We start from the raw sequence: 50,938 nt of genomic DNA, 5'->3' as shown, positions 1-50,938 counted from the left end.
AAAGAAGACATAAAAATATATGCGCTTGCGTAACGTATTTTACTAATACAAAGCCTGATTAAAGACGAACGAATTCAAGAACAATAACAGCTTTTCTAATTAACTTTTTAGCTTGGCGACAATAGCGCTGTGGTCCCACCTGATCCCTTTCCGAACTCAGTAGTGAAACGCAGTTGCGCCGATGGTAGTGTGGGGTCTCCCCATGTGAGAGTAGGTCATCGCCAAGCGCCTAATTACGATAAACCCCAGTCCTTCATAGAAGGGCTGGGGTTTTTTCGTTATTACGGCTTATGACTTGACCTGCTCTCGCATGGGAAGGTGGACAGTCTGCCGTAGGCAGTATCAAATCATGGGATAGTAGGGCGAATTGTGCGACAGCACAGGTTTATGAGCAATGTTCACCCATCGCCAAGCTTGCAATCAAATCCAGATAAACCCCATCCTGCATAGCAGGGTGGGGTTTTTTCGTTATTACGGTTTATGACTTGACCTATTCTCGCATGGGGAAGGTGGACAGTCTGCCGTAGGCAGTATCAAATCATGGGATAGTAGGGCGAATTGTGCGACAGCACAGGTTCATAAGCAATGTCCACCCATCGCCAAGCGCCTCTGCGTATCAATATATATCCTACAAAGAAAATACATATCGGGCTTCGCCCAATTGACGGCCTAAAGACCGACCTACAGTTGAATCTCATTTTTGTCTTATACCAATTCCATTAATTAATTGGTCATATTAATCCACGATCTTGAACATAATGAAATAACTCTATTGATGTCACTTCTGAAACGATTCCAAGCATTAGCGCATTTTTCTACAATATCGTCATAATCTCTGAAAACGCGATTAGCAACTTCATTTTGTCGCATCCATGACCAGACTTGTTTATTGGATTTAATTCTGGAGAGTATGCCGGGATGTGGATAATACTTAAATTGGGGAATACGTCGTCTAGGTATTCTTGATGCCAGCTCGCACCATCCATTATCACTACTGCATGCCGATCAGCCTCTGTAGCGTTTGCAATGAGTGCTAGATGTTCTTTCATTATTTCCATATTACTAAACGATGCAATAATGGCTTCTGTTTTACCATTAGACGGGCAAACTGCACCAAACAGGTAGGCATAAGTGTATTGTTGTTGCTTGTTGCCCGAACTGAGCCTCATCTTGAAAGCAGATATCCACACGATCTAAAGCCACATGACCAGGGATCTTAAGGATCGTTTTTATTTTAAATTTTTTTAAAACTTTCCTGTGCGTCAATTGATTGTTTAGGGTGCTTTGAGCGCGTCGTGATCCAACTAATATTTAGTTCGTGTAGTAGGTTGTAAATATTGAATTTTCAAACTGTACGCCAAACTCTGCTAAAACATAACGCTGGACATCATTCCCTTGTAGCCTGCCACCATCGGCCTTTACAGCTGAAGAAACAACAAAATTTTTTAGTTGAGAGAGCTGTTCGTTGGTTAACCTTGATGGTTGGCCTGTTGCTAACTTTAAAGCTAATGAAGCCCAGACTTGAGTTGTTTGAGCGGTTTTAACTCGGTGTAAATTAGTTTCTATCATAAGTCTATTTAATTGTTAATTAGTTATTATTTTGTCTTACAAATGTTGTAATTTTTACTATCTTTAGATCAAAATCATGTGCTTATATTTGTAACAATTCGTAATTTACTTCAATATTTAGAGTTGGATCCCCCTTTTCTGTAAGAAACAATGTATTTCCTTACCATTCTGTAGGTCATATAGTATTGTATGACAATTAACTAATGTGAATAAATTAAACGGTATCTTATGAAACTTATCAAATCCTCTGTAATCCTTTTTGCAACTAGCGTGATTTCTCTAAATGCGTACTCGGCATCAGTCGATTTTCGCCATGAATACAAAGGCAAAACTGATCAACATTCTAGTCGTGTAAAAATGGGTAATACATTTGATAATAACTTCTCGATTGGTTTAGAGCTTAAGTTTAAAGGCAAAGATGGCAAGTTCATGAAGGACCTAGAGAATAATGGTTCCGAGCTAGACCTAGGTTACAAATGGGCTATTAATAATGAATGGGCTTTACAGCCAGGTATGCCAATTGAATTTGGTGCTGAAAGTGCAACGTATAAACCACAATTACGAGTAACTTATACTCCAGAAGCTGTTAAAGGTTTTTCTGTTAGTGGTCGTTACCGTCTTGATATCAAACCTGGTCAAGATGATAAAAAATTCCGTAATCGTTATACTGCCAATTTAGGCTATAGCATTGAAAATTGGAGCTTTGGTCTAGAGATGAACTATTACAAATCTCACGAAGAGTCTTATATCCTATTTAATAATAAAGATACAAACTATGAAAATAATCTATCTGCTAGTTACAAAGTTGGCGATTGGACTCCTTTTGTTGAGTTTGGTGACGTGAGTGTTGCTGCAGATAAAGATACACGTGAATTAAGAAGTCGTATTGGTATTCGTTACAGTTTCTAGTTCCAAATCGACTATTATTCAAGTGGTAAATTATATTTTTGAGATATAGAACCGTATCTAATATCTCTTATTTACCATACAATTTATAATATTTTATTAATAGTAAGAGATCTTATGAGTAATTCCTTCCTACAAATTGCAGGCTCTAAACGCAGTTTGCATGTGCAAGTAGCACGTGAAGTAGCACGCAAAATATTGTCCGGTGAATTAGCTCAGAATGAAATCATTCCTAGTGAAATGACCTTATGCCAACAATTTAGTATTAGTAGAACGGCATTACGAGAAGCGATAAAGTTGTTAACCTCTAAAGGGTTATTAGAATCAAAACCAAAAGTTGGAACACGTGTAAAAACACGCGATAACTGGAATTTCTTAGATTCCCAACTGCTAGAGTGGGTAACTGATCTTGCTGATAATGAAGCTATCTATAAAGAATTTTTAGCTTTACGTATTGCTATTGAACCAGAAGCAGCAGCATTAGCAGCTGAATTTGCTACAGCAGAGCAACGTATTTTATTATCTGCTACTTTTCAAAAGATGGATCAAATTTCAGCAAATTTCGACAGTCAAGCGTGGACAGATGCAGATATGGAGTTCCACCGTTTAGTATTCTTATCAACGGGTAATAGTTTTTATCTTCCTTTTGCTAATGTGCTTTGCACGATGTTCAAAAGTTTTATTGGCTACTCTTCATCAGAGGGTGGTACTTGTATTGAAGATCATCGTGAAATTTATACTGCAATCATGGCAGGTAATGTTGATAAAGCACGACAAGCTAATATTAACTTATTGAATAATAGTAATCACCGTCTTCCTACTAGTAAGTAATCGATTATTGATATGAGTTGCGAGCTTTTAGCTTGCAATTCTTTCAATACCCTCTTTATTTTTTATACCGCGATTAAACTTCCTCAATAACCTCATCTTTGAATGATTTTTTAATAGTTATATTGTAATACAAATATAGTGGATATATTATGAGCAGATACTTAATAAAAGCATCTTGTTTTAGTTTTAAATACCTCTATTCAAGATTTTCAGTAATAGGCGCTATCGAATTATTTTTAATAAATTATTACGCTACAGTCCGATTTACTACAGCATCAAAAATTTTAAATTTTAATAAACAGATTAATCAACTATTGAACCGTTTCATACTTTCTAATTTTTATTAATAAGTTGTGTATGCGAAAACTACTGAAAGAAAATATAAGCACTTAGCCTTATATCACCTTGAATGTCATATTCAATAGACTACATTTTATGTTTATACCATTTTAGAATTCAATAATGGATTATTTATGCCTCAAACACTTATTCCTAATATTCATGACTTCCTCTCTAAAATCGATCCTTTCGATAAGTTACCTAGAGAGTTGCAGCGACAAATTGCAGGCTCGATTAAAATTACGTATTTAGCCAAAGGTGAACAAGTTCATTTTGGTGGGGAGCATGAATTACGTTATTTATATGTTATTCGTACTGGCTCTATGGAGCAGCGAAAGCGAAGTGGAATGTTACGTGCAAAATTGAGCGAAGAAGATCTATTTGGTTTTACATTTTTAGAAGAACATAAAGAGGATGCTGAAGATTACAGTGCAACGGCTATAGAGAGTACGTTACTGTATTTAATCCCGCATGCTGAGCTTTTAAAAATATTAGAAGAGCACCCCTTCTTTGCGGAGCATTTTGCCAGTAATGCACAGGTTCGCTTACATTCTGCACTTGATGTGGTGTGGTCTGATAGTGAGAAAGGGATATTTGTAAAAAAAGTCTCTGATGTTGCTAGTGATAAAATTGCAGTAGTACAGTCATATACACCTATTCAGGAAGTTGCGCGTCTCATCATTGAGGTCTGTTCACCAACGGCGGTAGTGATGGAAGAGGGCGTTATCGTTGGGGTAATAACCGATCGAGATATGACCAAGCGAGTTATTTTGGCTGGTGTTGATATTCAATCGCCTGTTTCTGAAGTGATGACGCTGAATCCTTTAACGATTGGACCAAATGATCTGGTGTTAAAAGCTTCCTCGTTGATGATGCAACACAATATACGTAGTTTACCCGTTGTTGAAAATAACAATGTATTGGGTGTACTTACAACGACGCATTTAGTGCGAAATAACCGTATGCAAGCGGTCTTTTTAATTCAAAAAATAAATTATGCTGAAACAGCACAGGATTTAGCATTACTGACTTCAGAACGCCAAGCTATCTTTGAAGCATTAGTTGAAGGGCAAGTTAACGGCGATGTTATTGGTCATGTAATGACGATGATCATGGATGCTTATAACCGTCGTTTAATTCAGATGGCAGAAGATCACTTTGGAAAAGTACCTTGTGAATATGCTTGGATTGTTGCGGGTTCTCATGCACGTAATGAAATTCATATGCTTTCAGACCAAGATAGTGCAATCATTTTGTCTGATAATGCCACTGCTAGTGATCGTTTATATTTTCAGCACTTTGCCATGTGGATTTGTAATGCTTTAGATGCTTGTGGTTTCCCACTTTGTACTGGTAAATTTATGGCTGCTAATCCTAAATGGTGTCAACCGTTACGCGTTTGGAAAGCCTATTATGATAAATGGGTTGCCAACCCTGAATACGATTGTTTACTGAACGTCAGCGTATTCTTAGAAACCCGATGGTTATGTGGTAATCAACAATTTGTCTCAGAATTACAATCACATCTTTTCGCAGATATTGAAAAATCAAATGGATTTTTACCCTCATTAGTACGGGACTCTATCTCGGTAAATCCACCACTTGGTATCTTTAATTCATTAGTATTAGAAAAAACCGGTGAGCACTCAAACACATTAAATATCAAAAGATTTGCATTAACACTGTTAGTCGACTTAGCGCGTATTTATGGCCTATCGTCAGGATCGCAGCAAACGGAAACAACGGCACGTTTTATTCATGCCCATGAGCAAAATATATTAAGCGAAGATATGCTCAAGAATGTGTTAGGTGCTTTTCGATTCATTACTCAAATACGATTATCTCATCAACTTGAAGATCTTAAAGAGGGAAGAGAACCTGATAATCAGATTGATCCTAATATATTCGGTAGTTTTGAACGTAAACACTTAAAAGATGCATTTAGAATTATTTCTGATTTGCAAGATAGTGCTAAATTACGTTTTATCAGAGAATAATCTATTTATCAGGAAGATATTTTATGGTTCCACTATTCAATTATTATCACGCTCTTAATAAACTTAAGCGAAAGCGAGAGCGTTATATCAGCAAGTATGATCTACCTGATAATATAAAATCCTTATTAAAGGCACCGTTACCTGGTTTAGATGATGATCTATTTGAGGTTGATTATGTTGCTTTAGACTTTGAAACCACAGGGTTTTACCCAGAACAAGATCAAATTTTGAGCGTTGGTTATTTACCACTCTCTAATCAAAAGATTTTGGTTTCTGAGGCTGCTGAAACATTTATCAAGTCATCAGAAAAAATTAAAGCTGAAACAGCAGTGATCAACCATATTGTCCCGGAGATGCTAGAAAAAGGCTTACCATTGGATGAGGTGATGGATATGCTATTTTCCGCAATAACAGGAAAAGTATTAATTGCACATGGCTGTATTATAGAAAAACGCTTTTTAGATTATTATATCGCGAAGCATTTTCAACTCCCCCCTTTACCTTTATTGTGGGTTGATACTCTCTCGATTGAAAAATCATTAACGATGCATAAAGGTACTCATAAATCAGCAGACTTCCGTTTGGCATCAACGCGTGCTCGACACGGTTTGCCTGAGTACTCTGCTCATGGGGCATTAATAGATGCGTTAGCGACAGCTGAATTGTATTTAGCGTTATTAAAGAAACGTTTTGCAGGAACCAAAGCCTCTTTCCGACATTTAAAAATTGAATAATAATTATTTTAACTGTTATTTTTACCAATAAAAAAGGCGAGTAAAATATTTTACTCGCCTTTTTCTTATTTAATATTTATTGCTATTAGTCACAGATAAATATCTGTCGGTGATTACTCAAATATTGCGACAGCACCTGTCCAACTAATCACTTTACCATCTACGGTTATGTTATTTTCTGTCGTTTCAGCGACATCAACAACGTTTGAAACGCATACTTGTACCTGTTTACCAGATACTAGGTTAAGCGAGACGATAGAAGCACTGTCGTCAGAGTGTAATACAGTAACTGAATCAACTTGACCACGTGCATCTAAACTTGCTTCAACAGCTTCGTTAAAGTAACCGTGTGTTTCGTAAACATTTGCAAATAGGTGGTTAGCACCTTGCTGACGTAGAATAAACATTGGCTCACTACGTAGGTTGAAGTCAGGATCGTTTGCACCAGTTCGTGCGAAGATAAATTCACTGTTTTCGTTCGCGCTACTGATTAATGTGTAGTAGCTATCACCCATCAACCAAGTTGTTAGTGAAGAGTTTTCAACTTTACCTTGGCCAACATTCCATAAATGCTGGTAACCATGATCATCGCCCACTGTTGATAAGCTGTTATGACCTTGGTATTCAAAGTTAGTACGTACGATTTGACCGGTGTAATGTACAGGGTAATCGTAGCTGTGCTGTTCTTCACTGATCATGCGGAATAGATCCACGATAACTGGTTTTTCAATACCCGCTAATTCAACCATTAACACAGTACGTTGCTGATCGATACCTGGGTAGTAATCACGTGCGAATGCGCTCATACCTTGTAGTTTGCTATCATCTAGTAGAGTGAAATGTTTTTCCCCATTGTGCACTTGAGCAATCGCTGTCACACCTTGGTTTTGGCTGATTTGATCAACGACCACTGTGTTATGTGCAATGGTTTGTTTACAGTAAGTTTTATTTTCTGGAATGTATCGACCACCAAATTTAGGCTCGATATTTACCCAACGACCATAACCGTAATCGTGTGTGAACTCTTGATTATTGTTAAATAGGCTTAAGTGCAAACCATCAAAGTGACCGTGATCTAACGCTGAGTGAAGTTTCGCGTCACTGCCGTGTTGACCATACCAAAGTAGTGCCATGCTATCATCTGATTTAGCGTCACGGTGACGTAGTATAGTAACACCACCACATTCGCCTGCAGAACCATCGGTTAGGCTTAGGCTGCCCCAGCTAAAGTTTGCTACATCAGCATTGTTTTCTAATGTATTAGATAATGTCGCGCCAGTGTTATGAACCCAAACTTTGCCTTGGTGTTTAGCCATTGCTAATAATGTTTCATTTTGCTCGTAGCGATCGAAACAGATATTAGTGGCTAATAGAATACCAAGATCTTTAATGTCCATGGTACGTGATGAGTCATTCAATGCAGGCAATGTACCGTTCGGGAATGCCGTAGACATTACCGCGTATGCCGTTGTTTTAATCACTTCATCTTTTAACTGGTAGATACCGATTTCAGGTTGACGACGTTCAATCGTTTCTGCAAATAGGAAGATTGGACGTAACGAGAAACGGTGATAGTACGGACCTTCCATGTAGTAGCCGTCAGGTGAGAAAAGCTGTGTTAGTTGTGCAATAAATCCGCCAGAAACACTGTCACCTTTTAGGCCGTAGATTGCTTTGTCTACCGTTGCTTGATCATTGATTGCGTAAGCACAGATACCCGCACTCGCGACTGACCATAAGCCGTGGTTATGGATAATATCGAAGTTCTCAGCATAGGTTTCAACGAACATTTCGAGCATTACTTTGAAAAGATCGTTTTCAATTAACTGCTGTTGATCTTCAGTTAGCTCATGGCGAATACAAGAGTAAGCGCACGATGAGTATAACATCCACATATTTTCATTCAGTGTTTGATGAAATAGGCGACCTGGTTTATTTGAATCGCGGCTAATGTTTAGCTCACGGTGCTTATAAACTTTTGCGTATTCAACTAACATCGTTGTTGCATAGTCTAGGTAGCGTTTATCTTCTGTAATAAGGTATAAACGACCCGCTAAATCCAAATGGATGTAATTTTGTTTATGGCGATTATGTTCGTAACCGCCAGCTTCACCGTGTCCAGGAATTTCAATACCGATTGGCATATAAGCTTCAAGTGCTTCAATCTCTTCAGCAATAGAAAGACCGATTAGAGAATCAGTACCTACGTATTGACCTAATTCAGCAGCTTGTTCATAGCTAATTAATAATGGTTGATAACTCATGTTTTAAGACCTTTTAGTTGTAACGGCCAGAAATCCCTGCCAGCTGTATGATTGATTATTAAGTTCTACTGTTGTCTGGCTTTCTTCTGTCGCGTTAGGGTCATTATTTACCATTACGGTTAATACAAATCCTTCGCCAACAATTTCAATAACAGATGCATTGTCATTAAAACCAACGATGTTTATTTGTTGCACTTTACCGCGTGCATCAAGGCTAGCTTCAACAGATTCGTTAAAGTAACCGTGTGTTTCGATGATATTGGCAAATAAGCTATTTTTAGCTTCTCTGCGCAATACTAAGCTAGTTTCGCTACGTAGGTTGAATGATGGGTCATTTGCGCCTGTACGTGTACAGAATAATGTATCATCCGCTGAAGATGCACTTAACCATGTGTAATAGCTTTCACCCTGTAACCAACTAACTAATGTTGTTTCCTGTGCAGGACCTTGGGCAACATTCCATAAATGTTGATAACCAAAGTCATCACCTAAGGTATTAAGTGTCTTATGCTGCTCTAATTGAACGTTAGTACGTACAATTTGACCTTGGTATTGTAATGCGTAATCGTATTGATGAGTTTCTTCGCTACTTAAACGGAATAGATCCACTAAAAGTGGTTGTGCAAATAGCTCATTTTCAATTAATACTAATGAACGTTGCTGAGTCACACCCGGGAAAAAGTCATAAGTGTAAGCACTCATTGCTTGTGTTTTACCGCTACCAATAAAGAAGTGCGGTACACCGTGCTTACTATCAGCAGTTTCAACATCAAAGTTGTTTTGACAACCGCCATCAACAGTCACTAGGTTATGAGCAATGGTTTGACGTGCGTAAGATTTGTTTTCATCAAGGTAACGTCCACCAAATTTAGGCTCAACATTAACCCAACGACCAAAACCGTAATCACGTAAGACTTCTTGGTTATTATTAAAGTAAGTCATACCCAATGTATCAAAGTGCCCATGGCCCATGCCGTGCTGACCATAAGCCATCACTAATTGGCTAATTTTGCCATCTTGATTTTGCATGCGGATAAAGCCTTGTGCGCCTTTATCGCCATTAGGACCTTCATTTAATTCAACGCTTGGTAAACAAGGTAATTCAACAGATGTTTGTGCTTCATAAGCTTGAGAAAGTGCAACGCCACAACCGCTTACCCAAATTTGGTTTTGTATTTTTGCAATGCCAAAAAGGTTGCTGTCTTCAGGGTAGTGTTTTGCATATAAGCTGACCGCAATAACAACGCCTTCATCTTTAATATCCATGCTTTTTGAAGCATCATTTAAAGAAGGGAAAACGCCATTTGGATAAGCTGTTGATAATAATGATTGAATTGTGTTGCCTATGACTTGATCTTTAAAGTTAAAGATATCAACTTCAGGGCGGAAGCGTTGTGTCAGCTCTGCTAATAAACAAAGAGGGCGTATTGCGTAACGGTGGTAATAAGGACCTTCGATGTAATAACCAGAAGGTGCAAATAGGTTACTTAGTTGCGCTAAGAAGCCACCTTGAATATCATCACCTGCTAAACCATGTAGTGCTAGATCGATATATTTCTCTTGTCCAATCGCTGCGCCACATGCCGCTGTTGCTGCTACTGCCCAAACACCGTGGTTATGAATGCGATCAAAATCGAAATGGTATTTTACGGTTGCCACTTCAAGCATCGGTTCAAATAAGCGCTCAATGATGTGTTGACGTTTTTCATCAGATAACCAGTGACTAATACAACTGTAACCAAGACTCGCATAAAGTAACCACACATGTTCATTTAACATCTGGTGGAAAAGACGACCAGGAGGATTAGTATTGCGCTGTACTTGGAAACCAAGCGCTAAATATTTATCTGCATATTGCGTTAATAGGTCTGCTGCATATTGTGCATATTTTTCATCGCCAGTAATAAGAAACAAGCGACCCGCTTGGTCAATATATTTATAATTTGATTGATGTTTATTGTGTGCATAACCGCCTGCTGGGCTATGTCCTGGTACATCAATAGGTAATGCAATGTAGTTGTCGGTATCAGTAATTAATGCATCGAGACTTAACCCCATTAAGCTTTTTTCGCCCAGCTCCTTTTGAATGTCTTCTATCTCTTGTTGGTTCATAAGAACTGAGTTTAACTTGGAAAGCATAATGACCTCTATAAAGTTTACAATGTGGCTATAAAGTAATACAAATAAGCCAAAAAATCATCTTAATTTTTGAAATCTGGCTATAAGTGTCATTATTTATTGACCTATATTAGTTATTTTATCAGCAATTATTGCAGGTCTTTTGTTCGTTTACAGTTATTTTAGCCCTTAAGCTTGGAGTGTTTTCTTCTTTAGTTACTGATTTTAAAGAAAAATCAGTATTTATAAATTATAAGTATGAAGCAGGTTAGCGATTAAGATGTTGATTTTTAAAGGGTAAATTCTATTTTTATGTAAAGTATGATCTATATCACACATCATGTTGTTTTGTATTACAAATGATCTCAGGTATTATACACTTTTCTAATTATTTTAATTCGCAAGCACGGAAGCAAAGCTATAAAGGTCCAGTATGAATATAGATATAGTTGTTGTACTCGCCTATTTCGGTTTTTTAATCGCAATAGGTTGGTTGTTCCGCTCGTTTAGCACCTCTACGAGTGATTACTTCCGTGGAGGCGGTAAGATGTTATGGTGGATGGTAGGTGCTACTGCCTTCATGACTCAATTTTCAGCGTGGACATTTACCGGTGCGGCAGGTAAAGCTTTCACTGATGGTTTCACCGTTGTTATCTTATTCTTAGCCAATGCATTTGGTTATTTCATGAACTGGGCATATTTTGCGCCTAAGTTTAGACAGTTACGTGTAGTAACTGCAATTGAAGCGATCCAAAAACGATTTGGTCGTACTTCTGAGCAGTTCTTTACGTGGGGTAGTATGCCTGACAGCATCATCTCGGCGGGTATCTGGCTAAATGGTCTTGCAATTTTTGTTGCTGCTGTATTTAACATTCCAATGGAAACAACGATTATTGCGACTGGTTTAGTATTGCTAGTGATGTCAGTAACCGGTGGGTCTTGGGCTGTTGTTGCGTCTGATTTCGTTCAAATGCTCGTTATTATGGCTGTTACAATTACTTGTGCTATCGCTGCTTACTTCCACGGTGGTGGTCTGATCAATATCGTAGATAATTTCCAAGGTAACTTCATGATGGGAAGTGACCTTAACTACGTGAGTATCTTTATTCTTTGGATTGTTTTCATTATGGTGAAGCAGTTCGGTGTAATGAACAACAGCATTAATGCTTACCGTTACCTATGTGCTAAAGACAGTGAAAATGCACGTAAAGCAGCAGGTCTTGCTACGATTCTAATGATTGTTGGTCCTGTTATCTGGTTCTTACCACCTTGGTACGTGAATGGGTTTATTACTGATCCCGCTCTTGTAGAGCAATTAAACACAAATGCCGACACTGCCTATTTAATCTTTGTACAGCAAGTAATGCCTTCAGGTATGGTTGGCCTATTGATGGCTGCAATGTTTGCAGCAACCATGTCTTCAATGGATTCAGGCTTAAACCGTAACGCAGGTATCTTTATCCGTAACTTCTATTCACCTGTTATTCGTAAAGAACAAGCAAGTGAAAAAGAATTAATGTTGGCAAGCCGTCTCGCAACTGTTGCGATGGGGATTATCATCATTGCGATTGGTTTATTCATTAACTCGCTAAAACACTTAAGCTTATTTGATATCGTTTTAAACGTAGGCGCACTAATCGGCTTCCCTATGTTAATTCCTGTATTACTAGGTATGTGGGTGCGCAATACACCAGATTGGTCTGGTTGGGCAACATTACTTGTTGGTGGTGTGGTTTCTTATGCATTTGGTATTGCGTTAACTGCAGACGATGTTCAAAACTTCTTTAGCCTAGACACTGCATTAAGTGCACGTGAATGGGGCGACTTGAAAGTAGGTATTAGTTTAGCTGCACATGTTGTTATTACTGGTGGTTTCTTCCTGGGTACTTACTTCTTCTTTAAACCTCGAAGTGAAGAGCGTGAAGCTGAAGTTGAAGAGTTATTCCGTGATTGGGATACTCCGGTTCTTTCTGAAGGTGAAGAGCAGCAAGACCTAGATACAAAACAACGTTCTATTTTAGGTAAACTAATTTGTACGGCAGGTTTCGGTATTATCGTTATGGCGTTGATTCCAAATGAAGCATGGGGTCGAGGAATGTTTGTTCTATGTGGAAGCATGGTATTAGTAACGGGTATTCTGTTACTGCAAGCTGCACGCAAACCAGCAGTGATAAAGTCTGAAACAGAAGCTTAATTTGGCTTAGTCTTTAGATGATTTGTTAGTGGGGAGCTTGCTCCTCACTACTCAATTATGGCGCTATATAATAATTGAATTACTGTTGAGTCAACCACAATTGAGTTGCTCAAATAGCAGATAAGCACTCTAAAATTGATACGTTGATTGATGTGTAAAAGACGCAACAAAAGATAACCATATTATTAAGCACAATTTTTTCTATGGCCAAAAAACCGAATAAATAGAATGAATTTGCACTTAAAAAAGCAATTAGTGTTGCTGACTTTTTATAAAATAGGGGTAAATAATGACTGACCTAAATATCGCTTTAATTGGCGAGTGCATGATTGAATTATTGCATGAAGGAGATAACTTCCGCCAAGGTTTTGGTGGTGATACGTTAAACACTGCCGTATATTTATCACGCTTAACTGCGGGGAAAGGTGTTAATGTTAGTTATGTGACTGCATTAGGCCAAGATAAAATCAGTCAAGAAATGATTGATAATTGGAATGCTGAAGGCATAAACACGCAATTTGTACAACGCTCTGCGACGAAACAACCTGGTCTATACATGGTTGAAACTGATGAAACGGGTGAGCGTAGCTTTATTTACTGGCGCAACGATGCTGCAGCTAAATTCTGGCTTGAAACTGCGAGCGAAGAGTTAATTGATCAACTAGTAGCACAAGATGCTATCTACTTATCAGGTATTAGCGTAGCGATTTTATCCCCAGCGAGCCGTGAAAAACTTTATGATCTATTAGGTCGCTGTAAAGCAGCGGGTGGCAAGGTTTATTTCGACAATAACTACCGTCCTAAGCTATGGAACTCTGCTGAAGAAGCTGCTGAAAGCTTCAAACGCATCTTATCTGTAACCAATACTGGTCTATTAACATTTGATGATGAACAAGCTTTATTTGGCGATGTTGAGTTAGAAGAATGTCTTACTCGTACACGTGATCTAGGTGTTGAAGAAATCGTAATTAAACGTGGTGGCGGTGAGTGTATGATCGTTACTGCTGATGAAACTATCAGTGTGCCAGCAACTAAAGTTGCTAATGTCGTTGATACAACGGCTGCTGGCGATTCATTTGCTGCGGGTTACATGGCAAAACGTGTATTAGGCGAAACCAGTGAAGTTTCTGCTAAAAAAGGGCATCAGCTAGCTGGTACTGTTATTCAGCATAAAGGCGCGTTAATTGACGCACAATTTACTGCACCATTTGTAGATTAATTTTTAAAATTATTAGGATGTAAAATGACAACATTAAATGAAAAATTACAGTCACTTAAAGTGATCCCTGTTATTGCTATTAAAAACGCTGAAGATGCTGTGCCACTAGGTAAAGTATTAGTAGAAAATGGCATGCCATGTGCTGAAATCACTTTCCGTACACCAGCTGCTGCTCAAGCAATCAAAAACATGCGTGCTGCTTTCCCTGAGATGTTAATTGGTGCTGGTACTGTACTAACTAGCGCAACAGTTGACGAAGCAATTGACGCTGGTGTTGATTTCGTCGTTAGCCCTGGTTTTAACCCAACAACGGTTAGATACTGTCTACAACGCAACATGCCTATCATCCCTGGCGTAAACAACCCGTCTTTAGTTGAGCAAGCGATGGAAATGGGTTTAACTACCCTTAAATTCTTCCCTGCTGGCCCTTCTGGTGGTGTTTCAATGCTGAAATCACTAACAGCTGTTTACCCAGTAAGCTTCATGCCTACTGGTGGTGTTTCTCCAGCTAACATCAACGAGTACTTAGACATCGATGCTGTACTTGCATGTGGTGGTACTTGGATGGTCCCTGCTGATTTAATTGATAATCAAGAATGGGAAAAAATCGGCGTTCTAGTTAAAGAAGCCGTTGCTGCACTTGCATAATAATCTTTTGTAAGAGAAGCGTTTTTCTTCATAACTAAACCACCTAGCTTGTTTTCAAGTAGGTGGTTTTTTTTGTTCTTTTTTACAAGTGTACGTGATGTTTTCTTGCCCAGTAGGTGAGGAATAATACAAATATATTTTATAAAAAATAACCATTATGTAAGTGGGGCTGATTCAAGATCTATTTTAACTTGTGTAATAAAAAAACATCGCATCAAAACGACAAGAGTTTACAGTGTGATATATGTCACTGGAAATATTGAAATTGGATATTGACTCAATATTAAGTGTGACGGGCCTCTCTTTTTCGTTGTGTTGGTGTGATTTATTTTTGTGATGAATGTCTCTTTTTTGTTGGTTTGAAGCTGAGGATTATACAATTGTTGTAAAATTACAGTTCATTTAAGTGATGTAGATCACTGCTAGGCTTGCTTTCTGGTTGTTTTTTATACTGCAGATCACAGAAAACCCCACTCTATTTCATATTTCAGATTGTGTGCTAAATTAATTGTGTCTAAAGCAATTAGCGGTTTTGGCGAACCGTTTAACTAACATTATTGAATATTACACGGAGTGGGGAAAGGATATGATATCATCAGAATCGAAGATTAAGGTACAAAATTTTGGTAGATTTTTGTCAAATATGGTTATGCCAAACATTGGGGCATTTATTGCGTGGGGTTTTATAACCGCACTATTTATCCCAACAGGTTGGATTCCTAACGAAGGGTTATCGCAATTAGTTGGCCCCATGATTAAATACCTGCTGCCATTATTAATTGGTTTTACAGGTGGTAAATTAATCGGCGGTGATCGAGGTGGTGTTGTTGGTGCTATCACGACGATGGGTGTTATCGTTGGTACCGAGATTCCGATGTTCATGGGCGCAATGATGGTTGGTCCATTAGGCGGCTGGGCAATCAAAAAATTTGATGCTGCTGTTCACGGTAAAGTGAAAAGTGGTTTTGAGATGTTAGTAAATAACTTCTCTGCCGGTATTATCGGTATGATTTTAGCTATCCTTTCATACTACTTCATTGGTCCTTTTGTAAATGCACTATCTGAAGGCCTTGCATTTGGTGTTAATAGTTTAGTTGAAGCTGGATTATTGCCTCTCACATCTATCTTTGTTGAACCTGCTAAAATTCTTTTCTTAAATAACGCAATCAACCACGGTATTTTCTCTCCTTTAGGTATTCAGCAATCGTCTGAAGTTGGTCAGTCAATTTTCTTCTTAATTGAAGCAAATCCTGGTCCTGGTTTAGGTTTATTACTTGCATACATGGTATTTGGTAAAGGTACTGCTAAGCAAACAGCTGGCGGCGCGACAATCATCCACTTCTTTGGTGGTATCCATGAGATTTACTTCCCATACGTATTAATGAATCCTCGTTTAATCCTTGCTGTCATTGCAGGTGGTGCGACAGGTGTATTCACACTAACTATGTTTAATGCTGGTCTTATCTCTCCTGCATCTCCTGGTTCTATTTTTGCTGTATTAATTATGACGCCAAAAGCTTCTTTAATTGGTGTATTACTATCAGTTGCGGCATCGGCATCAGTATCATTTATTGTTGCTTCTTTATTAATGAAAACGCAAAAAGATACAGGTGAAGATGAAGGCGACAAATTAGCTGAAGCTGCTAACCAAATGAAAGATCTTAAAAACACTAGCGCAGCTAAAGGTGGTGAGATCAATATGGCTGACGTCACTAATATTATCGTTGCTTGTGATGCTGGTATGGGGTCAAGTGCAATGGGTGCAAGCTTACTGGCTAAAAAAGTAAAATCAGCAGGTCTTAATATTAGCGTGACTAATTTAGCAATTAACAATTTACCTGGTGATGTTGATATTGTTATTACGCATAAAGATCTAACGCCACGTGCCATTAAACAGGTTGCACAAGCTAAGCATCTATCACTAACTAACTTCTTAGATAGTGCGCTTTATGATGGTCTTGTAGCGGAACTTGTTGCTGCACAAGGTGCATCAGCAGCAACGTCTTCACCTGTTGAAGAGACAAAAAAAAACCGGTCTTTGAATTAGCAGCCAAAAATATTCACTTAGGCTTAAAAGCAAATAACAAGCAGGAAGCGATTCAATTTGCGGGTGAGCAACTAGTAAAACTGGGTTATGCAGAGCCTGCTTATATACAAGGTATGTTTGACCGAGAAAAATTAGTAACAACTTATCTTGGTGAATCGATTGCAGTACCACACGGCACTATTGAAGCAAAAGAGAGTGTTATTAAGACAGGTATTGTTGTTTGCCAATACTCAGAAGGCGTATTGTTTGGTGATGATGAAGATGATATCGCTAAATTGGTTATCGGTATTGCTGCTAAAAATGATGAGCATATTAGCGTTATTACGACTATCACAAACGCATTGGATGATCCTGATGCTATTGAAGCGTTAATCAATAGTAAAGACGTTCAAAAAGTATTGAGCATATTAAGTTAAAAAAATAGAGCAATAAAAACGCTGGTTTTTACCAGCGTTTTTCGTTTAACGATAATTATTTAGAAGGAAAAAATCATGAAATCAGTTCATTTTGGCGCAGGTAATATAGGGCGCGGCTTTATTGGTAAATTATTAGCGGATGCTGGTATCGCTGTTACTTTTGCTGATGTTGATGAACAAGTCGTAAGTTTATTAAAAAGCTTGAATACTTATAATGTAAAAGTTGTTGGCTCTGAATGTAAAACAGAAGTTGTTTCTGGTGTAAGTGCAATTAACTCTACGAGCGATGAACTTGTAACTGTATTGAGTGAAACAGATTTAATTACCACAGCAGTTGGACCAAATGTATTAGTCATTATTGCAAAAACCATTGCACAAAGCTTAGCATTACGTTTTGATACAAAAAATGAAGCTGCATTGAATATCATTGCATGTGAAAATATGATCCGCGGAACCACTTTTCTTAAAAAAGAGGTTTATAAGCATTTAGATGAAAAATACCATGAGCAAACAGAACGCTTGGTTGGTTTTGTTGACTCAGCTGTTGATCGTATTGTACCTCCCTCTGAATCTAACGATCCGCTTGAAGTGACAGTGGAAAGCTTTAGTGAATGGATTGTTGATGAGCAGCAATTCAAAGGTGAAATTCCAGTTATTGATGGCATGCAAAAAACCGATAACTTAATGGCTTTTATTGAACGTAAATTGTTTACCCTTAACACCGGTCATATCATGACCGCTTATCTCGGTGCGCTAGTGGGTCATAAGACCGTGAAAGAGGCGATTGATGATGAAGCTATTTGTGCGCAGGTAAAACAAGCGATGCAAGAGAGTGGTGAGGTATTGATTAAGCGCTATGACTTTGATCGTGATTCACACAGTGCTTATATCGAAAAAATTATTGGTCGTTTTGCTAACCCTTACCTGCATGACGAGATCGATCGCGTTGGACGCCAACCAATTCGAAAACTTGGAGAAAATGATCGCTTAATCAAGCCATTATTGGGTACTATTGAGTATGGTATTGCTAATGATATGTTATTAAAAGGAATTGCCGCAGCATTTAAATATCAAAACAGCGATGATCCACAAGCAATTGAGTTGCAAACATCATTAGTGAGCATTGGCTTTATCGCAACACTTGCAAAATATACAGGTTTAGCGCCAGAAAGTGATGAGGCGATAAAAATTGAAAAATTATATTTAGCGATGGACTAAAAATATAGCGGGGCTTAGTTCCCCGCATCACTTAACTCTGCAGAGCTTATGTCAAACAAACTACAAGAAAATGAAATACTAGAATATTTGAATGCGAGTTTAACCGTTCGTGGCTTTTTTATCTCCGCTGTTGATGTTTTTGAGCAAGTGATTCAAATCTTAATTGAGCGTGTTTTTCTAAAAAATGATTTTGCAGTTCAATCAGTGGTTGGACCTTTATTACAAAATTCTGGCCCCTTGGGTGAATTGTCTGTTCGGTTGAAGCTATTATTTGGTCTAGGAGTTGTTCCTCAGACTATTTATCACGATATAGAGGGGATGATAAAACTAAAGAGTTTGTTAAACAACGATAGTGCAGATTATACTTTTACTGACCCTGTTATTGTTAGTGCGATTCAGGACCTTCATATATCTAAAAAAATGAATATGCAGTCCTTTGAGTCAATTTCTGCAGCACAGGATGATATTGATTTAATTTTTTATCAAATGCAGGTAGATAGGCAGCAACAGGTCATTAAATCTTCATTAGCGCTGGCAATAATCTCGCTTTGTGAAGCGTTAGATAAAGAGAGTCCATTTTGGTAATTTGATGTTTATTGGTTAGGTCTGCATTTTATCAATAATAATATTTATTAAAAGTGTGCTTATATGCCGTTAGTGATTTACCTCGCTAGCGGCTTTTCTATTTATTAAGCTTATAAAAAAACGCTAACAAATTTCTTTGTTAGCGTTTTAAGCTAAAAGTCGTCGTTATTAAATTATAAAATGTAACGACTTAAATCTTCATTTTCTACCAATTCATCTAATGCGTTTGCCACATAAGCTTCATCAATAACGATAGAGTCACCGTGGCGATCTGACGCTTCATAGGATAGTTCATCCATAATGCGTTCCATTAATGTATGCAAACGACGAGCACCAATGTTTTCAGTCGTTTCATTAACATGCCATGCTGATTTAGCAATTTTATCGATACCACCTTGAGTGAATTCAATGCTTACACCTTCGGTTGCTAATAGCGCTTGGTACTGCTCGCTAAGCGATGCTTTCGGTTCCGTTAGGATACGTGCTAAGTCTTCCTCTTTAAGCGCTTCTAGCTCTACACGAATCGGCATACGACCTTGTAACTCTGGAATCATGTCAGAAGGTTTTGCGATTTGGAATGCACCTGAACCGATAAATAACATGTGATCAGTTTTAACCATACCGTGTTTAGTGCTTACCGTAGAACCTTCAATTAAAGGTAGTAAGTCACGTTGTACGCCTTCACGAGAAACATCAGGGCCACTACTATCACCACGTTTACATATTTTATCTATCTCATCAATAAATACGATGCCGTTGTTTTCTGCGGCAAAAATAGCACGCTCTTTTAGGTCTTCTTGATTAACAAGACTCGCAGCTTCTGATTCGATAATTGCTTTTAACGCATCTTTGATTTTCATTTTGCGTTTGCTGCTTTCATTTTTACCAGATAGGTTTTGGAACATACCCTGTAGCTGGTTGGTCATCTCTTCCATACCAGGAGGTGCCATGATCTCTACACCCATTTGTGGTGCAGGCACATCTACTTCAATCTCTTTATCGTCCAGTTTGCCTTCACGTAGTTTTTTACGGAATGATTGACGTGCAGCGCCTTCTTCAACCGTATCGCCGCTTGTATCCCACTCACTTGTTGTTTTAGCCGGTGGAATTAAGATATCTAAAATTTTGTCTTCCGCTAAATCTTCAGCTTTAGCGGTTACTTTTTTCATCTCTTGTTCGCGAGTGATCTTAATAGATACATCAACGAGGTCACGAATGATTGTTTCAACTTCTTTACCGACATATCCTACTTCAGTAAATTTAGTTGCTTCAACTTTAATAAATGGTGCGTTCGCAAGTTTAGCAAGACGGCGTGCAATTTCTGTTTTACCAACACCCGTTGGACCGATCATGAGAATGTTTTTAGGGGTTACTTCTTGACGAATATCTTCGTTAAGTTGCATGCGGCGCCAGCGGTTACGCAATGCGATAGCAACGGCACGTTTAGCTTTGCTTTGACCAATGATATGACGGTCTAATTCGTGTTTTATCTGTTTTGGAGTCAAATCTGACATATTATTATCCTATTTATCGCTACTATCGTTAGTGAGATCAAAATCAATCACTTCAATAGTTTGGTTAGTATTGGTGAATACACAGATATTACCTGCGATAGTTAATGCTTTCTCTACGATTGTTTTCGCATCTAAATCAGTATTTTCTAATAATGCAGTTGCTGCTGATTGTGCAAAGTTACCACCTGAGCCGATGGCGATAAGGTCATTCTCTGGACGAACCACATCACCGTTACCAGTGATAATGTAAGAGTGATTTTTATCCGCAACAGCTAATAGTGCTTCTAATTTGCGTAACATTTTGTCGGTACGCCAGTCTTTAGCAAGCTCAACGGCTGCGCGCTCTAAGTTACCTTGATGTGCTTGTAATTTAGCTTCAAAACGTTCTAATAACGTGAATGCATCTGCTGTACCGCCTGCAAAACCTGCGATAACCTGATTGTTATATAAACGATGCACCTTACGTGCATTACCTTTCATGACTGTATTTCCGAGAGAAACTTGACCGTCACCACCCACAACCACTTGGTTGCCACGGCGAACTGAAACAATAGTTGTCATTTTAATTACCTGTTCATTGAAGTGTATTTAATAGATATAGGGGAGATCGTAGGAATTTCAAGGGGGGATAAAATAGAAAAGGATAAATATTTATTTATCCTTTTCTATAGTTGTTATTAATCAATGGTTAATGTTGTTTAATAATCATCGCCAATACCAAACTTGGCAGCCATTAATTTTTGCGCGTTGCAGTTTATGTCGATCTTTCTCTGCTAATCGCTTTCTTTCATAGGGACCTAAAATAACGCGATACCAGGATCCCGTTTTTTTCACCGTACTATTTAACCCTTGAAAAGCGATACGTGCTTTTAGTGATTCAGCATCATTCTGTTGCCTAAAAGAGCCACATTGCATCTGGTAAGGACGTGTATTCTTTTCGACCTCTGGAATCTCAACAATCACCTCTTTACTTGGCAGTGATTTTTCATACTGCCATTTAGGCTGAGGTTTCTCTGGTAGTGATTCCTCTTTTTTAATGGTCTGTTTTTTCACGGTCTCTACAATAGGCGCAGGCTTATCTACTGCAAAGATGAAATAGCCAATGAAAGTTGAAAGCATGATCGCAATGCCAACAGCTAAAAAAGGGAAACCCTGCTTGCCTTTTTTGTTTGGGCGTTTAGGCGCACTGCGCCTAGTTTTTTTAGCTGGAGCGCTCTTTTTACGTCTGTTAGGTGGCGCCATGTTTACATACGCTCTAGGGTGTTAATACCTAATAGTGATAAGCCCTGTTTTAATGTTTTAGCTGTTAATGCCGCTAGTTTTAAACGACTCTGTTTTTGTGCTTCACTTTCAGCTGCTAAAATAGGACATGCTTCGTAAAAACTTGAAAATAGGCCCGCTAATTCAAATAGGTAAGCACATAGGAAGTGTGGCATACCTTGTTTTGCTACTTGGTTAATAATCTCTTCAAGTTGCAACAATTTGTTAGCAAGGTCTTTCTCTTTTTCTTCTGTAAAAGTAACATCAGCAGTGATGCTATCCATCTCAATACCTGCTTTGTTAAAGATGCTTGCTACACGTGTGTAAGCATATAGAAGATAAGGTGCTGTGTTACCTTCAAAACTTAACATGCTATCGAAGCTGAATGTGTAGTCACTTGTACGATTTTTAGAAAGGTCGGCGTATTTTACTGAAGCGATACCTACAACAGAAGATATATGGCGCAACTCGTCCTCTGGCATATCTTGGTTTTTCTCTTTTACTAACTCATAAGCGCGCTCTTCAGCTTCAACTAATAGGTCAGCTAGTTTTGGAGTTGAACCGGCACGGGTTTTAAATGGTTTACCATCTTCTCCCATTACCGTACCAAATGCCATGTGCTCAAATGTTGTTTCAGGTTTGATGTAGTTAGCAATGCGTGCTACTTCAAATACTTGCTGGAAGTGTAAACCTTGACGTGCATCTACGAAGTACATTGCACGATCTGCATTTAACACTGATTGACGGTAGCGAATTGCTGCTAAATCTGATGTCGCGTATAGGTAGCCGCCATCTTTTTTCTGGATGATAACAGGGAGTGGTTCACCCTCTTTGTTTTTGAAGTTTTCTAAGAAGACACATTTTGCGCCTTGGCTATCTTGTAGTAACCCTTTTTCATCAAGATCACTGACCACTACAGATAAATCTTTATCGTAAGCACTTTCGCCGCGGATATCTTTTAGACTTAAGCTTACGCCAAGTTGGTCATAGGCTTCTTGGCAGTGAGAGATACTGATTTCTCTAAATTCTTCCCACAAACGAATACATTCTGGTTCGCTGCTTTGTAGCTCAACAACGAGTTGACGTGCACGGTTTGCAAAATCTTCTGATTCATCAAAACGCCCTTTTGCGGCACGGTAAAAAACTTCTAAATCAGATAAGTTTTTTGAAACTTCAAGGTTTTTCGCACGTAACTCTTCCATGTAAGCCAGTAACATACCAAATTGTGTTCCCCAATCACCGACGTGATTTTGGCGAATAACGTTTTGCCCTTGGAATTCTAAAGTACGTGTTACCGCATCACCAATAATGGTTGAGCGTAAGTGACCAACATGCATCTCTTTTGCAAGGTTAGGAGAAGAGTAATCCATCACAATATTTTGCGGATTTTTAACCGCTTCAATATTTAAGCGGCTATCTGCATAAGCGGCATCAATCTGCTTTTCAAGGTAGTTTGGATTAATAAAAAAGTTAATAAAACCAGGACCGGCGATCTCTGTTTTAATAATTAGATCTGACTCCGGTAAGTTACTAACAATTAACTCTGCCAATGCACGAGGATTTTGTTTTGCTGGTTTTGCTAGCATTAATGCAAGGTTATTAGCAAAATCACCGTGTGATTTGTCTTTAGTTCGGTCAATGGAAATACGTGGCTGGATATCTTCAGGAACGATTTGCTGTTTTTTAAGGGAAACAATCGCTTGTTCAAGTTGTTGCTGGATAAATGCTTTCATAGATAACTCACCAATTGATACGTACTAATAATAAAGAATGAATTCTACAATTTATCGACATGGAAAACTAGAGGGGATAGGAACCGCTATTGGTTATTTTATGTACTTTTTACTTTTGGACTAAATAAATGCTAACCATTAGCCTATGCGCTGTTTATTTAAAGCGCGGCATTATTTTTATAAATGCCTATGTATGTTTGTTGCGCTTTTAAATAAACATTATTAATTTAAAATTATTTTAGCGACTGCATTGAATATTTACGATTACATAAATTCAAATTCATTGCTTGCTATAACCACTTGATGCAATGTTTTTTGCTCTTGGTTACTTAAATTTTCTAAGGCAAGTTCCGCTTCAACGGTGGGGGAGTTATAAGCTGCGTTTTGCATTAGCTCTATCAATTGCATATCCAAATCCATTGCGATCGCCACCACATCTTCAATGGCTAAATCTGGCTGTATTTTTAATTGTTGGCATTTCATCGGAAAGCTTTGATCAAATATATTATCTAACCAGGTTTCTAATAAACTAGTAGGCGCTTGTTGTGCATAATCATGTAGGTGAAGGTATGATAATTGCTCTTTATTGCGCATAAAATCGAGTAGTAGTCTTACTTTAGGATCGGTAGCTTCGAGGCTTAATCGTAGATAAAGCTCGGCAAGTGCCTTATGGCACTCTTCAATGTAGGTAAAGAATTCTTTAATCGGTTTAAAACGCATTGTAGACTCCTTGGGGATCATTTTCCTTCTCCAAGCATAGTTACCTTTTGTTGTTTTTTGTATAAATAACCAACAGAATAGTTGCGTTTTGTGTTGTCATGCTCCTATTAAGAGCATGCTTCGAATACTATCAGGTAGTTAGCTGTTATATCGCTTCTAGCCTTGCGTAAGCTGTCATTAACCATTTGCTACCCACGTCAGAAAAATGCACTTGTAGACGACTATTTTCACCACTTCCTTCCTGCGCGATGATAGTACCTTCACCAAATTTAACGTGTTTTACTTGTTGTCCTAATTTAAACCCTTGCACATCTTGGCTTTCACCATTAAAAACGGGGGCTTTAATCGAGGCGGGTTGCATACGCTTAACCTGTGCTTGTTTGCGTACAAAGTGAATATCTTTTTCTGGTAGCTCGGCGATAAAACGTGACGCCGAATGAAACTTTTCTTGGCCGTATAAACGACGACTTTCAGCGTGACAAATAGTTAATTTTTGCATCGCACGTGTCATGCCGACGTAACAAAGACGACGCTCTTCTGCGAGGCGAGTTTCATCTTCAGTAGAGCGTTGCCCAGGGAACATTCCCTCCTCAACACCGACCATAAATACTTGTGAAAACTCTAAGCCTTTCGCTGAGTGCATGGTCATCAATTGCACTGCATCTTCAAACTCATCAGCTTGATTATCGCCAGACTCGAGTGCGGCATAAGCTAAAAAGGCGGTCAGTTCATCCATCTCTTGCTCTTCTTCTGGAATCACAAATCCTTTCGTCGCAGAAACAAGCTCTTGTAAGTTTTCAATGCGACTACGTGATTTTTCACCTTTTTCCGCTTCAAACATCGCTTTTAAGCCTGAATGGTTAATGATGTGATCCACCATTTGGAAAAGCGGAAGTTCAGAAGTTTCACTTTTAAAGCGGCTAACTAATTCGATAAAGCCACTCAATGAGCTACGAGCTCCTGCACTTAACTGTTTTTCTTCAATTAAGAAAACACTGGCTTGCCACATGGTATAACCTTGCTCACGTGCGCATAGACGAATTTTATCAAGGGTGGTATTACCGATTTTTCTTTTGGGTTTATTAACGATACGCTCAAAAGCAGCATCATCTTGATGATTATTCATTAAGCGCAGGTAAGCGATACTGTCTTTGATCTCTAAACGATCGAAGAAGCGTTGACCGCCATAGATATGATAAGGCAGTTGGTTCGCCATAAACTGCTCTTCAAAGAGACGAGATTGGGCATTACTACGGTATAAGATAGCGCAATCACAAAGCTTATTACCTTCTCGCTCCCATGCTTGAATTTGCGAGGTGACGTAGCGTGTTTCGTCGTAATCGTTAAACGCGCTGTAAATAGCGATCGGTTCGCCATCTTCACCACTGGTCCATAACTCTTTGCCTAAGCGATCGCTATTGTTTTGAATCAACTTGTTTGAGGCATTCAGAATATGTCCGGTCGAACGATAGTTCTGTTCTAATCTAATTGTCACCGGGTTAGTTTTTTCTTTTAAGAAGCGTTGAATGTTTTCAACGTCAGCACCACGCCAACCGTAGATAGATTGGTCATCATCACCAACAATCGTCAGGTAGTTATCACGGTCGGTAAGTAGATTTAGCCATGCATATTGTAGTTTGTTAGTATCTTGAAATTCGTCTACTAAAACATGCTTAAAACGATCTTGGTAATGGTGCAACAGTGCCGCATTATTAAGTAGTAACTCATGCGCACGCAGTAGTAACTCTGCAAAATCGACCAATCCCGCTAACTGACACGCTTCTTCATAGGCTTGGTAAACCTGCAGGCGTTGCTTATCTTGCAGGCTATAACCCGCATCGATATGTTTGGCGCGTAAACCTTCATCTTTTTTATCGTTGATATACCACTGCATGTCTTTTGCAGGATAATATTTTTCATCAAGATTCAGGCTTTTGATTATACGTTTAACCATTTTCTGTTGGTCATCACTGTCGATAATCTGAAATTGCTCAGGTAGGTTAGCTTCTTGATAATGTAAGCGTAATAAACGATGCGCGATACCATGGAAGGTACCGATCCACATTCCGCCGATTTGGAAAGGGCAGATGTCGGTGATTCGACCGCGCATCTCTTTAGCTGCTTTATTAGTAAACGTTACCGCTAAAATACCGTAAGTTGGAATTTTCTCTACTTGCATAAGCCATGCGATGCGATGGGTTAATACACGTGTTTTACCACTACCCGCGCCAGCTAATACCAACATATTTTGCTCTGGTGCTGAAACTGCTGCGCGTTGAAAATCGTTTAAGCCATCGATTAAGTAGGAAACGTCCATAAAAAAGCCTGTTTATTTATTCAGTGATTAGTGAGTATAGAGTATTAATATGGTTGATTTCAACCGTTGGTAATAATCGTGCACCAGTGAGTGGTTGATTGTGTTCATTTAACCAAACTGCTTGTGCGCCGCTGTTTTGTGCACCAAAGACATCACTGATGAGATGATCACCAATGTGCAGAATATCACTGACCTTGATATCAAGTCGATCCGCAGCTTCGACGAAAAGATCATGATGTGGTTTGGCTTTAAAAGGGGCGCCAGCTTTAAGAATAAATTGAAATTTATTTTCGAGGCCGACCTGTTTTTCATCGACATTACCGTTAGTAATTGCGATCACTGGATAATGTTCTGCTAGTTTTTCTAATAAGGTTAAGCTTTCTGCTGGCACGGTAAAATTGCTGCGTAAACGTAAAAATTCTGCGAAAGCGATCGGTGCATATTCAATCGCTTTGTATTCTGCAATGCCAAAAATGGTCATGATTTTCTTTAATATTGCTATTCGCCATAATGAAACATCGTTCACTAACTCAGGTGACTCATTAACTACATGGTTTTTATATAAACCCCATTGATGCGCAGTTAACTCGCTTAGTTCTGAGTAGGTTTTATTCAGATAAACAATAAAATCAGCTTCTGCCTTTTTGATGATCGGGTGGTTGTCGTATAGGGTATCATCAAGGTCAAAGCTGATCGCTTTAAAAGGTTTTAATGGTCTGTAAAATTTCATTATTTCTTCCGTTTAGAGCGGGGGTGGGCTTTGTCATACACCTCGGCAAGATGTTGAAAGTCTAGATGTGTATAGACCTGTGTAGTCGACAGATCAGCATGTCCTAATAGGGTTTGTACTGCACGTAAGTTGCCACTAGATTCTAACATATGTGTTGCAAAAGAGTGACGCAGCTTATGTGGGTTAAGGTGGCTTTGTAGGTTTTGTTGCAAGCCCCATTTCTCCATGCGAGCTTGTACGCTGCGTACTGAAATACGTCTTTTGAGTTTTGAGGTAAACAGAGCTGTCTCACCTGGTTCGCAAAAGTCAGGGCGGACTTTTAACCATGCTTGAATCGTTAATACAGCTTTTTTAGTAATCGGTAATAGGCGTTGTTTACTACCTTTACCTAAAACCATTAACTCTTTTTCGCGTAGCTTGAGATCTTTTAAATTAATGCCAACCAATTCGCTTAGACGTAAACCAGAAGAGTACATTAACTCCATCATCGCTTGATCGCGCAGACTAAGTGGGTCTTCTTCTCCATCCATATCAAGTAGTTGAAAAACTTCATCAACAGAGATGTTTTTAGGCAATGGTTGATCAAGTTTTGGTGCGGCGACCCCTTTGGCAGGATTAAAAGTGAGCACTTCATTTTGAACTAAATATTCTAAAAATGAGCGTAATGCAGAAAGTTTAGTGGCGATGGAGCGTGCTTTTATGCCATTTTGATTAAGTTGTTTTACCATTAAACGCACATGGTCACTTTCTAAATCATTCCATTCTATTACCTGCTTTTCAGGTAATAGTTTGATGAACTCTGCTAAATTCCGTTGGTAATTTTTAATGGTGACCGGGCTTAAACCACGTTGGCTAGCTAGGTGGTTTAAGTATTTATCAATAGGAATTTGTAATGCTTTCATAGGGGGAGCTATAAAGACAGATAGGGGGACCCATCTGTCTCCTTATTAAATTTGAATTTGTCCATCAAAAACAAATTCAGCCGCACCGGTCATACGTACATTTTGACCCGCTTGCCAGAAAAACTTAAGTTTTCCGCCTGGCAGCTCGATAGTGCAATGAGTATCAAGATTGCCCTGTATCTGACCAACGACGGCTGCAGCACAAGCACCGGTACCACAAGCTAGTGTTTCGCCTACACCGCGCTCCCAAACGCGTAATTTTGCAAAGTCACGACTAATAACTTGTAAAAATCCTACGTTAACTTTATTTGGAAAACGTTCATGGTTTTCTAATAATGGGCCTAGTGTTTCAACGGGAGCTGTTTCAATATCATCAACCATGACCACACAATGTGGGTTACCCATTGATACCGTGCCACATAATACGGTGTGATCTTCTACACGTAGTATGTACGTTTTTTCCTCTTTTTGTGCTTCAAAGGGAATTTTTGCAGGCTCTAAAATAGGTTTACCCATATCAACGGTGATATTACCGTCTTGCTCTATTTTAAGCTGGATTTTACCCTTCGCCGTACTCACGTTAATCACACGCTTTTGAGTTAATCCTTTGAGTTTCACAAAGCGTGCAAAACAGCGAGCACCGTTACCGCATTGTTCAACTTCACTGCCATCAGCATTAAAAATACGATAATGGAAGTCAAGTTCTGGGTCGTAAGGCGCTTCAACCATTAATAGCTGATCAAAACCAATACCAAAATTACGATCCGCTAAACGGCGGATCGCATCTTTAGAGAGAAAAACATTCTGCGTAACGTTATCAATAACCATAAAGTCATTGCCTAAGCCGTGCATTTTTGAAAACTGGATGTTCATTTTATTATTTTATTTCCATCTATTTTTCTACGGTAAAACGTGTTCGCCAGCCCATAAAGTACGGTGCTCTTCACGCTCACGTACGATAAATGCTTTTTCGCCATCCACCATTACTTCTGCAGGACGACAACGAGAGTTGTAATTAGAACTCATTGTAGCACCATAAGCCCCGGCGCTTCTTACAGCAAGGTAATCACCTTCAGCGAGAGATAATTGACGGTCCTTGCCTAAGAAATCACCTGTTTCACAAATAGGGCCTACAATATCGTAGTTACGTAAAGGGCGTTGATCCGACTCAGTAAAGGTATTATTGAGTGGAATAATATTTTGCCAAGCGCTATATAAAGCTGGGCGAATCAGGTCATTCATTGCGGCATCTACAATCGCAAAGCTTTTATGGTCGTTAATTTTTAAAAATTCGACTTTAGTCACCAGGATACCTGCATTTGCCATGATCGCACGGCCAGGTTCAAAGAGAAGCTTGAGTTTACGATCACCCATTCTGTCAATCACTGCGCTCATATATTCTTTTGGTTCAGGTGGAGTTTCTGCATCGTAAGGCACACCTAGGCCACCACCTAGGTCAAGGTGACTAATGCTAATCCCTTGCGCTTCAAGTTGGTCGATGAGGACTAATAATTTATCTAACGCTTCTATAAAAGGAGCAACTTCAGTGATTTGTGAGCCAATATGACAATCTACACCTTTCACTTCCAGAAACTCAAGGTCGTTGGCTAGATGATAAACGGTAGATGCTTGCTCAATCTCAATACCAAACTTATTTTCTTTTAGACCTGTAGAAATATAAGGATGTGTACCTGCGTCAATATTCGGGTTGATACGAATCGAAATCGGCGCTTTCATGTTTAAGCTGCCAGCGACTTCGTTAATACGGTAAAGTTCAGAGATAGATTCGATATTAAAACAGTAAATACCAGCTTGTAGTGCGGTCGAAATTTCAACCTCGGTTTTACCTACACCAGAGAAAACGACTTTTTTAGGATCACCGCCCGCTTGGATAACGCGCAGTAATTCGCCCACGGAAACGATATCAAAACCAGAGCCTAAACGTGCCATCAGGTTTAATACACCCAAATTAGAGTTAGCTTTTACGGCATAACAGATAAGATGAGGGTGAGCGCCTGCTGCCTCATTAAATCCTTTCCAATGACGTTCAATCGTTGCACGAGAGTAGATATAAGCCGGTGTGCCAGATTTTGCAACAACGTCTTCGATAGCAAGTCCTTCTACAAAAAGACGTCCATCATTTTGGTAATTAAAGTGATCCAATTTCAAATCCTTTTTATTTTCTTGAATTTATAAAAAATAGAGAGTGAATTATGTAATAGTGAATAAAGAACTACAAACTGCGTTGTGAACTATTTACCTTCTGTCGTCTCTTTATTTTGCTCTGTGAGCTCATTTTCAGATGTCACTGGTTGTTTTTCTGTTTTTGGGGTTTCTGGTGCTTTATATAGTGGCCCTTTCATCCCACAACCAGCTAATAAGCTTGAAAAAAGCACGGGTATTAATAATAAATTCAGCTTTTTCATCGCTTATCCTAGTTAAATATAGTTAAATAATTTTAGCCCTCTATAATCGCACTTCATTGTGCAAAAGCAAAGGAGATAGATCGTGAATGACAGTCAATTTCAACAATTAGCGGATGAGTTGTATCAAACCATAGAAGATTGCATTGAAGAATCAGGTGCAGACGTAGATTATGACCAAAATGGTGGTCTGTTAACGTTAGAGTTTGAAAATCGCAGTAAACTTATCATTAATCGCCAGCAACCTTTACATCAAGTTTGGTTAGCTACTTTAGAGAATGGTCACCATTATGATTACGTCGACGGTAAGTGGATTGATGATCGTAGCGGTGATGAGTTTTTAACTTTTTTATCGCAGGCTATTTTTAAGCAGTCAGCAGAAAAAGTAACGTTTGATTAACGTTACTTTTTTCATTTAAAAATACCTTTTGGCAATGAGGTAGTAGAGGCTAAAGGCGCCAACATAAAAGCTGATAATCCAGTTGTGGTAGTCGCTGTAGCCTTGAATTGTTATATCAAAAAGGGTGAACAAGGCTGTGGTTAGGAATGTACTTTTCATTGCTTCGCTAACAATTATTTTGTTATAAGTCATGATCTGTTTTTCTCCTTAGCTTCGAACTAATTCTCTTAAAGATAGAACATATTTGTTAGAAAAAAAGAGTTTTTAGGGTGAGAATGTTGCCTGTTTTTTCAATCATTAAATAATCGCTTGTTTTGAATAGCTTTTATTTTTTATTGAAAATAGGTGGGTATTGCTCAATACTCATTTGAGTATGATTAATAAATACAAAATTATTTTTTATTATTTAACAAACAGATTCTTATCGAATCACTACCTGTAGTGGTCGGATAAGTTAACAAGGAAGTAATATGTTTAAACTATTTTTTATCTATCCAATTATTTTGTTAATTGTGGTGTGGTTGGCCAGTGATGTCGAGGTTGGTGCATCACTTTATGCATTCGAAGATAATCATTTATCGGTCGAATTTCCGAAAGCGAATTTGCGTTCAGAAGAGAACCCTGATCCTTGGCTTAGTTTTTATTGGAATGCCGAATCTGCACGTGATGGATTGCAAGAGATCAATGATGCGGTAGTTAAATAACCCGTGATTTGTGTAAACAGAGAGTATTAATGAAAACAGTTATTTTCCCCGGTTCATTTGATCCGATTACTAATGGTCACCTTGATCTTATTGTACGTGCATCAAGATTGGCTGAAAGGGTGGTTGTTGCGATCGCTAAAAATGAAACCAAGAATACGCTGTTTGATCTACATGAACGTTCAGCGCTGCTCATTGAAGCAACGCAACATATTGACGGTGTGGACATTGTTCCCTTTTCTGGGCTGCTTGCAAATTTGGCTATTGAGCAGCAAGCTCAGGCATTAATACGTGGTATTCGTGGGACAACAGATGCCGACTATGAAATACAGTTGTCACAGGTCAATAAAGCGTTAAACCCTGAATTAGAGACGATATTATTAGCAGCGAATGGAGGGTGCAGTTTTATCTCCTCAACGGTGGTAAAAGAGGTCTTTAAACATGGTGGTGATATCAGTCAACTAGCCCCGCTTTGTGTACAGAAAGCATTGCTTAGTAAACAGGTTGCCAAACCTTAGCGTTACTCAGCTTTACCAAGCAAAACGTCATTCCCTTTCTATAATATAAAGATTATAGAAAGGGGGATCCATGACTATAAATGAAATATGCACTTACGTTAATCATCTTGGTGAGCGTTGTCATAGCCATTCTCACTCTTCCCAATACTGCTATTGGCACGATCCTGAAATTATTAAATCAGCCCCAGATAGTGCTCACAAGCTAGAAGAGTTCGCCCGTGCAGGTGGCATGCTGCATGGCATATTCTTAAAGCACGCTAATTTAGAAAACTTAAATTTAGTGAAAAGAGGCTCGCAACGTGGTTTTGACCTGACCGGTGCTGATCTTTATCGTGCTAATTTACGTGGCGCACATCTTTTTAATACCGTTTTAATTCGTGCTAGTCTAATGAAAGCGGACCTTTCGCATGCAAATGTCCATTGTGCGCACCTTGAAGAGTGCAATTTACTCGGAGTTAACTTAACCAAAGCAAAGGTTGAGCATATAAAAGTAGGCAAAGTGTTACTACAAGAGCGCAATGCTAAAGCCTTAGAAAAAGAGGGCGATCACGAGCAAGCTAGAGATTTATATGAACAAGCCGAAGAGATATATCGTAACTTAAGGAAAGCCTGTGAGCATCAAGGATTGGTGACCCTTGCAGGACCTTTCTTACGTAAAGAGTTAACCATGCGTCGCTTTCAGGAGCCGCGTTATTCAATGAATCGTCTGACCTCTAAAATTGTGGATCTCTTTTGTGGTTACGGGGAAGATCCGCTACGTGTCGTTACGTTCTCTTGGGTGTTGATCGTTTTTAGTGCTTTTTTCTATTACATCTTTGGGTTGCGTTTTGCTGGAGAGTTTCAAGTATTCTCAATGCAACAGAGCCTAGAGCAGAATATTATTTTCTTTTTTGAGTGTTTATATTATAGCGTGGTGACTTTTACCACCCTAGGGTATGGGGATTTTATTCCGGTCGGATTTTCACGTGTGGTTGCCGCCCTTGAGGCCTTTACGGGCAGCTTTACGATCGCACTGTTTGTGGTGGTATTCGTTAAAAAGATGACGCGCTAATTTAGTAAGCGCTATTTAATATTTATTTTTGGCATTTTGGACAATAAACACTATTACGAGCAGCTAATTTAAGCGATTTTAAGCCACTTTTACATTTAGGGCAGTTACCACCTGTTTTTCCATAGATATGCAGTGTCTGTTGAAAATAGCCCGGTTTACCATCGCCTCCAACGAAGTCTTTGAGAGTTGTTCCACCTTGTTTGATTGCCTCAACTAAAATCTCTTTAATCGCGCTAGTTAATAACTGATAACGTTTTAAAGATACATTACCCGCTGCACGTATTGGGCTGATGCCTGCTATAAATAGTGCTTCTGTCGCATAGATATTACCCACGCCTGTCACCACCTTCTGGTCCATAATGAATTGTTTTATTGGTATTTTTCTTTTTCCTGCTAATTCAAAAAGGTGTTTGCCAGTAAATTCTTCACTGAGTGGCTCTGGGCCTAAGTGGGAGAGTAAGGTTGAATTTTGTGGGGTTAAGCCTAACCATAAAATCGCACCAAATCGACGTGGGTCGGTATAGCGTAATAAGCAATTATCAAAAATAAAGTCGGCATGATCATGCTTTTCAACATCGCTATTTAATGGGCAAATACGTAAATTTCCTGACATACCTAAATGGATAAGCAGGGTGCCTGATTCAAAGTTTAATAATAGATATTTAGCGCGACGATCGATAGAGAGTAATTTTTTCGCTTGTAAGTGATTCAATAGATCAGATGGGATTATCCAGCGCAGTTGTGGCTGACGAATAATTACGTCGCTGATTGTTGAACCAATAATATGTGGGCTAATGCCACGACGACTGGTTTCAACTTCGGGTAATTCAGGCATTTTTTATCTCCATTAGTCTAATATTTATACCAGTTACCATTCAAGTGTACTTTTTTTAGGGAGAAAAGCGATGTTAAGCGTACCAACCTGGTTGGTGGTGTTAATCGGTCTATTATTTAATATTTCAGCCGCATTGATCACTCACTTTTTAATTGATGAAAAAACTAATCAATTGAACAGTTTATCAATGCAGATGAATAATAACGAAAAAGAGATAAGTTTACTTTGGGTACAGATAGAAGGGGTGGAGCGGAAAAGAGAGACGCTTTATCTACTTGCTAATCAAGGCCAATTAAATGAAGTGATAGCAACCCAGTTCAGTCGCTTACTCGCCTATCACCTACAAGAGCAACTGCCATTGACGGATATACAATTGGTGGATAATAAAATAGATGCCTATCAGGAAGATATTCGTAATGACATCGACAATAAGTTTTTTTTAAATTTAGAGTTGGTCGAATTAGAGATGTTTTTACAGAGTGAAGTTTCTCGTTTACGTAACTGGTCTATTTTTTTGCAGATGATTGGGCTGTCATTAATATTAGCGCGGGATTTAACCCGCAAGCCCACTTGAACTATCGACCTAGAAACAGGGGCAGTTGCTCAGCGCTTAAAAATAGTGACATTTGTTGATCTGTTTGTAACAGATAATCGTCACCTTCTTGGATTAGCTTTACAATAATCGGTTGTGCTTCATTTGCAGTATAAACTTGCATAATGAAAGGGTCTTTAGGTGCGACCTGCGCATTTTTCGTTTGCAGAGGTAGTGTTTGCCAGTTTTGCACTAATAGCGATAGTTGATGCTCAGATAGGCCAAGGTTAGGCTCACTTATCCAGCTGCGCCCTACACGTTTGATCGAGAAATCGGGGGTTTTTATCTCCACAATCATGGCATCGTTACTAATTAACGTACGTTCGTGGACTTTAGGTTGAAGCAGTAGTTTGTGGCTAAAATTAAATAGAAAAACAACAATTAATACAGCAAAAATAAGCACATTATTCCAGCCTCTTTTTGATAATCGCATATTTTTATTTTCCTTTAGACATAAAAAAACCCAGTATAAACTGGGTTTTTATTAGATAAAATCAAAATTACTTGATTTTGCCTTCTTTGTACATAACGTGCTTACGTACAACTGGATCAAATTTCTTGATCTCAAACTTTTCAGGCATAGTCTTTTTATTTTTATCAGTAGTATAAAAATGGCCAGTACCAGCACTTGAATTTAAACGAATTTTATCGCGCATGTTACAGCTCCTTAAACTTTAATGCCATTGGCACGGACGTCAACAAGAACGGCATCAATGCCTTTCTTATCAATAATACGCATACCTTTAGTAGTTAGACGTAATTTAACAAAACGGTTCTCACTCTCAACCCAAAAACGATGTGTTTGTAGGTTAGGTAAGAAACGACGTCGTGTACGGTTTTTCGCGTGTGATACATTGTTACCAGTAGCTGGACGCTTACCTGTAACTTGACATACTCTAGACATGTCGATTTCTCCAAATATTTAGTTTTACTCGAGCAAAATAGTCGAACACCTTTTTTAGCCGTCGCCAAAGGCGTCGAGGGCGCATTTTATACATGATTGAGTATGAAAGATCAACAAATCTGTTAATTTAAGCGTTAAATCCACCCTTTTTCGGCAAAAGAGGTGGTTTTTTGATCGCCTATGATGAAATGATCCAAAACTCGGACATCAATTAATCGCATCGCATCGATGATTTTTGCTGTTATTTTTTTGTCGGAAATACTGGCTGTGGGATCACCACTTGGGTGATTATGAACAAGGATAATTGCAGCTGCATTTTCATGCAAAACCTTCTGCACAATTATTCTAGGATGGACTGTTGCACTATCAATTGAGCCAAAAAAGAACTCATGAAAGCAGATTATTTGATGTTGTGTATCTAATAAAATTGCGGCAAAAACTTCATTAGGATAAGCATGCATTTTAGCGACTAAAAATTCTTTTGTTTGTTGGGCACTGGTCAAGGCAACTCCTTTTTGAAGTGGTTCTTTTAAGTAGCGACGTGACATCTCTAATACCGCTTGAAGTTGTACATATTTTGCTTGGCCTAATCCTTTTTTAGCACAAAACTCTGTTTCAGAGGCGGCAAAAATAGCATGTAATGAGCCAAATTCATTGAGTAATAAGCGTGATAATGCAACAACATCGATCCCTTTGCAGCCAGTGCGTAAAAATATTGCCAATAATTCTGCGTCTGAAAGCGCGTGGCTGCCTCTTAATAGAAGCTTTTCGCGTGGGCGTTCTTGATTTGGCCAGTCTTTTATTGTTGTCATTAGCATCGTTTTTAGGTTTAATTGATATTAAATCTAGTCGATAAAATCACATATTGCTGAAAATGTTTATGTTATCCTAGCCGCCATCTTTAAACTCCGTTATGAGTCTTTTTTATGTCCTCTTTACATGGAAAAAAAATATTATTAGGCATTTCTGGTGGTATCGCCGCTTATAAATGCGCTGAATTAACCCGTCGTTTAAAAGATCAGGGGGCTGATGTACGTGTCGTGATGACCGGCTCTGCGAAGGAATTTATCACTCCGCTTACGATGCAGGCTGTTTCAGGGCATGCCATTGCTGATTCTTTGCTTGACCCGAGTGCAGAAGCTGGGATGGGCCATATTGAGTTGGCTAAATGGGCTGATTTAATTTTGTTAGCACCCGCAACGGCTAACTTGATCGCACGTTTACGTGCAGGAATGGCTGATGAGTTATTAACAACGCTTTGTTTAGCATCACCCTCTCCTATTGCTGTTTCACCGGCAATGAATATGGAGATGTATTTAGCGCCAGCAACACAAGACAATATTACTGTTTTGAGCTCTCGAGGTTTACACATTTGGGGGCCGGGAAATGGTCCGCAAGCCTGTGGTGATATTGGCCCTGGGCGGATGTTAGAAGCTGATGACTTAGTGGCACGCTGTATTGATTTTTTTAGTGCTGAAAATCAACTTTTAGCTAATGTGAATATGACGATTACAGCAGGTCCGACCTTAGAAGCGCTCGATCCTGTTCGATATATTAGCAATCATAGCTCGGGGAAAATGGGTTTTTCACTCGCTGAAATGGCCCAAAAGATGGGGGCTAATGTGACCTTGATTAGTGGTCCAGTTAATTTAAAAACCCCTAAAGATGTTCAACGTATTGATATATCTAGTGCGCTACAGATGCACCAAGAAAGCTTAAATAGTCTTAACCAGTGTGATATTTTCATCGCTTGTGCAGCCGTTGCAGACTATCGTCCCGCCAATATTGAAACGCAGAAAATGAAAAAACAGCAGGGTGTCGATGATTTAACGATTCAATTAGTTAAGAATCCAGATATTATTGCTGATGTTGCGAGTACAGAAAACGCACCTTTCTGTGTTGGCTTTGCTGCGGAAACAGAACATGTTGAACGCTATGCATTAGATAAGCTAAAACGTAAAAAGTTGAAGCTAATTGCAGCAAATGATGTTGCAAAGTCAGGACAAGGTTTTAATAGTGAAAAAAATGCACTTACAGTCTTCTCTGAAACAGAAAGGTTTGCTATAACGCTTGCAGATAAAAAGCTGGTAGCAAGCCAGCTATTAACCATCATTGCACAACAATATTCTCAGAGTAGATAAAAATGAAACAGATAGAACTTAAAATCCTAGACGCACGCATCGGTAAAGAGTTTCCACTTCCGGAACATGCAACGGCGGGTTCTGCGGGCATGGATTTACGTGCATGCATTGATCAACCAATGATTATTCAATCGGGTGAAACACAATTAATCCCTACTGGGATTGCTATTCATATTGCTGATCCTAATTTAGCTGCAACGATTTTACCACGTTCAGGACTTGGTCATAAACACGGTATCGTACTTGGTAACCTAGTTGGGCTAATCGATTCAGATTATCAAGGTCCGTTAATGGTCTCTTGTTGGAATCGTAGTGAGAACGCATTTACTTTAGAAGCGGGGGAGCGCCTAGCGCAATTGGTTTTTTTACCCGTAGTACAAGCAACATTTGAAGTTGTAGATAGTTTTGAATCCTCGGATCGTGGCGAAGGTGGTTTCGGGCATTCAGGTAAATTATAAGCAAAGGAAGTTAACAGTAATGGTTACAGCAACAAAGAAGAAAACAAATCGCAAGGATGATATTTTACGTGCTTTAGCAGTCATGTTGGAGGGCAAACCTGGGCAACGCATTACAACCGCCAAATTAGCTGCTCAAGTTGGTGTTTCAGAAGCTGCGCTATATCGCCATTTCCCAAGCAAAGCGCGAATGTTTGAAGGGTTAATCGAGTTTATTGAGAACACTATTTTCACTCAAATAAACTTAATTAAAGATCAGGAAAAACAAACATTTATACGTATCGAGCACGTTTTACATTTTCTGCTTGGTTTTGCTGAGCAGAACCCGGGTATCACTAGAATATTAACCGGTGACGCATTATTAGGAGAAAATGAACGTTTGCAAGTGCGCATTGAGCATATCTTCTCTAAACTAGAGTCGCAGATAAAACAGATTCTGCGTGAAAAGCCGATGTTAGATGGCGATAAGCTAAATAGTGATGAAGCCGTTATCGCTAATTTGCTACTTGCTTACGTAGAGGGGCGTATGAACCAATTTGTTCGTTCTCAATTTAAGCAAAAACCAACACAAAATTTTAAAGTTCAATGGGGATTTTTTTATAACCAACTAAAACAAAGTTAATTTTTTATATTCGATTCAATATAGCTAAATAAGGAAATAAGCATGTCAGAAGAAAATGTAACACCAGTGGAAACTGCGACTGAAGTTATGAATAATAGCGCCGATGTTGTCAATAGTGGCGTTGATTGGATTAATAATAACCAAGGTTTGATTATTGAGTACGGTTTAAATATCGCTGCTGCAATAGCAACACTTGTTATCGGTATGATTATCGCAGGAATGATCTCTAAGACCTTTCATCGTATATTAACCAAACGTGAACTCGACCCAACGATTGTTGAATTTGTCTCACATATGGTGAAATATGTAATTGTGGCCTTTGTAGTTATTGCTGCATTAGGTCGTATTGGTGTACAAACGACTTCATTTATAGCAATACTAGGTGCAGCGGGTTTAGCAGTCGGTCTCGCATTGCAAGGATCGCTTTCTAACTTTGCATCAGGTGTATTAATTGTTATTTTACGCCCGTTTAAATCAGGCGAATACATTGAAGCAGCCGGTATTTCAGGCAGTGTTGAATCGGTACAAATCTTTGCAACAACGTTAGTAACACCAGATAATAAATTCGTTGTTGTGCCTAACTCTGCGATTCTGGGTGGCAATATTATTAACTATTCTCGTAAACCAACGCGTCGTATTGACCTGGTTATTGGAGTAAGTTACCAAGCGGATTTAGCAAAGACTAAAGCGGTATTGGAAAGTGTTGTAAAAGCGAACTCATTAGTATTAAAAGATCCTGGTGTGACGGTTGCTGTTGCTGAACTTGCTGACTCAAGTGTTAACTTTGTCGTTCGTCCTTGGGTTAATGGCGGCGATTACTGGCCTGTACGTTTTGAGCTAATGGAAGCGATTAAAAATGCCTTAGATGAAGCTGGCATTGAAATTCCATTCCCACAAATGGATGTTCATGTAGATAAATAATTCGTGATTTTTAAAAGCGAATAATAAAAAGCCCCTTGTTTTGATTATAAAACAAGGGGCTTTTTTTATTTCTAGTGCGAGAAATGTTACTTTTTAAGTAGTGCTTGTACGCTTTTAGGGATCTCTAAAGGCTCCTGGCTTTTATCTAAATCACTATCTTCTGGTAAAGGTTGACCTGTATAAGCGTGAAGAAATGCCTCACATAAAAGTTCGCTATTTGTTGCATGACGAAGATTATTTACTTGGCGGCGAGTACGTTCATCGGTCAGTATTTTTAACACTTTAGTTGGAATAGAAACGGTTACTTTTTTAACCTGTTCACTCTTTTTACCGTGTTCAGCATAGGGGCTGATATATTCGCCGTTCCAATTTTTAGACATGATATTCCTGTTTTACCCATAGTGTGAGTAGGGCATTTTAACGATTGTTATCGATGATCGCAAATAGACTTCTAGAAGTCTGAGCTATATTGCTAAATATAGTTAAAAACCAAGCCTAATATCATTTTAGCCATTCATTTAGAGCATAATAATACCACCTTCTCATATATCTAAACTCGTTGAAAAAACTGAAGAAAATTAATGTTAACTTTAATTTTTTTCATGTTGGTTTAATTTTGTTGACATAAATTAATATTTAGTTAAATTAACCACATATAGACGTTTAGATGGCTAAAGGGATAAAAGCATGACAAATGAAAACCAACAACAATCATATTTTTCAGCACAATACTTAGCAAAGTTGAATCAACATATTGCCGATATTAAAACCGAGGTCGGTGTTTCATTTGAATTCTTTCCACCATCGACACCTGTTATGGAAGAAACTTTATGGGGATCGATTGAGCGTTTAAAGACATTAAAACCTAAGTTTGTTTCTGTTACCTACGGGGCCAATTCTGGTACGCGTGATCGAACTCATGAGATCATTAAAGATATCAAGGCTAAAACGGGTATGGTTGCTGCGCCACACTTAACCTGTATTGATGCCAGCAAAGAGGAATTACGTCAAATAGCACGAGATTATTGGGCTAATGATATTCGTAGCATTGTTGCATTACGTGGTGATATCCCTGAAGGAGAATCGAAGCCTCATATGTATTCAACTGACTTGGTTAAGTTATTAAAAAAGGAAGCTGACTTTGATATTTCAGTCGCTGCATACCCTGAAAAACATCCAGAAGCCTCAAGCCAACAATTCGATTTAGATGTCTTAAAAGCTAAGTTTGATGCGGGAGCTAATCGTGCTATTACACAGTTCTTTTTTGATGCAGAAACTTTTTTACGCTTTAGAGATAAGTGTGTTAAACAGGGAATTGATGGTGATATTGTGCCGGGAATTTTACCTGTTTCTAATTATAAAACCTTAGTAAAATTTGCAGGGTTAACCAATGTGAATGTACCTGATTGGATGCATAAACTGTATCAAGGCACGGATAATGATCCAATGACACGTAATTTAATCGGCGCGTCGGTTGCAATGGACATGGTCAAGGTATTAAGCCAAGAAGGGGTGAAAGACTTCCATTTTTATACGTTAAATAGAAGCGATTTAAGTTATGCAATTTGTCACTCTTTAGGCTTGCGTCCAGAGTAATTAGTGTACTGTGCGCTCACTATTTTTAATGCTACTTTTGAATGACGACAATTGTAATTGGTTATTATCACCCAATTCTATTTCATAGAATTGTGGTAAGTTGAAATTAATTTGTGCTTCTAACTCACTGCTTTCGTGATTATTAGAGGCATAAAAACGATTTACGTTCTGTACTAAATCATCCTTACTACCAGCAAAACTTTGAAAACTTTCTACTTCATTTTCTGCATTTGCAATATAGACATTAAATCCCTCAGGGTAATTTTCAAAAAAGAACTGGATGAGCCCTTCGCTGATATGGGATTCGATCACTTTTGCTGTTTGGTCAAAAAACGTATTCTTGAGGCTGATAGCACTCGTTGACACTTTTTTATTGGAAATATGGCTGTAAATATCCACGGTACTTTGTAGGTGTTGCAGTGATACACCGGTACGTTCAAAGTAAAAACCAAATTTTCTTCCACCGGTCCAAAGCGTCTGTACAGAGCGTTGTGTAAGAGAGTCTAAGCGAAGTTGTATATATTCCTCAAGTTTACTTCTAAAGGCTGCGCAGATTTGCTCTCGAAAATGTTGGCTGTAACAGAAAAGGTCGATCTGCTCTGGTGGTCGCGCATCTTGGTGCATTTTGCCTAAAATCGTGGTTAATGCGTCAACAACAGCGAAGTTATTTTCAAAATGTAGCGTACGTACTTCGTTCCAAGAGTTACGGTAGATGAGATCGATGCTGCCAATTAAGCATTCATTATGCTCCCCATAGGAGAGGATATTATCATTTTCTAAATCATCATCTTCATGCGCATCTTGCCAGTGACGCGTTGGATCTTTTTCTACATTTAAAAAGATAGTAAGGTGCTTTATTTCACAGGGCTGGCTAAGAGCTTGGTTGCTAGCTTTAGGTACAAATACAGGAAAAACAGAGTACAGATCTTGAATAAACTGATTTAGTTTATTATCAACGAGGTCGGCACCTTGATTGTATAGGTGTAGTTTCGTTTCCTCTTCATATAAACCATTCATATGGCACCATGAAACTAATTTGGACACATATTTTGCATGCATTAATGACTTAGTTTTAATTAAAGCATGGGCTTCTAATGAGCAATTAAAAAGATACCAACCAGCAGGGTTAGTATGATCTTCAGGCACTTGAATAAAGCTAAGATCCGGTTCTGATAAATCAGGAGAGATATTAGGATTTATAAGGTCAACCTTACCCGGTAGTGTTTCATGAGCTGCGTATAGCTTACGCGATAAAACACCGATATCTTCAGCACTGATCGATTCACCAATATTGTTGTCGCGTGCAAAAGAGAGTAGTTTACGATAACTTACCATCAATGCTTCAAGCAAAATATCCTTTGCTTTAGTGACATCGTTTACCTTCCAGTTTTTACGATTATCGAGATCAATAATTTGCTCATCAGCCCAACCCCATTGATTTACAAACTTATTTAAAATGGTACGTCGCCAAGCCGTATTGTCGTTATAACAAACTTTAGAAAGGGCTTCTTCTGTTTTTAGGTAAAAACAACCACGTATCAATTCTAAGCGTTTAAAGTCTTTAATTTCAATTAGGTATGCTGTTACTTTTTCAAGCATTAAGCAATATGGGTCAAGCTGTTCGTCATAATACTCTTGTGTTTGAAAGCGCTTTTTATAACTAATAGCGATCAGCTCTGTATTGGGGTATTCCCATGAATAGGCTTCCATTAAAATGGTTTTTAGTACCGCCTTATATGGGGTATCTATGCCTTTATACAGTTGCCAAAGTGTTGCACCAAAATACTCTTCAGCAGGGATGCGGTGGAATCCACCGAGATCTAACCAGTCGTGTTTATTGAGTGTTCCATCATCATAAAGTGCTTGTACATATTGATCATAGTTTTGCTCATGCTCAATAGGGATGAGACGCCATAATATGGGTTTTCCGGCGATCAATAATGCAGTGCGGTAAAATTCATCTAATAAAAGCATATGCTGTGAAGAGCCACAGGAGTCTCTCGACATGCCTGCATCATTATCAATACGAAATTTATTATCTGGAATGAGAAAAAAGTTGAGCTCTACACCAAAACTGTCTGCCCAATGGCTAATGAGCCAAGATTTCTCTTCTAGCAGTTTAACACGCTCACTATCAAGTTGATGTGGATAGCAGATCCAAACGTCGAGATCACTTTCAGAAGACTGTCCGATAGAAGAGGTACTGCCCATTGCATATAAGCCAAGAATATCGCATGTTTTGCTTTCTTGAGTAGGCAGTTCAGTATGAAAAAAGTTATTCAGAAGGCTTTGAGTGTGTTCTGTGAGTTCAAACTGACAGATGCGTACAGGCATCTCGTCATTATCAATATAACCAGGCAGTGTCGGAAGATTAAAATGAAATAAAAGCGGAAATGATTGAAATACATTCAATTCATCTTTGCCCATTAATACTTGCGCTGATTGGATGCGCAAGCGATTAAATTTCATCGCTTTTTCGCGCAGCCTGATTATTTCACGACTCAATTCAAAACCTGCTCTTTTGTTAGGATTATACTGTGTTGATAAAAACATGGTACAAAAAGTGTGAGCATTGTAACATTATATTCTTATACAGGGAAACATCCCCGAGTTTATTCAGGGACATATATTGTTAAGTCAAGCTTCCTCTAATGTGTAAGGTAATGGTGCGTAATAAAGCGTCGAGCCTTCAATTTCTTGTACCTGATAAACATCTTCAGGGCTGCAATCTTTAGGCAATACCGCTAATACTTCAATGTGACCATCACCGTATTGGCAACCAGAAATAACGGTACCGATACGTTTCCAGTTATTGCTAACGAGCATTTGAATATTGTCACCTACCTTCGGTGCTTGTGTTGCACGACCGGTTAAAATAAACAGCGCGCGTTTGTTCGCCCCGCGATATTTAGCTCGAGCAACCGTTTCTTGTCCGATATAACAACCTTTACTAAAACTAATCGCGTTCAATGCTTGTAGGTTTAACATCTGCGGGATAAATGAAGCACAAGTTTGCTCTTCTATAAAGCCGATGCCTGAAGCAATATTCATCGCGTTCCACAAACTATCATCAAAAATTTCAGCGCGGTCTTTTAAATCTTCTAATAGCTCATCTGCGATTGCATTTTTCATCACCACTAAATAGCGGAGAGAGGGGTAAGGTTGTTTAATGATAACGGTGCCGCTCTCTAATAAACGACTTTGATCATGCGTTGCTGCGGTATCAACTTTTTCAGCAATGTATTGTGCTGATTTACAGCCGACTAAGCCAAGTGCTTTATATTCTGTCTCTTTACTAATTTCGACTTTAGAGAAGGCTGCGTACTTCTGCAGTTCAGGAAGTTGACGAGGCGTGACAGAACTTGGTTGAGTGAGTAATACACGGTCTTCTAATACGATAACGCGGAATATACTAAATACTTTTCCTTGCGGATTACACTGTGCTGCTAATGTTTGCTGTCCTGGTTTTAGGTCGGCTAGGTCACAGGTTAATTGTCCTTGTAAGAAGGAGATGCGGTCGTCACCTTTAACTGAGATGAGATCCCAGCTATCAAGTGGGCATAATACTAAATCAGCTAGTTGGCTAATATTATCTAAATCACTCAGTTTGCGCATAATTTCCTCATTTTATATTTTTTTACAATGGTATAGCTCACAACCTATTTTGTCAGTAGTTGCTGTTAATAAATTGTTGTTGTTATGATGTGGGTATGTTTTTTTATCTTATATAAAACGAGTAACTTTTTTAACCAGTAATATTTATCAGTTAGTTAATATAATTAGTATTTAACCTCAACTGTGATTCCGTCATTGAGGTTATTTAATAACAGGGAATAAAAGAATGACCGAAATGGTTAATAAATCTCGCCTATTATGGGCATGTCGTCGTGGGATGTTAGAGTTAGATGTATTATTTATGCCTTTTGTGAAAGAGGCCTTTGATGACTTATCAAGAACCGATCAGTTTACTTTTCAGCGTTTGTTAACTTGTGAAGATCCTGAACTCTTTGCTTGGTTTATGGGTCATAAAGTCTGCCCTGATGCAGAGTTAGCAAAAATAATTGATGTCATCCTTAAGCGCGTTAAGGTATAAAATAACCGTTAACCCCTCCTATTACGCAGGTATTGTTGTTTTCCTGCTGTATTGTCTTGCCATATTGTTAGCGCTTTTTGTAACGCCATTAACGCTCATCTCCTCTATTTTATACTTACTGCTTTTTCTGATCGCATTTATTGCCGCTAAATATGCGGTTAGGCAAGTTGCGGAGTTGTTGCTAAGTGAATCTGGTCTTGTAGAGAGGAAGTTAGGAGATAAGGACTATGCAGGACAAATAAGCGAAGCCTCTTTTTATAATCGTTTTTTTATTTTCTTAATACTAAAGGAGATGAAAAGCGGTTTGTTTGATAAAGGAGAAAAGCAGTTTGTTCTTATCTACAGAGATGCAATTAGTGTGGCGGACTACAGATTGCTCGCCCGCATTATAAATAGCGGGCGAAACTAGTTATATGTTTGTTAATCGTTTTGTGGGCATAAAATAGTAGGTTTTGGATTATCCAACTGCTCTGGGTAATCTAAATTGTAATGTAAGCCTCTGCTTTCTTTACGTAACATCGCACTGCGAATAATTAATTCAGCGACTTGCACTAGATTACGTAGCTCTAACAAGTTATTACCGACCTTGAAATTACTGTAATACTCATCAATCTCTTGCTGTAACATTTGTACACGACGTAATGCACGCTCTAAACGTTTATCAGTACGTACAATGCCAACATAATCCCACATAAATAGGCGCAGTTCGTGCCAATTATGCTGAATAACGACCTCTTCATCAGAGTTTTCTACGCGACTATCGTCCCATGCAGGAATAGTGGCGAGTTTCCTTGTTTGATAAAATGGTAAACGATTGATGATGTCCTTGGCGCTAGCGTGTGCATAAACAATACATTCTAACAATGAGTTAGAAGCCATACGATTTGCACCATGTAAACCCGTGTAAGTAACTTCGCCAATCGCATATAAACCATCAATATCTGTTTGACCATGATGATCGATCATCACGCCACCACAGGTATAATGTGCCGCAGGCACAATTGGCATTGGTTGGTGAGCGATATCAATACCTAATAATAAACAGCGTCGATAAATAGTAGGAAAGTGTTTAATGATAAACTCTTTTGGTTTATGGCTGATATCAAGGTACATACAATCGGCACCAAGGCGCTTCATCTCATAGTCAATTGCACGTGCAACGATATCGCGTGGTGCAAGTTCGCCGCGTTCATCAAAGTCAGGCATAAAACGTGTGCCATCTGGGCGAAGTAAGTGTGCACCTTCGCCACGTAATGCTTCAGTAAGTAAGAAGTTTTTAGCATCGGCATGAAATAAACAAGTTGGATGAAATTGGTTGAATTCCATATTAGCAATACGGCAACCACTACGCCAAGCGAGGGCAATACCATCACCGCTAGAAACATCAGGGTTGCTGGTATATTGGTAGACTTTACTCGCGCCACCAGTAGCAAGTGTTACAAAATGTGCATTAATAGTTTCGACCCGCTCTGCGGTACGATTCCAGACATAAGCGCCTAATACGCGATTAGCGGGTAAGTTTAATTTACGACTAGTGATCAAATCAATCGCATTAAAACCTTCCATCAAGGTTATATTTTTATGTTTTTTTACGGCACCCAACAGCGTATCTTCAATCTCTTTACCCGTCGCATCAGCAGCGTGCAGGATACGTCGATGTGAATGACCGCCTTCACGGGTTAAATGAAATTGCGTATTGCCATCAGCATCGAGTTCAGTGTCAAAATCAACACCGGTATCGATTAACCATTGCATACTTTCTTTTGCGTTGCTAACGGTAAAACGTACTGCTTCTTCATCACATAAACCCGCACCAGCTATTAATGTATCTTCAACGTGTGAGTCAATACTATCGGTATCGGAAAATACTGCGGCTACACCGCCCTGTGCATAAAAAGTGGATCCCTCGGAAAGTTTACCCTTACTTAATACATTTACTTTTGCATGTGGCGCTAGTTTTAATGCAAGTGAAAGGCCCGCTGCACCTGCGCCGATAATTAAAATATCGCAGCTATGTTGTTCAGTTATTGATTTACTTTCTGTCATGGCACTATATGCTCTGCAGTTAATGAAGTATTTATGCAGTTTAGCTAAAAATGATTTCTTTTGAAATAGTTTGGAACTTTCTTCAAACTATTTAGTCATAACTGTAGATGCCAGAAAGGCTAACAATAATAATAGGTAGAAAAGCTCAATGAATGAGCGTGATTTAGATTTTCAATTAATTCAGCGTATTCAGAATGGAGAGCAACAAGCTTTTACATTATTGGTTCGTAAATATCAGAATCGAGTGGCGAACATATTAACGCGTTATGTACGTAATTCAGGTGATATTGCAGATGTAACGCAAGAAGTATTTATTAAGGTTCATAAATCACTGCCCTCATTTCGTGGAGATAGTGCTTTTTATACATGGTTATATCGTATTACTGTCAATACAGCTAAAAATTATTTAACCAGTCAAAGCCGACGCCCTCCAGCGTCAGACATTGATGCAGTTGAGGCGGATAGCTATGATGGTAGTGAAGCCCTTAAAGAAGCAGATTCACCAGAAAGTATTTTAAGATCTGAAGAGATAAAGCAGGTGATTATGAATACCATCGATCAATTGCCTGCAGAACTTAAAGCAGCTATTACGTTACGTGAACTTGAAGGCATGAGTTATGACGAAATAGCAAAAATAGAAGATTGTCCTATTGGTACGGTTCGCTCAAGAATATTTAGAGCACGTGATGCCATCGATAAGCAGTTAGCGCCTTTATTAGAAGAGTAGTTGGGAATATATGAAAGAAACTAATGAACAACTTTCCAGTTTGATTGATAATGAAAATATCGACAGCAAGTCATTAGATGCCCTTATTAATGATAAGCAGCAACAAGCTGTGTTTTCTCGTTACCAGTTAATGGGTGACGTCATGCGTAATGAAAATGCAATCAATATCGATATCAGCGAACAGGTGATGGCTGAAATTGCTAAGCAACCGACTTTAGAAACAGTCACGCCAATTATTGCAAATGAACCAACACCAATAAAAGCTGACAATAACGTTATCGCATTTGTAAAACGTTTTGGTCAGTATGCCATTGCTGCGTCTGTCGCCGGTGTTGTTGTAATGACTAGCTTTATGACTTCTCAACCTGTTGTTGAAAATAGCGGTATTGAAGTGTTGAATACGGTTCCATTTGGTGGTGGTGCTTCGCCTGTAAGCTTACAAGCAAGCCAAAAGTTGTCGAAGCAAGCATTACAAGATCGTCATGAACGATTAGAAGCTTTATTAAAAGACCATCAATTGCAATTACAAGTGCAGCAATAAAATACACACAGGTTGGTCAATGAATAAAGTCTCATCGGTTAGAATAATATTCGCAGGACTATTACTGTTTTTTATTCCTTTTTCTATGGCTGACGAAAGTGATGAAGATCATCAGCCATTAATGCCTGCTGAACAACAAATTTTACCTTCTGCTATTCAGTATTTGCAATTAATGCAAAATGCTTATCAAATGAAAAATTATGAAGTGATTTATTTGAGTAGCTTGCAAAAGCAACTTGAACCGATGCAATTAATTCATGGTGTTGTTGATGGGCAACAAGTTAGTTATTTCCGTTATCTTAATGGTGCCATTAGAGAGTCTCTTCAATTCGCTGGAGAGATTAGCTATTTTGAACAAGGCGCTCCAGCTTACACATTAAAATCCAACCATAACCGTCATGTTTTTGCCAATATTGCTAATTTTGATTATCAAAAAGGGCTAGAAAACTATGACTATGTCATTTTAGGAAAGGGACGAATAGCTGGAAAGCAATCTATTGCGATTCGTGTGATCAGTAAAGATGATTATCGCTATAGCTATGTTATATGGTGTGATTTGCATTCTTTATTGCCGCTTCGTTTAGATATTGTTAGTCCTTCTAATGTTTTACTAGAGCAATTGATGGTTGTCTCGCTTAAAGTTTCTGAAAAGGTCAACCCATGGTTGGTAAAATTAACCGAAAATCCACGACCTGAAGTTGTTCACATTAGACAATTAGCAACAGAGAAAACGTCTCGTTGGAAAACCTCTTGGTTACCCGCTGGATTTACTGTTGTAAAAAATGATCAGCATAAGCTAGCAATGAATGAAAATGAGATGGTTAGTTATATCATGCTAGATGACGGCATTGTTAATGTCTCCATCTACATCTCACCTAAAAAATTAGCTTTAGATGAAAAACAAAAACTAATTCGTCATGGTTCAACAGTCTTATATACGGAACAGCGAGGGATAAATGAAGTTAATGTAGTCGGTGACGTCCCTATAGCAACAGCCAAACGTTTGGTTAAATCTTTGGTGTGGGTTACTAATGATAACTGAAACCGGTAAAATTATTGCGATTGAAGAGGTGCAAGGGGAAATAGTTGCACGTGTTGAGTGTATTTCAAAGTCTGCTTGCTCTTCATGTAATAACAATACGAGTTGTGGTGTTGGTGTCGTATCCAAAGCATTTTCTGATAAGAGCCACTCTTTTGAGCTTCCTTATAAAGAAGGGATGAAAGTTGATACCTTTATAGAGCTTAATATCAGTAATGGAGACCTAATCAAAAGTGCCACACTTATCTATTTACTTCCTCTCGTATTCTTTATTGGCAGCGCACTATTAATTAAAAGCACCTTTATGGTAAATGAAGGGATATTAATTGCACTTTCTGCTGTTTCTGCAGCACTGGGTTTTGCCATTACTCGTCTTATTGCAAATAAGCTCTTCCCCCACAAGCAAAGTAAGCCGCTTATAAAGACCAAATATGATTAATAAAGGTCGATAAATAAACGTTTCTTCTGCTTTTTGTTTAACTATTAACCGCTTTGAAATTAAATTGAAATAATCACTAATAAACCCTTGCCAATGTAATTCAACTCCCTATAATACGCCGCACAGACAAGGACTGAGGCGCAAGCCACTAACCTAGTCGGAACCAACAAGCTCCTAGAGTTTGAGTCGAAAATCTTAGTTAAAATAAGGTGTTGACAAGGTTCGCAGGTAGCGTATTATACGCACCTCGCCGAAAGGCACGCTCTTTAACAATTTAATCAAACAATCTGTGTGAGCATTGATAGTAGATTTCAAAAAAGTCCTCCTTACTTGTAAGAGGGGACAAAAAGAATCAATATCAATGACACACGAATTAATTCATTAATTCAGAATAACAACAGTACATTGCACTTGTTGCAAAGGTACTTAGTTTTAGTCAGTAATATTGAGTCGCAGTGTTGGTAACAACATTGCACATTAAACTTTAAATTGAAGAGTTTGATCATGGCTCAGATTGAACGCTGGCGGCAGGCTTAACACATGCAAGTCGAACGGAAACAGAAAGTAGCTTGCTACTTTGCTGTCGAGTGGCGGACGGGTGAGTAATGCTTGGGAATATGCCAAAACGTGGGG

At 38.7% G+C, this 50,938-nt stretch carries 49 protein-coding genes, 2 rRNA genes and 1 pseudogene; 29 read left to right on the top strand and 23 right to left on the bottom strand.

The window, feature by feature from the left end:
• The first annotated feature begins 111 nt into the window (after positions 1 to 111).
• Positions 112 to 227: ribosomal RNA gene (gene rrf / locus QQK09_RS19215) — 5S ribosomal RNA — on the top strand.
• Positions 228 to 723: 496 nt separating this feature from the next.
• On the opposite strand, the pseudogene QQK09_RS19210 reads toward rrf, so the two are convergent.
• Positions 724 to 1,488: pseudogene (locus tag QQK09_RS19210) on the bottom strand (transposase); the annotation flags it as partial.
• 309 nt (positions 1,489 to 1,797) lie between these two features.
• Here QQK09_RS19210 and QQK09_RS19205 point away from each other — a divergent pair.
• The 4 genes from QQK09_RS19205 to QQK09_RS19190 all read left to right on the top strand — a co-directional run bounded on the left by QQK09_RS19205 (position 1,798) and on the right by QQK09_RS19190 (position 6,376).
• Positions 1,798 to 2,478: an oligogalacturonate-specific porin KdgM family protein gene (locus tag QQK09_RS19205; RefSeq protein ID WP_284205854.1), complete on the top strand. Its 681-nt coding sequence runs from the start codon at positions 1,798 to 1,800 to the stop codon at positions 2,476 to 2,478.
• Between the two features lie 114 nt (positions 2,479 to 2,592).
• Positions 2,593 to 3,306, top strand: a complete 714-nt coding sequence (locus QQK09_RS19200) for a FadR/GntR family transcriptional regulator (protein ID WP_284205853.1) — start codon at positions 2,593 to 2,595, stop codon at positions 3,304 to 3,306.
• Between the two features lie 473 nt (positions 3,307 to 3,779).
• Positions 3,780 to 5,642: a DUF294 nucleotidyltransferase-like domain-containing protein gene (locus QQK09_RS19195; RefSeq protein ID WP_284205852.1), complete on the top strand. Its 1,863-nt coding sequence runs from the start codon at positions 3,780 to 3,782 to the stop codon at positions 5,640 to 5,642.
• Between the two features lie 23 nt (positions 5,643 to 5,665).
• Positions 5,666 to 6,376, top strand: coding sequence for a 3'-5' exonuclease (locus QQK09_RS19190; protein WP_284205850.1), 711 nt, complete (start codon positions 5,666 to 5,668; stop codon positions 6,374 to 6,376).
• 113 nt (positions 6,377 to 6,489) lie between these two features.
• Here QQK09_RS19190 and QQK09_RS19185 read toward each other — a convergent pair whose 3' ends face one another.
• Both QQK09_RS19185 and QQK09_RS19180 read right to left on the bottom strand, forming a co-directional pair.
• The gene (locus tag QQK09_RS19185; RefSeq protein WP_284205848.1) at positions 6,490 to 8,640 is read right to left on the bottom strand and encodes a heparinase II/III domain-containing protein; all 2,151 of its coding nucleotides are present in this window, start codon (positions 8,638 to 8,640) and stop codon (positions 6,490 to 6,492) included.
• Positions 8,641 to 8,643: 3 nt separating this feature from the next.
• Entirely contained in the window at positions 8,644 to 10,779 is a 2,136-nt protein-coding gene (locus tag QQK09_RS19180; protein ID WP_284205847.1) for a heparinase II/III domain-containing protein, read from the bottom strand.
• Positions 10,780 to 11,191: 412 nt separating this feature from the next.
• Here QQK09_RS19180 and QQK09_RS19175 point away from each other — a divergent pair, with 412 nt between their 5' ends.
• The 7 genes from QQK09_RS19175 (at position 11,192) to QQK09_RS19145 (ending at position 19,085) form a co-directional block, all read left to right on the top strand.
• Positions 11,192 to 12,952: a sodium:solute symporter family transporter gene (locus tag QQK09_RS19175; protein ID WP_284205846.1), complete on the top strand. Its 1,761-nt coding sequence runs from the start codon at positions 11,192 to 11,194 to the stop codon at positions 12,950 to 12,952.
• Positions 12,953 to 13,241: 289 nt separating this feature from the next.
• Positions 13,242 to 14,171 carry a 2-dehydro-3-deoxygluconokinase gene (gene kdgK, locus QQK09_RS19170; protein ID WP_284205845.1) on the top strand — a complete coding sequence of 310 codons (930 nt, stop codon included), beginning with the start codon at positions 13,242 to 13,244 and terminating at the stop codon, positions 14,169 to 14,171.
• 24 nt (positions 14,172 to 14,195) lie between these two features.
• Positions 14,196 to 14,819 carry a bifunctional 4-hydroxy-2-oxoglutarate aldolase/2-dehydro-3-deoxy-phosphogluconate aldolase gene (locus QQK09_RS19165; protein ID WP_284205843.1) on the top strand — a complete coding sequence of 208 codons (624 nt, stop codon included), beginning with the start codon at positions 14,196 to 14,198 and terminating at the stop codon, positions 14,817 to 14,819.
• 643 nt (positions 14,820 to 15,462) lie between these two features.
• Positions 15,463 to 16,866 carry a PTS mannitol transporter subunit IICBA gene (locus QQK09_RS19160; RefSeq protein ID WP_284205857.1) on the top strand — a complete coding sequence of 468 codons (1,404 nt, stop codon included), beginning with the start codon at positions 15,463 to 15,465 and terminating at the stop codon, positions 16,864 to 16,866.
• An 11-nt stretch (positions 16,867 to 16,877) separates the two neighbouring features.
• A complete protein-coding gene (locus QQK09_RS19155; protein ID WP_348532723.1) occupies positions 16,878 to 17,282 on the top strand; it encodes a PTS sugar transporter subunit IIA in 405 nt (134 codons plus the stop codon).
• A gap of 75 nt (positions 17,283 to 17,357) precedes the next feature.
• Positions 17,358 to 18,500: a mannitol-1-phosphate 5-dehydrogenase gene (locus tag QQK09_RS19150; protein ID WP_284205841.1), complete on the top strand. Its 1,143-nt coding sequence runs from the start codon at positions 17,358 to 17,360 to the stop codon at positions 18,498 to 18,500.
• A gap of 48 nt (positions 18,501 to 18,548) precedes the next feature.
• Complete coding sequence (locus QQK09_RS19145) at positions 18,549 to 19,085, top strand: MltR family transcriptional regulator (protein ID WP_284205839.1); 537 nt, start codon at positions 18,549 to 18,551, stop codon at positions 19,083 to 19,085.
• A gap of 173 nt (positions 19,086 to 19,258) precedes the next feature.
• Here the strand turns inward: QQK09_RS19145 and hslU are convergent, their stop codons facing one another.
• From hslU to lptM, 11 genes are all read right to left on the bottom strand, one after another.
• The gene (hslU, locus tag QQK09_RS19140) at positions 19,259 to 20,599 is read right to left on the bottom strand and encodes an ATP-dependent protease ATPase subunit HslU (RefSeq protein ID WP_284205838.1); all 1,341 of its coding nucleotides are present in this window, start codon (positions 20,597 to 20,599) and stop codon (positions 19,259 to 19,261) included.
• A gap of 9 nt (positions 20,600 to 20,608) precedes the next feature.
• A complete protein-coding gene (gene hslV, locus QQK09_RS19135) occupies positions 20,609 to 21,160 on the bottom strand; it encodes an ATP-dependent protease subunit HslV (protein ID WP_284205836.1) in 552 nt (183 codons plus the stop codon).
• A gap of 144 nt (positions 21,161 to 21,304) precedes the next feature.
• A complete protein-coding gene (locus tag QQK09_RS19130) occupies positions 21,305 to 21,841 on the bottom strand; it encodes an SPOR domain-containing protein (RefSeq protein WP_284205834.1) in 537 nt (178 codons plus the stop codon).
• Between the two features lie 2 nt (positions 21,842 to 21,843).
• Positions 21,844 to 23,592, bottom strand: coding sequence for an arginine--tRNA ligase (gene argS, locus QQK09_RS19125; RefSeq protein WP_284205832.1), 1,749 nt, complete (start codon positions 23,590 to 23,592; stop codon positions 21,844 to 21,846).
• 264 nt (positions 23,593 to 23,856) lie between these two features.
• On the bottom strand, positions 23,857 to 24,312 hold the full coding sequence (locus QQK09_RS19120; protein ID WP_284205830.1) for a hypothetical protein: 456 nt from the start codon (positions 24,310 to 24,312) through the stop codon (positions 23,857 to 23,859).
• 145 nt (positions 24,313 to 24,457) lie between these two features.
• Positions 24,458 to 26,629 (bottom strand): DNA helicase II, encoded by a 2,172-nt coding sequence (uvrD, locus tag QQK09_RS19115; RefSeq protein ID WP_284205828.1) that lies wholly within the window; start codon positions 26,627 to 26,629, stop codon positions 24,458 to 24,460.
• A 16-nt stretch (positions 26,630 to 26,645) separates the two neighbouring features.
• Complete coding sequence (locus tag QQK09_RS19110; protein WP_284205826.1) at positions 26,646 to 27,359, bottom strand: HAD-IA family hydrolase; 714 nt, start codon at positions 27,357 to 27,359, stop codon at positions 26,646 to 26,648.
• Positions 27,359 to 28,261, bottom strand: coding sequence for a tyrosine recombinase XerC (gene xerC / locus QQK09_RS19105; RefSeq protein WP_284205825.1), 903 nt, complete (start codon positions 28,259 to 28,261; stop codon positions 27,359 to 27,361). Before xerC ends, QQK09_RS19110 begins: the two co-directional genes overlap by 1 nt.
• Before the next feature lie 45 nt (positions 28,262 to 28,306).
• The gene (gene dapF, locus QQK09_RS19100) at positions 28,307 to 29,134 is read right to left on the bottom strand and encodes a diaminopimelate epimerase (RefSeq protein ID WP_284205823.1); all 828 of its coding nucleotides are present in this window, start codon (positions 29,132 to 29,134) and stop codon (positions 28,307 to 28,309) included.
• A gap of 27 nt (positions 29,135 to 29,161) precedes the next feature.
• Positions 29,162 to 30,424: a diaminopimelate decarboxylase gene (gene lysA, locus QQK09_RS19095; protein WP_284205821.1), complete on the bottom strand. Its 1,263-nt coding sequence runs from the start codon at positions 30,422 to 30,424 to the stop codon at positions 29,162 to 29,164.
• Positions 30,425 to 30,513: 89 nt separating this feature from the next.
• Positions 30,514 to 30,687, bottom strand: coding sequence for an LPS translocon maturation chaperone LptM (gene lptM, locus QQK09_RS19090; protein ID WP_284205819.1), 174 nt, complete (start codon positions 30,685 to 30,687; stop codon positions 30,514 to 30,516).
• A gap of 82 nt (positions 30,688 to 30,769) precedes the next feature.
• Here lptM and cyaY point away from each other — a divergent pair, with 82 nt between their 5' ends.
• From cyaY to QQK09_RS19070, 4 genes are all read left to right on the top strand, one after another.
• A complete protein-coding gene (gene cyaY, locus QQK09_RS19085) occupies positions 30,770 to 31,084 on the top strand; it encodes an iron donor protein CyaY (RefSeq protein WP_284205817.1) in 315 nt (104 codons plus the stop codon).
• 470 nt (positions 31,085 to 31,554) lie between these two features.
• Positions 31,555 to 31,788, top strand: a complete 234-nt coding sequence (locus tag QQK09_RS19080; protein WP_284205816.1) for a hypothetical protein — start codon at positions 31,555 to 31,557, stop codon at positions 31,786 to 31,788.
• A gap of 29 nt (positions 31,789 to 31,817) precedes the next feature.
• Positions 31,818 to 32,303: a pantetheine-phosphate adenylyltransferase gene (gene coaD, locus QQK09_RS19075; protein ID WP_284205813.1), complete on the top strand. Its 486-nt coding sequence runs from the start codon at positions 31,818 to 31,820 to the stop codon at positions 32,301 to 32,303.
• Positions 32,304 to 32,373: 70 nt separating this feature from the next.
• Positions 32,374 to 33,354 (top strand): pentapeptide repeat-containing protein, encoded by a 981-nt coding sequence (locus QQK09_RS19070; RefSeq protein WP_284205811.1) that lies wholly within the window; start codon positions 32,374 to 32,376, stop codon positions 33,352 to 33,354.
• Between the two features lie 22 nt (positions 33,355 to 33,376).
• Here QQK09_RS19070 and mutM read toward each other — a convergent pair whose 3' ends face one another.
• Positions 33,377 to 34,189 carry a bifunctional DNA-formamidopyrimidine glycosylase/DNA-(apurinic or apyrimidinic site) lyase gene (gene mutM / locus QQK09_RS19065; protein ID WP_284205808.1) on the bottom strand — a complete coding sequence of 271 codons (813 nt, stop codon included), beginning with the start codon at positions 34,187 to 34,189 and terminating at the stop codon, positions 33,377 to 33,379.
• Between the two features lie 70 nt (positions 34,190 to 34,259).
• On the opposite strand from mutM, the gene QQK09_RS19060 reads away from it, so the two are divergent.
• Complete coding sequence (locus tag QQK09_RS19060; RefSeq protein ID WP_284205806.1) at positions 34,260 to 34,763, top strand: hypothetical protein; 504 nt, start codon at positions 34,260 to 34,262, stop codon at positions 34,761 to 34,763.
• Between the two features lies 1 nt (position 34,764).
• Here QQK09_RS19060 and QQK09_RS19055 read toward each other — a convergent pair whose 3' ends face one another.
• The 4 genes from QQK09_RS19055 to radC form a co-directional block, all read right to left on the bottom strand.
• Complete coding sequence (locus tag QQK09_RS19055; RefSeq protein WP_284205804.1) at positions 34,765 to 35,214, bottom strand: hypothetical protein; 450 nt, start codon at positions 35,212 to 35,214, stop codon at positions 34,765 to 34,767.
• Positions 35,215 to 35,281: 67 nt separating this feature from the next.
• Positions 35,282 to 35,437, bottom strand: coding sequence for a 50S ribosomal protein L33 (gene rpmG, locus QQK09_RS19050; protein ID WP_011768487.1), 156 nt, complete (start codon positions 35,435 to 35,437; stop codon positions 35,282 to 35,284).
• Positions 35,438 to 35,448: 11 nt separating this feature from the next.
• Positions 35,449 to 35,685, bottom strand: a complete 237-nt coding sequence (gene rpmB / locus QQK09_RS19045; RefSeq protein WP_284205795.1) for a 50S ribosomal protein L28 — start codon at positions 35,683 to 35,685, stop codon at positions 35,449 to 35,451.
• A gap of 134 nt (positions 35,686 to 35,819) precedes the next feature.
• Positions 35,820 to 36,497, bottom strand: a complete 678-nt coding sequence (gene radC, locus QQK09_RS19040) for a RadC family protein (RefSeq protein ID WP_284205794.1) — start codon at positions 36,495 to 36,497, stop codon at positions 35,820 to 35,822.
• 114 nt (positions 36,498 to 36,611) lie between these two features.
• Between radC and coaBC the strand changes: the two genes are divergently transcribed.
• The 4 genes from coaBC to mscS all read left to right on the top strand — a co-directional run bounded on the left by coaBC (position 36,612) and on the right by mscS (position 39,824).
• The gene (gene coaBC, locus QQK09_RS19035; protein WP_284205793.1) at positions 36,612 to 37,826 is read left to right on the top strand and encodes a bifunctional phosphopantothenoylcysteine decarboxylase/phosphopantothenate--cysteine ligase CoaBC; all 1,215 of its coding nucleotides are present in this window, start codon (positions 36,612 to 36,614) and stop codon (positions 37,824 to 37,826) included.
• Between the two features lie 2 nt (positions 37,827 to 37,828).
• On the top strand, positions 37,829 to 38,284 hold the full coding sequence (gene dut / locus QQK09_RS19030) for a dUTP diphosphatase (RefSeq protein WP_284205791.1): 456 nt from the start codon (positions 37,829 to 37,831) through the stop codon (positions 38,282 to 38,284).
• Positions 38,285 to 38,303: 19 nt separating this feature from the next.
• Positions 38,304 to 38,903 (top strand): nucleoid occlusion factor SlmA, encoded by a 600-nt coding sequence (gene slmA, locus QQK09_RS19025; RefSeq protein ID WP_284205789.1) that lies wholly within the window; start codon positions 38,304 to 38,306, stop codon positions 38,901 to 38,903.
• 87 nt (positions 38,904 to 38,990) lie between these two features.
• The gene (gene mscS, locus QQK09_RS19020) at positions 38,991 to 39,824 is read left to right on the top strand and encodes a small-conductance mechanosensitive channel MscS (RefSeq protein WP_284205855.1); all 834 of its coding nucleotides are present in this window, start codon (positions 38,991 to 38,993) and stop codon (positions 39,822 to 39,824) included.
• Positions 39,825 to 39,910: 86 nt separating this feature from the next.
• Here the strand turns inward: mscS and metJ are convergent, their stop codons facing one another.
• Entirely contained in the window at positions 39,911 to 40,204 is a 294-nt protein-coding gene (metJ, locus tag QQK09_RS19015; protein ID WP_284205788.1) for a met regulon transcriptional regulator MetJ, read from the bottom strand.
• Positions 40,205 to 40,511: 307 nt separating this feature from the next.
• Between metJ and metF the strand changes: the two genes are divergently transcribed.
• Entirely contained in the window at positions 40,512 to 41,420 is a 909-nt protein-coding gene (metF, locus tag QQK09_RS19010) for a methylenetetrahydrofolate reductase (protein WP_284205787.1), read from the top strand.
• On the opposite strand, the gene QQK09_RS19005 is transcribed toward metF, so the two are convergent.
• Complete coding sequence (locus tag QQK09_RS19005) at positions 41,421 to 43,973, bottom strand: class I adenylate cyclase (protein WP_284205785.1); 2,553 nt, start codon at positions 43,971 to 43,973, stop codon at positions 41,421 to 41,423.
• A gap of 84 nt (positions 43,974 to 44,057) precedes the next feature.
• On the bottom strand, positions 44,058 to 45,035 hold the full coding sequence (ygfZ, locus tag QQK09_RS19000) for a tRNA-modifying protein YgfZ (RefSeq protein ID WP_284205784.1): 978 nt from the start codon (positions 45,033 to 45,035) through the stop codon (positions 44,058 to 44,060).
• A 226-nt stretch (positions 45,036 to 45,261) separates the two neighbouring features.
• Between ygfZ and QQK09_RS18995 the strand changes: the two genes are divergently transcribed.
• Positions 45,262 to 45,513, top strand: a complete 252-nt coding sequence (locus QQK09_RS18995; protein ID WP_284205782.1) for an FAD assembly factor SdhE — start codon at positions 45,262 to 45,264, stop codon at positions 45,511 to 45,513.
• Complete coding sequence (locus QQK09_RS18990; RefSeq protein ID WP_284205780.1) at positions 45,485 to 45,922, top strand: protein YgfX; 438 nt, start codon at positions 45,485 to 45,487, stop codon at positions 45,920 to 45,922. Before QQK09_RS18995 ends, QQK09_RS18990 begins: the two co-directional genes overlap by 29 nt.
• 11 nt (positions 45,923 to 45,933) lie before the next feature.
• Here QQK09_RS18990 and nadB read toward each other — a convergent pair whose 3' ends face one another.
• Positions 45,934 to 47,559, bottom strand: coding sequence for an L-aspartate oxidase (gene nadB / locus QQK09_RS18985; protein WP_284205779.1), 1,626 nt, complete (start codon positions 47,557 to 47,559; stop codon positions 45,934 to 45,936).
• Positions 47,560 to 47,707: 148 nt separating this feature from the next.
• Here nadB and rpoE point away from each other — a divergent pair, with 148 nt between their 5' ends.
• The 5 genes from rpoE to QQK09_RS18960 all read left to right on the top strand — a co-directional run.
• Positions 47,708 to 48,286, top strand: coding sequence for an RNA polymerase sigma factor RpoE (gene rpoE, locus QQK09_RS18980; protein WP_284205777.1), 579 nt, complete (start codon positions 47,708 to 47,710; stop codon positions 48,284 to 48,286).
• Between the two features lie 10 nt (positions 48,287 to 48,296).
• Positions 48,297 to 48,827 (top strand): sigma-E factor negative regulatory protein, encoded by a 531-nt coding sequence (locus tag QQK09_RS18975; protein ID WP_284205776.1) that lies wholly within the window; start codon positions 48,297 to 48,299, stop codon positions 48,825 to 48,827.
• A gap of 19 nt (positions 48,828 to 48,846) precedes the next feature.
• Complete coding sequence (locus QQK09_RS18970; RefSeq protein ID WP_284205774.1) at positions 48,847 to 49,869, top strand: MucB/RseB C-terminal domain-containing protein; 1,023 nt, start codon at positions 48,847 to 48,849, stop codon at positions 49,867 to 49,869.
• On the top strand, positions 49,859 to 50,305 hold the full coding sequence (locus QQK09_RS18965; protein WP_284205773.1) for a SoxR reducing system RseC family protein: 447 nt from the start codon (positions 49,859 to 49,861) through the stop codon (positions 50,303 to 50,305). Before QQK09_RS18970 ends, QQK09_RS18965 begins: the two co-directional genes overlap by 11 nt.
• 486 nt (positions 50,306 to 50,791) lie before the next feature.
• Positions 50,792 to 50,938, top strand: a 16S ribosomal RNA gene (locus QQK09_RS18960); the annotation flags it as partial.

It is taken from the genome of Psychromonas marina (assembly GCF_030161115.1).
Taxonomy (GTDB): domain Bacteria; phylum Pseudomonadota; class Gammaproteobacteria; order Enterobacterales; family Psychromonadaceae; genus Psychromonas; species Psychromonas marina.
Note: the sequence above shows the minus strand (reverse complement) of the source record. Positions and strands in the feature narration are given on the sequence as shown.

Excerpts from the sequence above, each read along its gene's own strand:
- dapF (WP_284205823.1), bottom strand. The coding sequence starts at position 29,134 with ATGAACATCCAGTTTTCAAAAATGCACGGCTTAGGCAATGACTTTATG.
- hslU (WP_284205838.1), bottom strand. The coding sequence starts at position 20,599 with ATGTCAGATTTGACTCCAAAACAGATAAAACACGAATTAGACCGTCAT.
- QQK09_RS18995 (WP_284205782.1), top strand. The coding sequence starts at position 45,262 with ATGACCGAAATGGTTAATAAATCTCGCCTATTATGGGCATGTCGTCGT.
- QQK09_RS19180 (WP_284205847.1), bottom strand. The coding sequence starts at position 10,779 with ATGCTTTCCAAGTTAAACTCAGTTCTTATGAACCAACAAGAGATAGAA.
- QQK09_RS18965 (WP_284205773.1), top strand. The coding sequence starts at position 49,859 with ATGATAACTGAAACCGGTAAAATTATTGCGATTGAAGAGGTGCAAGGG.
- rpmG (WP_011768487.1), bottom strand. The coding sequence starts at position 35,437 with ATGCGCGATAAAATTCGTTTAAATTCAAGTGCTGGTACTGGCCATTTT.
- coaD (WP_284205813.1), top strand. The coding sequence starts at position 31,818 with ATGAAAACAGTTATTTTCCCCGGTTCATTTGATCCGATTACTAATGGT.
- radC (WP_284205794.1), bottom strand. The coding sequence starts at position 36,497 with ATGACAACAATAAAAGACTGGCCAAATCAAGAACGCCCACGCGAAAAG.
- QQK09_RS19130 (WP_284205834.1), bottom strand. The coding sequence starts at position 21,841 with ATGGCGCCACCTAACAGACGTAAAAAGAGCGCTCCAGCTAAAAAAACT.
- hslV (WP_284205836.1), bottom strand. The coding sequence starts at position 21,160 with ATGACAACTATTGTTTCAGTTCGCCGTGGCAACCAAGTGGTTGTGGGT.
- rpmB (WP_284205795.1), bottom strand. The coding sequence starts at position 35,685 with ATGTCTAGAGTATGTCAAGTTACAGGTAAGCGTCCAGCTACTGGTAAC.
- QQK09_RS19005 (WP_284205785.1), bottom strand. The coding sequence starts at position 43,973 with ATGTTTTTATCAACACAGTATAATCCTAACAAAAGAGCAGGTTTTGAA.
- QQK09_RS19145 (WP_284205839.1), top strand. The coding sequence starts at position 18,549 with ATGTCAAACAAACTACAAGAAAATGAAATACTAGAATATTTGAATGCG.
- QQK09_RS19060 (WP_284205806.1), top strand. The coding sequence starts at position 34,260 with ATGTTAAGCGTACCAACCTGGTTGGTGGTGTTAATCGGTCTATTATTT.
- QQK09_RS19175 (WP_284205846.1), top strand. The coding sequence starts at position 11,192 with ATGAATATAGATATAGTTGTTGTACTCGCCTATTTCGGTTTTTTAATC.
- QQK09_RS19150 (WP_284205841.1), top strand. The coding sequence starts at position 17,358 with ATGAAATCAGTTCATTTTGGCGCAGGTAATATAGGGCGCGGCTTTATT.
- lptM (WP_284205819.1), bottom strand. The coding sequence starts at position 30,687 with ATGAAAAAGCTGAATTTATTATTAATACCCGTGCTTTTTTCAAGCTTA.
- ygfZ (WP_284205784.1), bottom strand. The coding sequence starts at position 45,035 with ATGCGCAAACTGAGTGATTTAGATAATATTAGCCAACTAGCTGATTTA.
- mscS (WP_284205855.1), top strand. The coding sequence starts at position 38,991 with ATGAATAATAGCGCCGATGTTGTCAATAGTGGCGTTGATTGGATTAAT.
- xerC (WP_284205825.1), bottom strand. The coding sequence starts at position 28,261 with ATGAAAGCATTACAAATTCCTATTGATAAATACTTAAACCACCTAGCT.
- QQK09_RS19195 (WP_284205852.1), top strand. The coding sequence starts at position 3,780 with ATGCCTCAAACACTTATTCCTAATATTCATGACTTCCTCTCTAAAATC.
- uvrD (WP_284205828.1), bottom strand. The coding sequence starts at position 26,629 with ATGGACGTTTCCTACTTAATCGATGGCTTAAACGATTTTCAACGCGCA.
- metJ (WP_284205788.1), bottom strand. The coding sequence starts at position 40,204 with ATGTCTAAAAATTGGAACGGCGAATATATCAGCCCCTATGCTGAACAC.
- mutM (WP_284205808.1), bottom strand. The coding sequence starts at position 34,189 with ATGCCTGAATTACCCGAAGTTGAAACCAGTCGTCGTGGCATTAGCCCA.
- slmA (WP_284205789.1), top strand. The coding sequence starts at position 38,304 with ATGGTTACAGCAACAAAGAAGAAAACAAATCGCAAGGATGATATTTTA.
- QQK09_RS19110 (WP_284205826.1), bottom strand. The coding sequence starts at position 27,359 with ATGAAATTTTACAGACCATTAAAACCTTTTAAAGCGATCAGCTTTGAC.
- QQK09_RS19055 (WP_284205804.1), bottom strand. The coding sequence starts at position 35,214 with ATGCGATTATCAAAAAGAGGCTGGAATAATGTGCTTATTTTTGCTGTA.
- QQK09_RS18970 (WP_284205774.1), top strand. The coding sequence starts at position 48,847 with ATGAATAAAGTCTCATCGGTTAGAATAATATTCGCAGGACTATTACTG.
- dut (WP_284205791.1), top strand. The coding sequence starts at position 37,829 with ATGAAACAGATAGAACTTAAAATCCTAGACGCACGCATCGGTAAAGAG.
- QQK09_RS18990 (WP_284205780.1), top strand. The coding sequence starts at position 45,485 with ATGTCATCCTTAAGCGCGTTAAGGTATAAAATAACCGTTAACCCCTCC.
- coaBC (WP_284205793.1), top strand. The coding sequence starts at position 36,612 with ATGTCCTCTTTACATGGAAAAAAAATATTATTAGGCATTTCTGGTGGT.
- kdgK (WP_284205845.1), top strand. The coding sequence starts at position 13,242 with ATGACTGACCTAAATATCGCTTTAATTGGCGAGTGCATGATTGAATTA.
- QQK09_RS19160 (WP_284205857.1), top strand. The coding sequence starts at position 15,463 with ATGGTTATGCCAAACATTGGGGCATTTATTGCGTGGGGTTTTATAACC.
- QQK09_RS19080 (WP_284205816.1), top strand. The coding sequence starts at position 31,555 with ATGTTTAAACTATTTTTTATCTATCCAATTATTTTGTTAATTGTGGTG.
- QQK09_RS19190 (WP_284205850.1), top strand. The coding sequence starts at position 5,666 with ATGGTTCCACTATTCAATTATTATCACGCTCTTAATAAACTTAAGCGA.
- rpoE (WP_284205777.1), top strand. The coding sequence starts at position 47,708 with ATGAATGAGCGTGATTTAGATTTTCAATTAATTCAGCGTATTCAGAAT.
- QQK09_RS19200 (WP_284205853.1), top strand. The coding sequence starts at position 2,593 with ATGAGTAATTCCTTCCTACAAATTGCAGGCTCTAAACGCAGTTTGCAT.
- QQK09_RS19205 (WP_284205854.1), top strand. The coding sequence starts at position 1,798 with ATGAAACTTATCAAATCCTCTGTAATCCTTTTTGCAACTAGCGTGATT.
- nadB (WP_284205779.1), bottom strand. The coding sequence starts at position 47,559 with ATGACAGAAAGTAAATCAATAACTGAACAACATAGCTGCGATATTTTA.
- QQK09_RS18975 (WP_284205776.1), top strand. The coding sequence starts at position 48,297 with ATGAAAGAAACTAATGAACAACTTTCCAGTTTGATTGATAATGAAAAT.
- QQK09_RS19120 (WP_284205830.1), bottom strand. The coding sequence starts at position 24,312 with ATGCGTTTTAAACCGATTAAAGAATTCTTTACCTACATTGAAGAGTGC.
- argS (WP_284205832.1), bottom strand. The coding sequence starts at position 23,592 with ATGAAAGCATTTATCCAGCAACAACTTGAACAAGCGATTGTTTCCCTT.
- QQK09_RS19165 (WP_284205843.1), top strand. The coding sequence starts at position 14,196 with ATGACAACATTAAATGAAAAATTACAGTCACTTAAAGTGATCCCTGTT.
- QQK09_RS19185 (WP_284205848.1), bottom strand. The coding sequence starts at position 8,640 with ATGAGTTATCAACCATTATTAATTAGCTATGAACAAGCTGCTGAATTA.
- QQK09_RS19070 (WP_284205811.1), top strand. The coding sequence starts at position 32,374 with ATGACTATAAATGAAATATGCACTTACGTTAATCATCTTGGTGAGCGT.
- metF (WP_284205787.1), top strand. The coding sequence starts at position 40,512 with ATGACAAATGAAAACCAACAACAATCATATTTTTCAGCACAATACTTA.